Origin of the sequence: Nonomuraea candida (assembly GCF_000725485.1) — a bacterium.
GTDB classification, from domain to species: Bacteria; Actinomycetota; Actinomycetes; order Streptosporangiales; family Streptosporangiaceae; genus Nonomuraea; species Nonomuraea candida.
In genome coordinates, this window is record NZ_JOAG01000013.1 from 1 (window position 1) to 55,882 (window position 55,882).

The 55,882-nt window shown below is 71.1% G+C and carries 53 protein-coding genes, 1 pseudogene and 1 riboswitch (1 of these 55 cut by a window edge); of the genes and pseudogenes, 29 read left to right on the forward strand and 25 right to left on the reverse strand.

The features are described from left to right. The first annotated feature begins 309 nt into the window (after positions 1–309). Both IO39_RS13475 and mgrA read left to right on the forward strand, forming a co-directional pair. On the forward strand, positions 310–2,403 hold the full coding sequence (locus tag IO39_RS13475) for a S9 family peptidase (RefSeq protein WP_043621419.1): 2,094 nt from the start codon (positions 310–312) through the stop codon (positions 2,401–2,403). Then, positions 2,400–3,380, forward strand: a complete 981-nt coding sequence (gene mgrA, locus IO39_RS13480) for an L-glyceraldehyde 3-phosphate reductase (RefSeq protein WP_043621422.1) — start codon at positions 2,400–2,402, stop codon at positions 3,378–3,380. The genes IO39_RS13475 and mgrA overlap by 4 nt, the downstream gene beginning before the upstream one ends. Before the next feature lie 12 nt (positions 3,381–3,392). Here mgrA and IO39_RS13485 read toward each other — a convergent pair whose 3' ends face one another. Next, the gene (locus IO39_RS13485; protein WP_043621773.1) at positions 3,393–5,768 is read right to left on the reverse strand and encodes a lysylphosphatidylglycerol synthase transmembrane domain-containing protein; all 2,376 of its coding nucleotides are present in this window, start codon (positions 5,766–5,768) and stop codon (positions 3,393–3,395) included. 211 nt (positions 5,769–5,979) lie between these two features. Here IO39_RS13485 and IO39_RS13490 point away from each other — a divergent pair, with 211 nt between their 5' ends. Next, positions 5,980–7,989, forward strand: a complete 2,010-nt coding sequence (locus IO39_RS13490; RefSeq protein WP_043621424.1) for a molybdopterin-containing oxidoreductase family protein — start codon at positions 5,980–5,982, stop codon at positions 7,987–7,989. 4 nt (positions 7,990–7,993) lie between these two features. Here IO39_RS13490 and IO39_RS57650 read toward each other — a convergent pair whose 3' ends face one another. Together IO39_RS57650 and IO39_RS57655 are read right to left on the reverse strand one after the other, a co-directional pair. After that, positions 7,994–8,464, reverse strand: coding sequence for a GNAT family N-acetyltransferase (locus IO39_RS57650; RefSeq protein ID WP_043621776.1), 471 nt, complete (start codon positions 8,462–8,464; stop codon positions 7,994–7,996). 42 nt (positions 8,465–8,506) lie between these two features. After that, a pseudogene (locus IO39_RS57655) lies at positions 8,507–8,917 on the reverse strand (GNAT family N-acetyltransferase); the annotation flags it as partial. A 75-nt stretch (positions 8,918–8,992) separates the two neighbouring features. Between IO39_RS57655 and IO39_RS54325 the strand changes: the two are divergent. Continuing rightward, entirely contained in the window at positions 8,993–9,442 is a 450-nt protein-coding gene (locus IO39_RS54325) for a hypothetical protein (RefSeq protein ID WP_043621425.1), read from the forward strand. Between the two features lie 74 nt (positions 9,443–9,516). On the opposite strand, the gene IO39_RS13505 is transcribed toward IO39_RS54325, so the two are convergent. The 3 genes from IO39_RS13505 to IO39_RS13515 form a co-directional block, all read right to left on the reverse strand. Beyond that, positions 9,517–9,897 (reverse strand): VOC family protein, encoded by a 381-nt coding sequence (locus tag IO39_RS13505; protein ID WP_043621428.1) that lies wholly within the window; start codon positions 9,895–9,897, stop codon positions 9,517–9,519. 31 nt (positions 9,898–9,928) lie between these two features. After that, positions 9,929–10,243, reverse strand: coding sequence for a DMT family transporter (locus IO39_RS13510; protein WP_043621431.1), 315 nt, complete (start codon positions 10,241–10,243; stop codon positions 9,929–9,931). A gap of 30 nt (positions 10,244–10,273) precedes the next feature. Continuing rightward, a riboswitch (guanidine-III (ykkC-III) riboswitch) is annotated at positions 10,274–10,334 on the reverse strand. Positions 10,335–10,359: 25 nt separating this feature from the next. Further along, positions 10,360–11,157, reverse strand: coding sequence for a class I SAM-dependent methyltransferase (locus IO39_RS13515; protein ID WP_043621778.1), 798 nt, complete (start codon positions 11,155–11,157; stop codon positions 10,360–10,362). A gap of 103 nt (positions 11,158–11,260) precedes the next feature. On the opposite strand from IO39_RS13515, the gene IO39_RS13520 reads away from it, so the two are divergent. Together IO39_RS13520 and IO39_RS13525 are read left to right on the forward strand one after the other, a co-directional pair. Continuing rightward, positions 11,261–13,066: an acyl-CoA dehydrogenase gene (locus IO39_RS13520; protein WP_043621434.1), complete on the forward strand. Its 1,806-nt coding sequence runs from the start codon at positions 11,261–11,263 to the stop codon at positions 13,064–13,066. Positions 13,067–13,287: 221 nt separating this feature from the next. Continuing rightward, complete coding sequence (locus IO39_RS13525) at positions 13,288–13,512, forward strand: DUF6458 family protein (protein WP_043621437.1); 225 nt, start codon at positions 13,288–13,290, stop codon at positions 13,510–13,512. Between the two features lie 16 nt (positions 13,513–13,528). On the opposite strand, the gene IO39_RS13530 is transcribed toward IO39_RS13525, so the two are convergent. The 4 genes from IO39_RS13530 to pdhA form a co-directional block, all read right to left on the reverse strand. Further along, entirely contained in the window at positions 13,529–13,822 is a 294-nt protein-coding gene (locus tag IO39_RS13530; RefSeq protein ID WP_043621440.1) for a Dabb family protein, read from the reverse strand. Positions 13,823–14,019: 197 nt separating this feature from the next. Next, positions 14,020–15,660, reverse strand: a complete 1,641-nt coding sequence (locus IO39_RS13535) for a dihydrolipoamide acetyltransferase family protein (RefSeq protein ID WP_043621443.1) — start codon at positions 15,658–15,660, stop codon at positions 14,020–14,022. A 14-nt stretch (positions 15,661–15,674) separates the two neighbouring features. Further along, positions 15,675–16,655 (reverse strand): alpha-ketoacid dehydrogenase subunit beta, encoded by a 981-nt coding sequence (locus tag IO39_RS13540; RefSeq protein ID WP_043621446.1) that lies wholly within the window; start codon positions 16,653–16,655, stop codon positions 15,675–15,677. Continuing rightward, positions 16,652–17,743 carry a pyruvate dehydrogenase (acetyl-transferring) E1 component subunit alpha gene (gene pdhA, locus IO39_RS13545; protein WP_043621450.1) on the reverse strand — a complete coding sequence of 364 codons (1,092 nt, stop codon included), beginning with the start codon at positions 17,741–17,743 and terminating at the stop codon, positions 16,652–16,654. The genes IO39_RS13540 and pdhA overlap by 4 nt, the downstream gene beginning before the upstream one ends. A gap of 227 nt (positions 17,744–17,970) precedes the next feature. Between pdhA and purS the strand changes: the two genes are divergently transcribed. From purS to IO39_RS13580, 7 genes are all read left to right on the forward strand, one after another. Beyond that, a complete protein-coding gene (purS, locus tag IO39_RS13550; protein ID WP_043621453.1) occupies positions 17,971–18,216 on the forward strand; it encodes a phosphoribosylformylglycinamidine synthase subunit PurS in 246 nt (81 codons plus the stop codon). Between the two features lie 219 nt (positions 18,217–18,435). After that, entirely contained in the window at positions 18,436–18,822 is a 387-nt protein-coding gene (locus IO39_RS13555) for an ATP-binding protein (RefSeq protein WP_052422843.1), read from the forward strand. A gap of 217 nt (positions 18,823–19,039) precedes the next feature. Next, entirely contained in the window at positions 19,040–19,720 is a 681-nt protein-coding gene (purQ, locus tag IO39_RS13560) for a phosphoribosylformylglycinamidine synthase subunit PurQ (RefSeq protein WP_043621459.1), read from the forward strand. Then, positions 19,717–21,966, forward strand: coding sequence for a phosphoribosylformylglycinamidine synthase subunit PurL (gene purL, locus IO39_RS13565; RefSeq protein WP_043621462.1), 2,250 nt, complete (start codon positions 19,717–19,719; stop codon positions 21,964–21,966). The genes purQ and purL overlap by 4 nt, the downstream gene beginning before the upstream one ends. Positions 21,967–22,170: 204 nt before the next feature. Next, positions 22,171–24,192, forward strand: coding sequence for an adenylate/guanylate cyclase domain-containing protein (locus tag IO39_RS13570; protein WP_052422844.1), 2,022 nt, complete (start codon positions 22,171–22,173; stop codon positions 24,190–24,192). Between the two features lie 33 nt (positions 24,193–24,225). Next, complete coding sequence (locus IO39_RS13575; protein WP_043621465.1) at positions 24,226–24,888, forward strand: Crp/Fnr family transcriptional regulator; 663 nt, start codon at positions 24,226–24,228, stop codon at positions 24,886–24,888. An 80-nt stretch (positions 24,889–24,968) separates the two neighbouring features. Continuing rightward, complete coding sequence (locus IO39_RS13580) at positions 24,969–26,438, forward strand: MFS transporter (RefSeq protein ID WP_052422845.1); 1,470 nt, start codon at positions 24,969–24,971, stop codon at positions 26,436–26,438. Positions 26,439–26,511: 73 nt separating this feature from the next. Here IO39_RS13580 and IO39_RS13585 read toward each other — a convergent pair whose 3' ends face one another. Together IO39_RS13585 and IO39_RS54330 are read right to left on the reverse strand one after the other, a co-directional pair. Next, positions 26,512–27,258, reverse strand: coding sequence for a methylenetetrahydrofolate reductase (locus tag IO39_RS13585; protein WP_043621468.1), 747 nt, complete (start codon positions 27,256–27,258; stop codon positions 26,512–26,514). Between the two features lie 10 nt (positions 27,259–27,268). After that, positions 27,269–27,454 (reverse strand): hypothetical protein, encoded by a 186-nt coding sequence (locus IO39_RS54330; RefSeq protein ID WP_157548288.1) that lies wholly within the window; start codon positions 27,452–27,454, stop codon positions 27,269–27,271. On the opposite strand from IO39_RS54330, the gene IO39_RS13590 reads away from it, so the two are divergent. Continuing rightward, positions 27,453–27,659: a hypothetical protein gene (locus IO39_RS13590; protein WP_043621471.1), complete on the forward strand. Its 207-nt coding sequence runs from the start codon at positions 27,453–27,455 to the stop codon at positions 27,657–27,659. The two genes, IO39_RS54330 and IO39_RS13590, sit on opposite strands and share 2 nt — an antisense overlap. Here the strand turns inward: IO39_RS13590 and IO39_RS13595 are convergent. Next, positions 27,620–29,500, reverse strand: coding sequence for an ABC transporter ATP-binding protein (locus tag IO39_RS13595; protein WP_043621474.1), 1,881 nt, complete (start codon positions 29,498–29,500; stop codon positions 27,620–27,622). The two genes, IO39_RS13590 and IO39_RS13595, sit on opposite strands and share 40 nt — an antisense overlap. Before the next feature lie 34 nt (positions 29,501–29,534). Next, on the reverse strand, positions 29,535–31,583 hold the full coding sequence (locus IO39_RS13600; protein ID WP_043621477.1) for a PhoX family protein: 2,049 nt from the start codon (positions 31,581–31,583) through the stop codon (positions 29,535–29,537). Positions 31,584–31,739: 156 nt separating this feature from the next. On the opposite strand from IO39_RS13600, the gene IO39_RS13605 reads away from it, so the two are divergent. Further along, on the forward strand, positions 31,740–32,162 hold the full coding sequence (locus IO39_RS13605) for a sterol carrier family protein (RefSeq protein WP_043621480.1): 423 nt from the start codon (positions 31,740–31,742) through the stop codon (positions 32,160–32,162). A gap of 28 nt (positions 32,163–32,190) precedes the next feature. Here the strand turns inward: IO39_RS13605 and IO39_RS54335 are convergent, their stop codons facing one another. Continuing rightward, positions 32,191–33,522 carry a DUF4190 domain-containing protein gene (locus IO39_RS54335; protein ID WP_157548290.1) on the reverse strand — a complete coding sequence of 444 codons (1,332 nt, stop codon included), beginning with the start codon at positions 33,520–33,522 and terminating at the stop codon, positions 32,191–32,193. A 308-nt stretch (positions 33,523–33,830) separates the two neighbouring features. On the opposite strand from IO39_RS54335, the gene purF reads away from it, so the two are divergent. Then, positions 33,831–35,267 carry an amidophosphoribosyltransferase gene (purF, locus tag IO39_RS13615; protein WP_043621483.1) on the forward strand — a complete coding sequence of 479 codons (1,437 nt, stop codon included), beginning with the start codon at positions 33,831–33,833 and terminating at the stop codon, positions 35,265–35,267. Next, positions 35,264–36,289 carry a phosphoribosylformylglycinamidine cyclo-ligase gene (gene purM, locus IO39_RS13620; protein ID WP_043621486.1) on the forward strand — a complete coding sequence of 342 codons (1,026 nt, stop codon included), beginning with the start codon at positions 35,264–35,266 and terminating at the stop codon, positions 36,287–36,289. Before purF ends, purM begins: the two co-directional genes overlap by 4 nt. Before the next feature lie 304 nt (positions 36,290–36,593). Here the strand turns inward: purM and IO39_RS13625 are convergent, their stop codons facing one another. Further along, on the reverse strand, positions 36,594–36,818 hold the full coding sequence (locus IO39_RS13625; RefSeq protein ID WP_043621489.1) for a DUF3073 domain-containing protein: 225 nt from the start codon (positions 36,816–36,818) through the stop codon (positions 36,594–36,596). A gap of 151 nt (positions 36,819–36,969) precedes the next feature. After that, positions 36,970–38,049 carry a Leu/Phe/Val dehydrogenase gene (locus tag IO39_RS13630; protein WP_043621492.1) on the reverse strand — a complete coding sequence of 360 codons (1,080 nt, stop codon included), beginning with the start codon at positions 38,047–38,049 and terminating at the stop codon, positions 36,970–36,972. Positions 38,050–38,156: 107 nt separating this feature from the next. On the opposite strand from IO39_RS13630, the gene IO39_RS13635 reads away from it, so the two are divergent. Together IO39_RS13635 and bldC are read left to right on the forward strand one after the other, a co-directional pair. Then, positions 38,157–39,020 (forward strand): DUF8083 family protein, encoded by an 864-nt coding sequence (locus IO39_RS13635; protein ID WP_043621494.1) that lies wholly within the window; start codon positions 38,157–38,159, stop codon positions 39,018–39,020. Between the two features lie 322 nt (positions 39,021–39,342). After that, positions 39,343–39,546: a developmental transcriptional regulator BldC gene (gene bldC, locus IO39_RS13640; protein WP_013133571.1), complete on the forward strand. Its 204-nt coding sequence runs from the start codon at positions 39,343–39,345 to the stop codon at positions 39,544–39,546. A gap of 198 nt (positions 39,547–39,744) precedes the next feature. Here the strand turns inward: bldC and IO39_RS13645 are convergent, their stop codons facing one another. After that, positions 39,745–40,395, reverse strand: coding sequence for a TetR/AcrR family transcriptional regulator (locus IO39_RS13645; RefSeq protein ID WP_245641954.1), 651 nt, complete (start codon positions 40,393–40,395; stop codon positions 39,745–39,747). 167 nt (positions 40,396–40,562) lie between these two features. Between IO39_RS13645 and IO39_RS13650 the strand changes: the two genes are divergently transcribed. The 4 genes from IO39_RS13650 (at position 40,563) to IO39_RS13665 (ending at position 44,509) form a co-directional block, all read left to right on the forward strand. Continuing rightward, the gene (locus tag IO39_RS13650; protein WP_052422847.1) at positions 40,563–41,624 is read left to right on the forward strand and encodes a LacI family DNA-binding transcriptional regulator; all 1,062 of its coding nucleotides are present in this window, start codon (positions 40,563–40,565) and stop codon (positions 41,622–41,624) included. Positions 41,625–41,757: 133 nt separating this feature from the next. After that, a complete protein-coding gene (locus tag IO39_RS13655; protein WP_043621500.1) occupies positions 41,758–42,006 on the forward strand; it encodes a hypothetical protein in 249 nt (82 codons plus the stop codon). A gap of 71 nt (positions 42,007–42,077) precedes the next feature. Then, positions 42,078–42,920 carry an N-acetylmuramoyl-L-alanine amidase gene (locus IO39_RS13660; RefSeq protein WP_043621503.1) on the forward strand — a complete coding sequence of 281 codons (843 nt, stop codon included), beginning with the start codon at positions 42,078–42,080 and terminating at the stop codon, positions 42,918–42,920. Beyond that, a complete protein-coding gene (locus tag IO39_RS13665; protein WP_043621506.1) occupies positions 42,917–44,509 on the forward strand; it encodes a beta-N-acetylhexosaminidase in 1,593 nt (530 codons plus the stop codon). The genes IO39_RS13660 and IO39_RS13665 overlap by 4 nt, the downstream gene beginning before the upstream one ends. 77 nt (positions 44,510–44,586) lie before the next feature. On the opposite strand, the gene IO39_RS13670 is transcribed toward IO39_RS13665, so the two are convergent. From IO39_RS13670 to IO39_RS13680, 3 genes are all read right to left on the reverse strand, one after another. Continuing rightward, complete coding sequence (locus IO39_RS13670) at positions 44,587–45,141, reverse strand: GNAT family N-acetyltransferase (RefSeq protein ID WP_043621794.1); 555 nt, start codon at positions 45,139–45,141, stop codon at positions 44,587–44,589. Between the two features lie 88 nt (positions 45,142–45,229). Beyond that, positions 45,230–46,282 (reverse strand): quinone-dependent dihydroorotate dehydrogenase, encoded by a 1,053-nt coding sequence (locus IO39_RS13675; protein WP_043621509.1) that lies wholly within the window; start codon positions 46,280–46,282, stop codon positions 45,230–45,232. Positions 46,283–46,288: 6 nt separating this feature from the next. Then, complete coding sequence (locus tag IO39_RS13680) at positions 46,289–46,939, reverse strand: response regulator (RefSeq protein WP_043621512.1); 651 nt, start codon at positions 46,937–46,939, stop codon at positions 46,289–46,291. 19 nt (positions 46,940–46,958) lie between these two features. Here IO39_RS13680 and IO39_RS13685 point away from each other — a divergent pair, with 19 nt between their 5' ends. Both IO39_RS13685 and lpdA read left to right on the forward strand, forming a co-directional pair. Next, positions 46,959–47,333, forward strand: a complete 375-nt coding sequence (locus IO39_RS13685) for a tautomerase family protein (protein WP_043621797.1) — start codon at positions 46,959–46,961, stop codon at positions 47,331–47,333. 39 nt (positions 47,334–47,372) lie between these two features. Then, positions 47,373–48,752 (forward strand): dihydrolipoyl dehydrogenase, encoded by a 1,380-nt coding sequence (gene lpdA, locus IO39_RS13690; protein WP_043621514.1) that lies wholly within the window; start codon positions 47,373–47,375, stop codon positions 48,750–48,752. A 138-nt stretch (positions 48,753–48,890) separates the two neighbouring features. Here the strand turns inward: lpdA and IO39_RS13695 are convergent, their stop codons facing one another. After that, entirely contained in the window at positions 48,891–49,580 is a 690-nt protein-coding gene (locus tag IO39_RS13695) for a methyltransferase (RefSeq protein WP_211267002.1), read from the reverse strand. A 112-nt stretch (positions 49,581–49,692) separates the two neighbouring features. Between IO39_RS13695 and IO39_RS13700 the strand changes: the two genes are divergently transcribed. From IO39_RS13700 to IO39_RS13710, 3 genes are all read left to right on the forward strand, one after another. Beyond that, positions 49,693–50,247: a 3'-5' exonuclease gene (locus tag IO39_RS13700; protein WP_043621517.1), complete on the forward strand. Its 555-nt coding sequence runs from the start codon at positions 49,693–49,695 to the stop codon at positions 50,245–50,247. Between the two features lie 200 nt (positions 50,248–50,447). After that, complete coding sequence (locus IO39_RS13705) at positions 50,448–50,942, forward strand: hypothetical protein (protein WP_245641956.1); 495 nt, start codon at positions 50,448–50,450, stop codon at positions 50,940–50,942. Between the two features lie 122 nt (positions 50,943–51,064). Next, positions 51,065–51,838 carry a hypothetical protein gene (locus tag IO39_RS13710; protein ID WP_157548291.1) on the forward strand — a complete coding sequence of 258 codons (774 nt, stop codon included), beginning with the start codon at positions 51,065–51,067 and terminating at the stop codon, positions 51,836–51,838. Positions 51,839–51,850: 12 nt separating this feature from the next. Here the strand turns inward: IO39_RS13710 and IO39_RS13715 are convergent, their stop codons facing one another. Both IO39_RS13715 and IO39_RS50590 read right to left on the reverse strand, forming a co-directional pair. Further along, positions 51,851–52,429, reverse strand: a complete 579-nt coding sequence (locus IO39_RS13715) for a class I SAM-dependent methyltransferase (RefSeq protein ID WP_043621523.1) — start codon at positions 52,427–52,429, stop codon at positions 51,851–51,853. Positions 52,430–52,597: 168 nt separating this feature from the next. Then, positions 52,598–53,299 (reverse strand): HAD family hydrolase, encoded by a 702-nt coding sequence (locus IO39_RS50590; RefSeq protein WP_052422849.1) that lies wholly within the window; start codon positions 53,297–53,299, stop codon positions 52,598–52,600. A gap of 134 nt (positions 53,300–53,433) precedes the next feature. On the opposite strand from IO39_RS50590, the gene IO39_RS13725 reads away from it, so the two are divergent. Then, complete coding sequence (locus IO39_RS13725; protein WP_043621525.1) at positions 53,434–55,488, forward strand: cellulose binding domain-containing protein; 2,055 nt, start codon at positions 53,434–53,436, stop codon at positions 55,486–55,488. Between the two features lie 51 nt (positions 55,489–55,539). Here the strand turns inward: IO39_RS13725 and IO39_RS13730 are convergent, their stop codons facing one another. Continuing rightward, positions 55,540–55,882: the end of a radical SAM protein gene (locus tag IO39_RS13730; RefSeq protein ID WP_084772812.1), read on the reverse strand. It continues 527 nt past the right edge of the window; only the last 343 of its 870 coding nucleotides appear in the window; its start codon lies off the right edge, out of view — the gene reads right to left on this strand; it ends in the stop codon at positions 55,540–55,542.

A 55,882-nucleotide genomic window follows, 5' to 3' on the forward strand; every position in this document is an offset into this window, starting at 1 on the left:
GCCGTTCAAGTCTCTGTCAAATTGACCGGACTCGCTCGACCTGCGGGAATTAAGCGCCGCCCCCTTTCGGAGACAACCCCTCTAACTTACCAGCCGATCGACCGACTTGCGAATCGATCTCCCGGACCGGCGAGCCACAGGGGATTACCGACATCTGTCGACACAACACACCAAAGTCACCGGAGTGATGGAGGAGGGTTGTGCCGCACCGCGTCGGCCCCTAAAGATTAGCAGCGCTCCTGACCTCTCGAACCCGTTCTCCGGCTTCTCCGGCAACAGAACGATCACAACCGAACATAGACTCCCCACGTGAGCAGCAACACGCCGCCAGTGGCGAAGAAGGTCCCCACGGAGCGCACTCATCACGGCGACGTCGTCATCGACGAGTACGCCTGGCTGAGCAACAAGGAAGATCCCGACACGACCGCATACCTGGAGGCGGAGAACGACTTTCTCAAACAGCAGACCGCTCATCTCGCCGAGCTCCAGGAGCAGGTGTTCCAGGAGATCAAGGGCCGCACCCAGGAGACCGACCTGTCGGTGGCCAGCCGCAAGGGCGCGTGGTGGTACTTCTCCCGCACCGAGGAGGGCAAGCAGTACGCCCTGTCCTGCCGGGTCCCCGCCGACAGCGACGCGCCCCCGGAGATCACCCCGGGCGTCCGGCTCGACCACGAGCAGGTGATCCTCGACGGCAACGAGCTGGCCGGCGACAGCCCGTTCTTCTCGATCGGCACCAGCTCCGTCTCCCCCGACGGCACGATGCTGGCCTTCGCGACCGACTACAAGGGCGACGAGCGGTTCACGCTCAGGTTCAAGAACATCGAGACCGGCGAGCTCCTGCCCGACGAGATCACCGACATCTTCTACGGCGGCGCCTGGTCGGCCGACGGCTCGGCGTTCTTCTACACGCGGGTGGACGACGCGTGGCGGCCGTACCAGGTCTACCGGCACCTCCTGGGCACCCAGGAGGACACGCTCGTCTACGAGGAGAGCGACGAGCGTTACTGGGTCGGCATCGGGCTGACCCGCAGCGAGAAGTATCTGGTGCTGGGCGCGGGCAGCAAGATCACCAGTGAGGTGCGGCTGCTCGACGCCTCCGACCCCACCGGCGAGTTCACCGTCGTGCGGCCCAGGAAGACCGGCGTCGAGTACAGCGTCGAGCACGCCGGCGACTTCTTCTACGTGCTGCACAACGAGAACGCCGAGAACTTCGAGCTGGCCACGGCTCCGCTCGACGACCCGGCCGCGTGGACCCCGCTGATCGCGCACCGCGAGGACACCCGGCTGCTGGACATCGACGCGTTCTCCGACCACGCCGTGGTGCACTTCCGCCGCGACGGGCTGACCGGCCTGCGCGTGCTGCCGTACGCCGCGGACGGCGCCGGCTGGCGCGAGCGGGTCGAGGCGTCGGAGCGCAACGCGTACGAGATCGACTTCCCCGAGCCGCTCTACGACGTCGGCCCCGCGGGCAACCCTGAGTTCACCACCACGCGGCTGCGGCTGGCCTACACCAGCATGGTCACCCCGCCCAGCGTGTACGACTACGAGCTCGACAGCCACGAGCTGATCCTGCTCAAGCGGCGCCCGGTGCTCGGCGGCTACGACCCGGCCGACTACGAGCAGTTCCGGGAGTGGGCCACGGCCGAGGACGGCACGCGGATCCCGGTCTCCATCGTCAAGCGGAAAGACGCGGCCAAGCCGGCCCCGACGGTCCTGTACGGCTACGGCAGCTACGAGACCTCCATCGACCCCGGCTTCTCGGTCCCGAGGCTGTCGCTGCTCGACCGGGGGTTCGTCTTCGCGGTCGCGCACGTGCGGGGCGGCGGCGAGATGGGCCGCCGCTGGTACGAAGAGGGCAAGCTCACCAGGAAGCGCAACACGTTCACCGACTTCGTGGCCGTGGCCCGGCACCTGAAGGCGTCCGGCTGGAGCGAGCGGATCGTCGCCAGGGGCGGCTCGGCGGGCGGGCTGCTGATGGGCGCGGCGGCGAACCTGGCGCCGGAGGAGTTCGCGGGCGTCGTGGCCGAGGTGCCGTTCGTGGACGCGCTGAACACGATCCTCGACCCGTCGCTCCCGCTGACCGTGATCGAATGGGACGAGTGGGGCGACCCGCTGCACAACGCCGACGTCTACGCCTACATGAAGAGCTACTCGCCGTACGAGAACGTGGACGGCAGGCCGTACCCGCCGATCCTGGCGATCACGAGCCTGAACGACACGCGGGTGCTCTACCACGAGCCGGCGAAGTGGATCGCGCGGCTGCGCGCGACGGCGAGCGGCGGGCCGTTCCTGCTGAAGACGGAGATGGGCGCGGGGCACGGCGGCCGCAGCGGGCGATACGACGCGTGGCGGGAAGAGGCCTTCGCGCTGTCCTGGATCATCGAGAGGGGCACCAGCCGATGAGCTATCGGGCCGAGGAAGGGCGCTACGAGCGCCAGCCGTACAACCGCAGCGGGCGCAGCGGGCTCAAGCTGCCCGCGGTCTCGCTGGGGCTGTGGCACAACTTCGGGGACAACCGGCCGATCGAGAACTCGCGGGCGATCCTGCGCCGCGCCTTCGACCTGGGCGTGACGCATTTCGACCTGGCCAACAACTACGGGGTGCCGTACGGGTCGGCGGAGGCGAACTTCGGCCGGATCCTGCGCGAGGACTTCGCGGCGTACCGGGACGAGCTGATCATCTCGACCAAGGCCGGCTATGACATGTGGCCCGGCCCGTACGGCGAGTGGGGCTCGCGGAAGTACGTGCTGGCCAGCCTCGACCAGTCGTTGCGCCGCATGGGCCTGGAGTACGTGGACATCTTCTACAGCCACCGCCCCGACCCGGAGACGCCGCTGGAGGAGACCATGGGCGCGCTGGACAGGGCGGTGCGCTCGGGCAAGGCGCTGTACGCGGGCATCTCCAACTACTCGGCCGAGCAGACCGCCCAGGCCGCGCGGATCATGCGCGAGCTGGGCACCCCGCTGCTCATCCACCAGCCGTCCTACTCCATGATCAACCGGTGGATCGAGGACGGGCTGCTGGACGCGCTGGAGGAGGCGGGGATGGGCTGCATCGTCTACTCGCCGCTGGCGCAGGGCCTGCTGACCGACCGTTACCTGGACGGGGTGCCGGCCGACTCGCGGGCGGCGACGAGCCGGTTCCTGAACGAGGGCCAGATCGACCGGGAGCTGGCGCGCGACCTCAACGAGATCGCGCGGAGCCGGGGGCAGACGCTGGCCCAGATGGCGCTGTCGTGGACGCTGCGCGACCCGAGGGTGACCAGCGTGCTGATCGGCGCGAGCAGCGTCAGGCAGCTTGAGGACAACGTGGCGTGCGTGGACGGCCCGGCCTTCACGGAGGACGAGCTGGAGGCGATCGACAAGATCACCACCCGGTGAGACGCCGCCGGGTCAGAGGTACTCGTGGCGCTGCAGGTACGTGAAGGCGGCCCAGCCGGGCAGCACCGGCAGCCAGAACGTGAGCAGCCGGTACAGCAGCACCGCCGAGGTGGCCAGCTCGGGCCGCACGCCCGCGACCGTCAGGCCGCCCACGAGCGCGACCTCGACCGCGCCCAGACCTCCGGGGGTGGGCGCGGCCGAGCCGATCGCGTTGGCGGTGAGGAAGACGACCGCGACGGCGGTGAAGCTGAGCGTGCCGCCGAACGCGGCCACGCAGGCGTCGAGGCAGATGACGAACGTGATGGTGATCGAGAGCGTGCCGAGGCACGCCTCGACCATCTTGCGCGGCGACTGGAGCACGTCGAGCAGGCGCGGCAGCACGTTCGAGAAGAGCTTGCGCAGGCGTGAGGTGATCAGCCGGCGCAGCGGCGGCACGCCGAGCACGGCCACGACCAGCACCGCGACCCCGAGCAGCACCAGGACGAGCCCTCGTGACGGGGTGAACGAGGTGGACGTGGTCGAGCCGGTGATGTAGGCGAACAGGGCCAGCAGCGCGATGTGGAAGACCAGCATGATGAGCTGCGAGGCGCCCACGCTGGCCACCGCGCTGGCCGGGGGGATGCCGCGTTTCTGCAGGTAGCGCGTGTTGATCGCGACGCCGCCCACGGCGGCGGGCGCGACGAGCTTGACGAACGAGGACGCGAACTGCACCAGCACCGTGCGCCAGAGCGGCAGGTGCTCGGGCACGAACCCGCGCAGCATGAGCGCGGCGGCCACGAAGCTGCAGAACGACGCCAGCAGCGCCAGCCCCGACCAGGCCCAGTTGGCCGTGGTGACCACCTTGTAGACGTCGACCTGGCTGAGCTGGGACAGCACGATGTAGGCGGCGATGGCGCTGGCGATGATCGTGATGAGGGTACGCGGCCTGAACCGTTCGAGGCGGACCTCTTCGATCTTGCTCTGCGGTTTGAGCGCGACGATGTGCTCGCGGATGCCGGGCAGCACGTTCTTGGCCTTGGCCACGGCCGACCGGGTCTCCCTGGTCAGCGCGATCTGCTGGAGCAGCGGCATCGCGGCGGCCAGCGCGTCGGGGCCCATCACGGCGGCCGCGGCGCGGACCGAGCGCTCGGGGCCGACGCGCAGGGCCAGGTAGGTGAGGAGCTGGGCGACGTCGAGGCGGAGCAGCAGGTCTCCGGCGGCGATCTCGCCGCTGCGGGGGTCGGTGAGCACGACGCGGCCGGCGCCGTCGAGGTGGATGCCGTCGCCGGTGAGCCGCCGGTGCGCCAGGCGCTGGATCTGCAGCAGCTCGACCTGCTCCCAGATCTGGGCGAGCAGCTCGTCGTCGATCTCCGCGTCGGGGACCTCGTCGAGGGGGCGCGTCTCGATGTGCTCGTAGGCGAGCAGCGCGGCCTCGGTGCCGATCTCGCTGGTGCCGAGCAGGCGCGGGGTGCTGGCGCCGGCCGCCTGGGCGGCGTACGCCATGAGCGCCTCGCGTTCGAGCTCGGCGCGCAGCGAGCGGATGGCGCGCCGCCTGGTCTCGGAGTTGAGCCTGATGCGCCGCCACAGCCGGTACGGCAGGCCGGCCACCTGCCTGTCGCGGTCGAGCACGGTGACGTCGAGGCTGGTGCCGTCTTTGAGGCCGATGGCGTAGCGGCGGCTGCCCTGGTGGTCGTCCTCGACGCGGCGGGCGGAGACCGGCGAGAACGACAGCTTCCGCAGGGCTGCGACGACGGCGTTGCCCGGGGGGCGGGTGTTGGGGCTGCCGACGCCGTACAGGGTGGCGTAGCCGATGGCCATGCCGACCAGGACGGTGACGATGGCGCTGGGGATGGTGATCTGGCGGCCGGAGAAGAAGGCCAGGATGTAGAGCGCGATCGTGGTCCACATCAGCATCCGCCAGGTGGGGCGGCGGTTGATGCGGACGGCGGTGGCGTAGGCGATGACCGAGGTGAGCAGTGTGTTGAGCGGCTCGATCTGCCGGTCGCCGGTGAGCAGCACGCGCAGGTCCTCGGCGTTGCCGGCGACGAGCCACTGCCCGAACAGGAACGAGCCGGCCATGCCGACGATGGCGGCGATCAGCCCTTCGGCGACGCGCAGCCCGTCGCGGTGGAAGACGCGCTCGACCGCGAAGGCCACGGGCACGATGAGCACGGCCGCGCCGCCGAGGAAGGCGGCGATCCTGGGCAGCAGCGGCACCAGCTCGGTGCCGTCCTGGACGTCGGCCTCCAGCCCGATGAGGGTCTGCTTGGCGACCAGGGCGAGCAGCACGACCGCGCCGAGCACGATGATCGTGGCCATGAAGCGCAGCAGGTCGGAGGGGCGGCGCAGGCGCTGGGGCAGCAGCGGCTCGACGACGTAGACGTCGCTCTCCGCGCGTGTCTCGGCCACGGCTGGATCCCCCTCCGCGAGGTCCTCCGTGTCATCTCGTTCCCTGATCTCGGCCACCGACAGCGATTCCGCACCTTCCCGTGCCGGACGATACGTCCCTGAGTTCCAGTGTGCTCAATCGTCCCCGCAGTAGTCGCAGGGGCAGGCTACACGCTGGAGTTCCCACTGTTCACCTCCGAATCGGGGCGGGCCGGGACGTAGGCTGTGTCCCATGTCGGGTGAATTGAGGGTTTTGGGGGCATGCCCGCTGGACTGCCCGGATACCTGTTCCTGGGTGGTGACCGTCGAGAACGGCGCGGCCGTCAAACTGCGCGGCAACCCCGACCAGCCCTACACCAGGGGCGCGCTGTGCGTGAAGGTCAACCGCTATCTGGAGCAGACCGGGGCGGAGGATCGCATCCTCTATCCGCTGCGCCGCACCGGGCCGAAGGGCTCGGGGCAGTTCGAGCGCATCACCTGGGAAGAGGCGCTCGACGAGATCTCCGTACGGCTGCGCGGCATCGTCGCCGAGCACGGCGGCCAGGCCATCTGGCCGTACCTGGGCACCGGCACGCTCGGCTACCTGCAGGGCTGCGAGGGCGTGGCGGGCCGCCGGTTCTGGAACGTGCTGGGCGCCTCCAAGCACTGGCTGAACATCTGCTCGGCGGCCGGCAACAGCGGCCTGTGGCGCACGAACGGCACCCCGGCCGGCATGGACCCGGAGAACTTCGCCCTGTCCAAGCTGATCCTGCTCTGGGGCACGAACACGCTGACCAGCGGGCACCACCTGTGGAAGTTCATCCAGGACGCCCGCGCGAACGGCGCGCACGTCGTGGCCATCGACCCGATCCGCACCAGGACGGCCGACCAGGCCGACGAGCACCTGGCGATCAGGCCCGGCACGGACGCCGCGCTCGCGCTCGGCCTGCTCAACGTGGTGCTGGCGGAGAACGCCCAGGACGAGGAGTTCCTGGCCGAGCACACCGAGGGCTGGGCGGAGTTCCGCGAGGAGATCCTGCGCCACCCGGTCGGGAAGGTGGCGGAGATCACGGGGATTCCCGCCGAGGCCGTCCACAGGCTGGGGATGAGGCTGGCCCACACGCGCCCGACCGCGCTGCGCGCCACGCACGGCCTGCAGCGGCACGCCGGCGGCGGCACCGCGCTGCGCACGATCGCCGCCATCCCCGGCGTCACCGGCGACTGGCGCCACCCCGGCGGCGGCATCGCCTTCTCCACCAGCGGCCACGTGCACCTCGACATCGACACGCGCGACGACCTGCTGGACAAGCCGGTGCGCACGCTGGTGATGACCAAGCTGGCCTCCCAGCTCGACGAGTCGGTGAAGTGCCTGTGGGTGTACGCCGCCAACCCCGTCGGCTCCTCCCCCGACTCCGGCGCCATCAGGCGGCGGCTCATGCGCGAGGACCTGTTCACGGTGGTCATGGAGCACTTCCCCACCGACACCGTGGACTACGCCGACATCGTGCTGCCCGCGACCATGCAGACCGAGCACCACGACCTGCACGCCGGCTACGGCCACCTCTACCTGATGTGGAACGAGCAGGCCGTCGAGCCGCCCGGCGAGTGCCTGTCCACGACGGAGACCTTCCGCCGGCTGGCCGCGCACATGGGCATGACCGAGCCGTCGCTCTACGACTCGGACCTGGAGCTGGCCGAGCAGCTCCTGGCGAGCGGGCATCCCTCCCTCGACGGCATCACCCTGGACAGGCTGCGCAAGGAGGGCTGGGTGCGGATGAACTACCCGCGGCCTTTCACGCCGTTCGCCGAGGGCTTCCCGACGCGCTCGGGGCGGCTGCGCTTCCCGCCGGCGGGCAAGGCGTACGTGCCGTCCCACACGGCCGCGGCGGCGGGGCGGGGGCCGTACCCGCTGACGCTGGTCACCCCCGCCTCGCACCTGTTCCTGAACACGACGTTCGGCAACAACCCGGAGCTGCGCCGCCGCGCCAAGGAGCCGACGGTGCTGGTGAACCCGGCGGACGCGGCGGCGCGCGGGCTGGAGGACGGCCGGCGCGTCCGGGTGTTCAACGACGGCGGGGAGTTCCTGGCGGACGTGGAGATCAGCGACCGGGTCGCGGCCGGGGTGGTGGCCTCGCCGAAGGGCCGCTGGCCCAAGCTCAGCCCCGGCGGCGCCAACCCGAACGCCGTCGTGGCCGAGCGGGACGGGGACATGGGCATGGGGCCGGCGTTCCACGACAACCTGGTCGAGATCAGCCCTGTGTGACGGGTCAGTCCAGTTTGAGCTTGTAGCCGACGTGGGAGGCCGTGAAGCCGAGGCCGTCGTAGAAGCGGTGCGCGTCCGTACGGGTCCGGTCGGAGGTGAGCTGCACCATCGCGCAGCCGCGCGCCCGCGCCCGGTCGACGGCCCATTCGATCATCTTGCGGCCGAGCCCCTGGCCGCGGGTGGAGGCGGCGACCCTGACCGCCTCGATCTGGCACCGTTCGGCGCCCAGCCGCGACAGCCCGGCCAGGTAGGTGAGCTGCATGGTCCCCACCACCTTGCCGTCCCGCTCGGCCACGATCAGCTCGTCGTAGGGGTCGGCGTCGATGCGCTCGAAGGCCGCCAGGTAGCGCTCGTCGTTCGGGTCGCCCTCCCGCAGCGCGCCCAGCGGGTCGTCGGCCAGCATCGCCACGATGGCCGGCACGTCCTCCCTGCGGGCCGTACGGAAGATCAGGGAGAGCACGTAGTGCGACTCCATCAGCGCCGGGTTGGACGGCAGCGCCATGACCTTGCCGCTCGGCGTGAACCCCTTGCGCGCGTACAGGGCGCGGGCGGCGTGGTTGCGGTCCACGGGCCAGAGCCCGATCTCCTCCGCGCCGGTGGTCCTGGCCCACTCCACGGCCGCGTCCACCAGCCGGGAGGCCACGCCGCCCTTCCTGGCCTCCGGCGCCACCCACATGGACAGCAGGTGGGCCCCGGTCTCCTCCAGCAGCACGCAGACCATCCCCACGTCGGCGCCGTCACGGGTGGCCGCCCAGTAGCGCGCGTCCGGGTTGCTCAGCCGCTCGGTCCACTTCTCGGGCGGGAACGCGATCTCGCGGTCGTAGGAGGAGCCGAACGCGTCCGGGGAGTCCCGCAACGCGCGCAGCCGCACCTCGCGCAGCCGTTCCCCCTCGTCCGGCCGGAGCAGCACGATTTCGATGTCAGACATGTCCGAATCATGTCAGGGACGGCTCAGGGTCCGTCCCCGATGCCCCCGGGGGGCGGCCGGAGGCAGCATGAGGTCATGAACGAAATCAGTCGACGCGACGAGGTATCGCTGTCGGGCGCCGCGCTGCGCGGCGCCCCTTGGAAGAGCGCCGCGATCGGCGGCGGCGTCGTGGCCTCCCTCAGCTACGGGGTGGGCCTGCTCAGCGGCGGGGGCGACCTGGTGTGGGCGCTGGGCCTGGGCATCAGCCTGTTCGCGCTGATCGCCGCGATCGGCGCGGTGTCCAAGCCGGAGGAGGGCGACCGGGTCACCCGCCAGGCGCGCCTGTGGTCGCTCCGGCACCCGTTCAAGTTCGCGCTGCTGCCCGCGGGCATCGTGGCCGTGCTGGACTACCCGCTGCAGCTCGTGCTGGACGGCAATGGGGTGTTCGGGTCGGCCTGGGACGCCCTGTGGCACGGCGCGCTCGTCTACCTGATCTCCGGCGTGCTGACGCTCACGATGCAGGGACGAGCGCGATCCGCCCGGTGAGCCGCCCGGTGAGCCGCCCGGTGAGCCGCCCGGTGATCCGCCCGGTGATCCGCCCGGTGAGCCGCCCGGTGGGCCTACGCCTCGCCCCGCTCCGCCGGACTCCTGCACACGCAGAACTCGTTGCCCTCGGGGTCGAGCATGGTGACCCAGCCGGTGCCGTCGGGCTTGCGAAGGTCCTGGAAGACGGTCGCGCCCAGCTCGATCAGCCGCTCGACCTCCTGGTCACGGGTCCTGCCCTCGGTCCCGTTGACGTCGAGGTGCAGCCGGTTCTTGACGGTCTTGCCCTCGGGCACGCGGATGAACAGCAGGAACGGGTCCCGCTTGGTCCGCAGCATCACCTCGTCGTCCCCGGGGGCGTCCCCTTCGCCCAGGGGCAGCCCGGTGGCCCTGCTCCACCAGCTCGCGATCTCGTACGGGTCTGCTGCGTCGATGGTGACGGCATGGATCTCAATCACGAGATCACCCAACCCGACACCACCAAAGACGTCAAGCAAGTGTTCGCAACCCGATGACGCCGGCCAGGATCAGCGCGATGGACAGCAGCCGCGGCAGCGACACCTGGTCGCCCATGGCGATCATGCCGAGGATCGCGGTGCCCGCCGCGCCCACGCCGGTCCAGACGGCGTAGGCGGTGCCGACCTCCAGCGACTTGAGCGCGTAGGAGAGCATCCCGAAGCTCAGCACGGCCGTGACCAGGAACGACAGCGTCCACCACAGGTTGGTGAAGCCGTTGCTGAGCTTGAGTGACAGGGCCATGGCGACCTCGAAGACGCCGGCCAGCACGAGAACGATCCACGCCATGATGACTCCTCCGGAGACGAGACTGACTGGGATGCGTCGTCTTGGCGTTCCGGGTACGGCGCGTCTCGTCCGGGAGCCTCAGGGGCTCATCGGCAAGAACGTGGCGGGTCGCGGGATCATTCCCACCAGATCGTGACCCAGCGGTCGCGCGGCATCGGCCACATGCCCAGCTCCACCACCGTCGCCGCCACCTCCTCCGCCCGCGCGGGGTCGAGGCAGACCCGGCGGCACACGCTGGCGGCCAGCTCCTCCAGCGACGTGAAACGTTCCAGCGGGGACTCTCTCTCCTCCACCCGCACGGCGAAGCCGAGCGCCGCCGCCAGCGCCACGCAGTCCTCCGCGATGGGCCGCACCGGCCGGTCGACGCCGTGGAAGTGCTGCCACAGCGGCGTCATCCAGCTCATGGGATGGCGGTGCGGCAGCTCGATCACCACCCGCCCCTGCGTGCGGGCGTCGAGCGCGGTCAGGAAGCCGGCCAGGTCGGGCACGTTGTAGACGACGTGCGCCGCCACGGCCGCGTCGGCCACCGGCACCCGGTCGGCCACGTCGGGCCAGCGGCCCTCGACGGTCGTGACCGGCACGCCGAGCTTGTCGGCCCGGGCGGTCAGCCCTTCGAGCATGGAGGCGGAGGTGTCGACCGCGTAGAGGTGGCCGATGCGCCCGTGCAGCGGCAGGGAGGAGGCCCCCGGCCCCGAGCCCACGTCGAGCAGCGTGCCCTTGTCGGGCAGCGCCTCCGACAGTCGCGTCATGGTCGGGCCGTCGTCGGGCTCGGCCAGCGCCCTGTCAGTACGGGTGCCGAACCGCTCGGGCGAATGACTCCACGGATCCGCGGGGGCCTTGGCCAGGATCTCGTCCGGAATCGCCCAGGATTCCAGTCGCTCCCGCCACCTGGCGGCGAGTTCTTCGGCGTCCATGGAGACGAGCATGCCATGCATAGCCGGGGTTACCCGCGGGTAGCATTTCAGAGTAAGGTTACTCGCCAGTAGAGAAATCCTCGGTTCAAGGAGATCGACGCCCATGGGCCACTACAAGAGCAACGTGCGTGACCTGGAATTCAACCTCTTCGAGGTCTTCGGGAGACGCGAGATCCTCGGCACCGGGCCCTTCGCCGATCTGGACGAGGACGTCGCGCGCACTCTCCTCGACGAGATGCACCGGCTGGCGACCGGCGTGCTCGCCGACTCCTTCGAGGAGGGCGACAGGAACCCGCCGGCGTTCGACGCGGCCACCTCCTCCGTGACCCTGCCCGACGGGTTCAAGAAGTCGTACAAGGCGCTGATCGAGGGCGGCTGGGCGCACCAGGACCTGCCCGTCGAGCTGGGCGGCCCCGGCATCCCGCGCAGCCTGGCCTGGGCCACGGCCGAGATGGTGCTCGGCGCGAACCCCGCGCTCTACATGTACGCGGCCGGCCCCAACTTCGCCTACACCATGTGGAAGCTGGGCACCCCCGAGCAGAAGCGCTTCGCCGAGCTGGCCATCGAGCGCAACTGGGGCGCCACCATGGTGCTCACCGAGCCGGACGCCGGCTCCGACGTGGGCGCCGGGCGGACGAAGGCCGTGCGCCAGCCCGACGGCAGCTGGCACATCGAGGGCGTCAAGCGCTTCATCACCAGCGCCGAGCAGGACATGACGGAGAACATCTTCCACCTGGTGCTGGCCCGCCCCGAGGGCCACGGCCCCGGCACCAAGGGGCTGTCGATGTTCCTGGTGCCGAAGTACCACGTGAACCTGGAGACCGGCGAGCTCGGCGAGCGCAACGGCGTCTACGTCACCAACGTCGAGAAGAAGATGGGCCTGAAGGTCTCCACGACCTGCGAGCTGACCTTCGGCGACAAGCACCCCGCGATCGGCTGGCTGATCGGCGACGTGCACGAGGGCATCAAGCAGATGTTCATGGTGATCGAGCACGCCCGCATGATGGTCGGCACCAAGGCCATCGCCACGCTCTCCACCGGCTACCTCAACGCCCTCGAGTACGCCAAGTCGCGCTTCCAGGGCGCCGACCTGGCCAAGATGGCCGACAAGAGCGCGCCCCGGGTGACCATCACCCACCACCCCGACGTGCGGCGCGAGCTGATGCTGCAGAAGGCGTACGTCGAGGGCATGCGCGCCCTGGTGCTCTACACGGCCACCTTCCAGGACACGCTGCTCATCAACCCCGACGACCGGCACGCCCAGGCCATGAACGACCTGCTGCTGCCCGTCGTCAAGGGCGTCGGGTCGGAGCGGTCGTACGAGCTGCTGTCGCGCTCGCTGCAGACCCTGGGCGGCTCCGGCTACCTCCAGGACTACCCGATCGAGCAGTACATCAGGGACGCCAAGATCGACTCCCTGTACGAGGGCACCACCGCCATCCAGGGCCAGGACCTGTTCTTCCGGAAGATCCTGCGCAACCAGGGCGCGGCGATCGGCGCGCTGCTGGCCGAGATCAACGAGTTCGCCGGGTCCGAGGCGGGCAACGGCCGGCTCAAGGAGGAGCGCAAGCTGCTCGTCGAGGCCGCCGCCGAGGTCAAGGCCATGGGCGACACCATGGCGGGCTGGGCGCTGGGCTCGCTGGAGTCGCCCTCCGAGGTCTACAAGGTCGGGCTCAACACCACCCGCTTCCTGCTCGCGCTGGGCGACCTGGTCATCGCCTGGCTGCTGCAGCGCCAGGCCGAGGTGGCGCTGGCCAAGCTGGCCACCCAGGAGGACCCGTTCTACCAGGGCAAGGTCGCGGCGGCGTCGTTCTTCGCCAAGAACGTGCTGCCCCGGCTGGCCGCCGAGCGGCGCGCGCTCGAATCGACCGGGCTGGAGCTCATGGAGCTGCCGGAAGAGGCGTTCTGACGGCTGGAGCCGCCGGGAGAGGCCCGCTCTGACGGCTGGGGCCTCTCCGCCGCCTTTCCGCCGCCCACGGCGGGGCGTCCGCACCTTTCCGATGCGGGCGCCCCGCCGTTCGGCGTCCGGCCCCTTGCGGTACGGCGGCGGTCCGCGCGAGATGCGACGGGTGTGATCGGCGTCAGCCGGGTATGACCGTGGCTGTACTCGCCGTTTGCCTGGAGGTCGTCATGGGTGTCGGGGTAAGCATCTTCTTCCTCACGCTTGGCGCCATTCTGAGGTTCGCGATCGAGCCCGACGTGTTCGGCGACAGCGTGCACATGGACGTGATCGGCCTGATCTTCATGATCGTCGGCGGCGTGGGGGTGGTGCTGGCCATCGTGCTGGCCCCGCGGCGCGGGCAGACCTCCGACCACCGGCTGATGCACCGCGAGAACAACCCGCCCGAGCTGTAGGGCCGGGAGCAGCCCGTCAGAGACTGAGCTGCACGGCGGCGCGGGTCGCCAGGATGGGCTTGATGTGCTGGGCGATCACGGCCTGGTGGTCGGGGTGGTCGCGGTAGAGCGCGAAGTCGTCCACCGAGTCGAAGTCCGCCACCACCGCGTAGTCGTGGTTGCCCTGGGTGATGCCCGCGTCGGGGCCCACGGTGTAGGAGCGCAGCTGCGGGATGAGGCCCGGGAGTTTGCGCAGCTCGGAGGTGACCGCGGCCTGCTGCTCGGCGGTCGCGTCCTCGGTCCAGGTGAACAGCACGATGTGGCGAATCATGCGAGTCACTTTAGCCATGTATCTGAGCGCGGCCTCGGCGCTCTGAGGTCAGTGGGTGCGGGCGTCGCGCCGTACGGCGATCGCCGGGGGAGGGGTCCTCCCGGCGATCGCCGTACTTCATGCGCCGTGGGCCCGCGGGCGGCCCCACGCGACCACACACCACCCGCAGGCGGCCCGCGGGCGGCGGGCCGGCCGGGTCAGCCCCAGGCGAGCATGCGGAGGGGGTCCTCCAGCATCGCGCCCACGTCGCGCAGGAACAGGGAGCCCAGCTCGCCGTCGATGATCCGGTGGTCGAAGGAGAGCGACAGGGTCGCCACCTTGCGCACCGCCAGCTCGCCGTCCACCACCCACGGCATGTCCCTGATCTGGCCGATGGCGAGGATCGCGGCCTCGCCGGGGTTGAGGATCGGGGTGCCGCCGTCCACGCCGAACACGCCGACGTTGGTGATGGTGATGGTGCCGCCGGACATCTCGGCCGGTTGGGTACGCCCCGACCGGGCCGTCTCCGTGAGCCCGGCCAGCCGGCCGGCCAGCTCGGGGAGCGACAGGTCCTGGGCGTCCTTGATGTTGGGCACCAGGAGGCCGCGCGGGGTCGCGGCGGCGATTCCGAGGTTCACGTAGTGCTTGACCACGATTTCCTGGGACTCCTCGTCCCACGCGGAGTTGATCATCGGGTGCCGCCGGACCGCCGTCAGGACGGCCTTGGCCACCAGGAGCAGCGGCGAGACCTTGACCTCGGCGAACTCCGCGAGCGTGCGCAGGCGGCGCACCGCCTCCATCGTGCCCGTCATGTCCACCTGGAGGAACTCGGTGACGTGCGGGGCCGTGAAGGCGCTCGTGACCATGGCCTGGGCGGTCATCTTGCGCACGCCCTTGACGGGGACGCGCTCCTCGCGCCGCGCCGGGGCCTGCGGGCGCTGCGGCTGCCCGGCCGGCGCCGGTTCCGCTGCCGCTTCCGGTGCCGCTTCCGGTACTGAGGCCGCCGCGTGCACGTCGTCGCGGGTGATCGAGCCCTGGGGGCCCGTGCCGTTGATCGACGCCAGGTCCACGCCCAGGTCCTTGGCGAGCTTGCGCACGGGAGGCTTGGCCAGCACGGCCACCCGCGCGGGCGTCACCGCCGCCGGGGCCGCCGGCGGCGCGGCGGGCGTGGCCGCTCCCCCGGCGGGCGGTGCGGTGGCCCGTGTCGCGCCCGCAGCGGGCGGGGCCGTGGCTGGTGGCGCGCCAGGAGGGGGTGGCAGGGTCGGGGGGCCGTCCACCTCCACGCGGGAGGGGTTGGCGACCGGGTTGGCCGGAATGCCGGTCGAGGGCTGCTTGCGGGGGCGGCGCTTGGTGGCGCCGGTCTTCACGCCGTAGCCGACCAGGACCGCCTGGCGCTCCTCCTTGGGGGCCGGGCTGCCGTGCGCGCCGGGCTCCACCGCGCCCTCCGCCGGCGGGTTCGGCACCAGGTCCTCGGCCAGCGCCTCGGGCTTCCCCGCCGCGCCTGAGGCGGCGTCGGGGCCGGAGGTGGCCCCCTGGCCCGAGGTGACGCCCACCCCTGAGCCGTCCCCCGAGCCGGTCGCGCCGGGCTGGGCGGGGGCGCCGGCGCCGGGGGCGCCGGGCTCGGTGGTGTCGATGGCGATGATGGCGATGCCCACGTCCACCGTGTCGCCCTCGTCGGCCATCAGGCCCGCCACCACCCCGTCCCACGGGATCGGCAGCTCGACGATCGACTTGGCCGTCTCGATCTCCACGACGATCTGGTTGACCTTGACCGGGTCGCCCGGCTTGACGTGCCAGCGGACGATCTCGGCCTCCGTCAGCCCCTCGCCGACGTCGGGAAGCTTGAACTCGCGTCGCATGTGCGCCTGCCTCCTCAGTAGCCGAAGGCCCGGTCGACGGCGTCGAGCACCCGGTCCAGGTCGGGCAGGTAGTGCTCTTCCAGCTTGGACGGAGGGTAGGGGGTGGAGAAGCCGCCGGCCCGCAGGACGGGCGACTCCAGGTGGTAGAAGCACTGCTCGGTGATCCGGGCGGCCAGCTCGGCGCCGAAGCCGCTGTTGACGGGCGCCTCGTGGACGACGACGACCCGGCCCGTACGGCGGGCGGACTCCATCACCACCGGCTCGTCGAGCGGGTTGAGCGAGCGCAGGTCGATGACCTCCAGCGAGCGCCCGTCGTCCTCGGCCGCCGTGGCCGCCTCCAGGCAGGTCTTGACCATGGGCCCGTAGGCCAGCAGCGTGGCGTCGGCGCCGGGCCGCACGACCTTGGCCGCGTGCAGCGGCGGCCACCAGTCGGTGGCGGTGGTGTCGACGTCGGCCTTCTCCCAGTAGCGGCGCTTGGGCTCGAAGAAGAGCACCGGGTCGTCGCTGCGGATGGCCTGCTGGATCATGGTGTAGGCGTCGGCCGGGTTGGAGCAGGCGACGACGCGCAGGCCGGCGGTGTGGGTGAAGTACGCCTCGGGCGACTCGCTGTGGTGCTCGACCGCGCCGATGCCGCCGCCGCAGGGAATGCGTACGACGACCGGCAGCTTGATCGCGCCCAGCGAGCGCATCGGCATCTTGGCGAGCTGCGTGATGATCTGGTCGGCGGCCGGGAACACGAACCCGTCGAACTGGATCTCGCACACCGGCCGGTATCCGCGCAGCGCCAGCCCGATCGCGGTGCCGATGATGCCCGACTCGGCCAGCGGCGTGTCGATGACGCGGTCCTCGCCGAAGTCCTTCTGCAGACCGTCGGTGACCCGGAACACGCCGCCCAGCTTGCCGACGTCCTCGCCCATGATGAGGACCTTCGGGTCGTCCTCCATGGCCTTGCGCATGCCCTCGTTCAGGGCCTTGGACAGACTCAGGATGGTCACTTCTCGAACCCCTCCAAGTAAGCGGCGAACTCGGCGCGCTCCCGGTCGATCAGGGGGTGGGGTTCGCGGTAGACGTGGTCGAAGATGTCGAGCGGCTCGGGGTCGGGCATGGCCAGGCAGCGCCGGCGCAGGTCGGCGCCGAGCTGATCGGCCTCGGCGTCGATGGCGTCGAAGAACGCCTGGTCGGCCTGCTCGTTGCGGAACAGGTAGGCCTTGACCCGCTCGATCGGGTCCTTGAGCTTCCACGCCTCCAGCTCGCTGGCCACGCGGTAGCGCGTGGGGTCGTCGGTGGTGGTGTGGGCGCCCATCCGGTACGTGTACGCCTCGATGAGCGTCGGCCCCTGCCCCGTACGGGCCGCTTCGAGCGCCTTGCGCGTCACCGCGAGGCAGGCGAAGACGTCGTTGCCGTCGACCCTGATCCCGGGGAACCCGAACCCGGAGGCGCGGCGGTAGAGCGGGATGCGGGTCTGCTTCTCCAGCGGCTCGGAGATGGCCCACTGGTTGTTCTGGCAGAAGAACACGATGGGCGCGTTGAACACGCTGGCCCAGATGAACGACTCGTTGACGTCACCCTGGGAGGTGGCGCCGTCGCCGAAGTAGACGATCGTGGCGGCGCTGGCGTCGTCGCGCTGGATGCCCATCGCGTAGCCGACCGCGTGGAGCGTCTGGCTGCCGATCACGATCGTGTAGAGGTGGAAGTTGTGCTCCTTGGGGTCCCAGCCTCCGTGGTTGACGCCCCTGAACAGGCCCAGCAGCTTCACCGGGTCGACGTCGCGGCACCACGCCACGCCGTGCTCGCGGTAGGTGGGGAAGGCCATGTCGGCGTCGGTCAGCGCGCGGCCGGAGCCGATCTGGGCGGCCTCCTGGCCCAGCAGCGAGGCCCAGATGCCCAGCTCGCCCTGGCGCTGCAGCGCCACGGCTTCCAGGTCGACGCGCCGGACGAGCACCAGGTCGCGATAGAGCGACCGGATCTCCTCCGGAGTCAGGTCGATGTCGTAGTCGGGATGCTCGACTCGCTCTCCCTCGGGGGTGAGCAGCTGAACGAGCTCAGGAGGTGCCCCTGCACCGCTTGAGGCGTCCATGGTCATGCGCCACTCCTGCTGGTCGGGGCCGGATGTCGATGGGGTTGCCACCTTAGGCCAGCCTTACTAACGACGAACCCTGAGGTGGGGGTTCATACGCTTTTGGGGCCATCGTGGCAGACATCACAGCCCTGTGCGCAAGCCCCATGTCCTCCCCGTTCCCGTTGTATCGGCGACCACACGCGCCGGTAGGCTGTGCTTCCCATCCACCCACCGCTCCCAGGAGGAACGCAGTGGCCCGCGTCATCGTGGACGTCATGTTGAAGCCCGAGATCCTCGATCCGCAGGGCCAGGCCATCGCCAGGGCGCTGCCCCGGCTCGGCTTCTCCGGCGTCTCCGCCGTGCGGCAGGGCAAGCGCTTCGAGATCGAGCTCGACGGCCCGGCCGACGAGGCGGCGCTCGCGGAAGTGCGCAAGATGGCGGAAACGCTGCTGGCGAACACCGTCATCGAGGACTACAGCGTCCGGGTCGAGGGCTAAGGCACATTTGCCGCCCCGATTTCCCCTGGGGCGGTTAAAGCCGGGTTGCGACGTGCCACAATGCCACGGGCTTGCCAACACTAAATAACAACAACGTGATTTTGCGGTTAGCCCCGTTTTCTCAGGGAAACCTACTCCAGGTGACATTCCGGCGCCCGGAGGAGTCCGGTGGATATTGAGTTCTCGTTGGCACTGCCTCGGGATGCGGTCGGCATACCGATGGTCAGGCGGGTGCTGGGCGATGCCATGCGTTCACTCAACGTGAGTGAGACCTGCATCGCCGACATGCTGCTCGCCGTCTCCGAGGCATGCTCCAACGCGGTCCGGCACGGAGGGCCGGCCAATCGGTACGAAGTCACGGCCGCCATCGGCGCCGGCCAGTGCGACGTGCGCGTGGCCGACAGCGGCGAGGGCGTCCCGACGATGCCGCCGCAGTTCCCGCCTCCCGACACCGAGAACGGCCGCGGCATGCTGATCATGCGCTCCGTGGTCGACGAGATCTCCTTCGGCGTCACGCCGGGCCGCGGCACCACGGTCCACCTGCGCAAGCTGCTCGCCTGGGACGACGGCGCCGACGCCCGTCCCCGCGAGCTGGCCGCGGTCTGACCGCCCGCGAGCCGGGGACCCGCGCACAGCGGGATGACCGCCGCGAGCCGGGGACCCGCGCGCACAGGGGTCTGACCGCCCGCGAGCCGCGGACCTGGGCGCACGCCCGACGGCCGAGCCGATGCCGACCATCGGGGAGCACCCGATAACCTGGTGAGACCGCCGTCCACCCCGATGGGACGGTGGCGCGCGCATTCCTCCGGAGGGGACGACAGTCATGAGCGCTGCCCGTGTGGGCGTTGTCACGTTTCCAGGAACTCTCGACGACCAGGACGCGGCCAGAGCCGTGCGCCTCGTGGGCGCGGAGGCGGTCCCGTTGTGGCACGCCGACCGCGACCTGAAGGGGGTCGACGCCGTCTTCCTGCCCGGCGGCTTCTCCTACGGCGACTACCTGCGCTGCGGCGCCATCTCGCGCTTCGCGCCGCTCATGGACGACCTGGTCCCGGCCGCCAGGGCGGGGCTGCCCGTGATCGGCACCTGCAACGGGTTCCAGATCCTGTGCGAGGCGCACCTGCTGCCCGGCGCGCTGACCCGCAACGCCTCGCTCCACTACGTGTGCCGTGACCAGCGGCTCAAGGTCGAGCAGACCGAGACCGCGTGGACCGGCGCGTTCGAGCGGGGCCAGGAGATCGTGCTGCCGATCAAGCACGGCGAGGGCCGCTACGTGGCCTCCGAGGACACGCTGGCGGCGCTGGAGGCGGGCGGCCACGTGGTGTTCCGCTACGTCGGCAACCCCAACGGCTCGCTCAACGACATCGCCGGCATCCGCAACGAGGCGGGCAACGTGGTCGGCCTCATGCCGCACCCCGAGCACGCCGTCGAAGAGCTGGTCGGCGCCCCGAGCACCGACGGCCTCGGCATCTTCGCCTCCGTCCTCAAGAACCTGGTGAACGCATGACCGACAGCGTGAAGCGGGCGGCGGAGACCCCCGACGAGCCGATGCCCTTCGCCGAGCTGGGGATGAAGCAGGACGAGTACGACCGGGTCAAAGAGATCCTGGGCCGCCGTCCGACCGGCTCCGAGCTGGCCATCTACAGCGTCATGTGGTCCGAGCACTGCTCGTACAAATCGTCCAAGGTGCACCTGAGGCAGTTCGCGACCAAGGCGCCCAAGTCCGAGGCGCTGCTCGTGGGCATGGGCGAGAACGCCGGCGTGGTCGACATCGGCGACGGCTGGGCGGCCACGTTCAAGATCGAGTCGCACAACCACCCGTCCTACGTCGAGCCGCACCAGGGCGCGGCCACCGGCGTCGGCGGGATCGTGCGCGACATCATGTCCATGGGCGCGCGCCCGATCGCCGTCATGGACGCGCTGCGCTTCGGCGCCGCCGACGCCGTGGACACCCGGCGGGTGCTGCCCGGCGTGGTGGAGGGCATCAGCAGCTACGGCAACTGCCTGGGCCTGCCCAACATCGGCGGCGAGGTCGTCTTCGACCCCTGCTACATCGGCAACCCGCTGGTCAACGCCCTGTGCGTGGGCCTGCTGCGCAAGGACCAGATCAAGCTGGCCACCGCGCCCGGCCCCGGCAACAAGGTCGTGCTGTTCGGCGCGTCCACCGGCCCCGACGGCATCGGCGGCGCGTCGGTGCTGGCCAGCGCCACGTTCGAGGACGAGTCGCAGGCCAAGCGGCCCGCCGTGCAGGTGGGCGACCCGTTCATGGAGAAGCTGCTCATCGAGTGCTGCCTGGAGCTCTACGCCGCCGACGTGGTCGTCGGCATCCAGGACCTCGGCGCGGCCGGCGTCTCCTGCGCCACGACCGAGCTGGCCGCCAAGGGCACCGGCGGCATGAAGGTGGACCTCAACCTGGTCCCACTGCGCGACCCCTCGCTCAGGCCCGGGGAGATCCTCATGAGCGAGTCGCAGGAGCGGATGATGGCCGTCGTCCGCCCCGACGACATCCCCGCGTTCATGGCCATCTGCGAGAAGTGGGACGTGCCCGCCACCGTCATCGGCGAGGTCACCGACACCGGCCGCCTGGTCATGACCTGGGACGGCGAGGTCATCGTGGACATCCCGCCGGGCACCGCCGCCGACGAGGGCCCGGTCTACGAGCGGCCCTTCCACGAGCCCGCCGGGCAGGCCGCGCTCAACGCCGACACGCCCGACCGGCTGGCCCGGCCGGAAGACCTGCGGGCCACCCTGCTCAAGCTGCTCGGCTCGCCCAACCTGGCCTCCAAGGAGTGGGTGACCAACCAGTACGACCGCTACGTGCGCTCCAACACCGTGCTGGCCCAGCCGGCCGACGCGGGCGTGCTGCGCGTGTCGGAGGTGATGGAGGGCGCCGAGCCGACGACGCGCGGCATCGCGCTGTCCACCGACGGCAACGGCCGCTACGCCAAGCTCGACCCGTACGCCGGGGCGCAGCTCGCGCTCGCCGAGGCCTACCGCAACGTGGCCGTGACCGGCGCGCAGCCGCTGGCCGTCACCAACTGCCTCAACTTCGGCTCCCCCGAGGACCCCGAGGTCATGTGGCAGTTCGCCGAGGCCGTGCGCGGCCTGGCCGACGCGTGCCGCACGCTCGGCGTGCCGGTCACCGGCGGCAACGTCTCCTTCTACAACCAGACCGGCTCCACGGCCATCCACCCGACGCCCGTCGTGGGCGTGCTGGGCGTCATCGACGACGTGGCCAGGCGGGTGCCGTCGGGCTTCGTCGCCGACGGGCTGCGGGTCGTGCTGCTCGGCGACACCGCCGAGGAGTTCGGCGGCTCCGAGTGGGCCCACGTCGAGCACCACCACCTGGGCGGGCTGCCGCCCCGGGCCGACCTGGAGGCCGAGCGGGCGCTGGCCACCGTGCTGGTCGAGGCGGCCCGCAGGGGGCTGCTGGAGGGCTCGCACGACCTCTCCGACGGCGGGCTGGCCATCGCGCTGGCTGAGTCGTGCCTGGCGCATGGCGTCGGCGCGACGGTCGAGCTGACCGGCGACCCGTTCACCGACCTGTTCAGCGAGTCCGCCTCGCGGGCGCTGGTCGTCGTGCGGCCCGAGTCCTACGACGAGTTCGCCTCGCTGTGCGGGCGCCACGACGTGCCCTGCTACGGGCTCGGGATGACCGGCGGGTCGTCGCTGGTCGTCCGCGACGTCTTCGAGGTCTCCGTCGAGGACCTGCGGGAGACCCACACGGCGGCGCTTCCCGCGCTGTTCGGCTGATCCCGCGCGATCCGGCTGATCCCGCACGGGATCAGCCGATCTCGCGCCGTTCAGCCGAACTCACGCCGTTCGGCTGAGCTTCGTCGGCGAAAGGGCCGGCACGGAAATCTCCGTGCCGGCCCTTTTCCGGCCGGCCCGTTGTCCGTCGCGCCGGTGAGTAAAAGGACGCGTTGGAGACGTGGCGTCCCGCGTGATAATCGGTCTGTGCCCACCCCCGGTCCCACCCCTTACCTGCCCAAGGCGACGCAGCCCGTGCGCGGCGTGGTCTGGGCCGTCCATCTGGCCCTTCCCCTGCTCGGGCTCTGGCTGCTGCTGGCCCAGCCCGACCTCAACGTCTTCTGGCAGCACAACGCCAGCCATTTCTGGCTGATCCTGCTGGTGGCCGGCGTCAACGTGGTGCTCGGCGCGCTCATCAGCGAGGCGTCACGGCGGCGGCAGGACGCCCGGCTGTTCCTGGTCTCCATGGTCTTCCTGAGCAGCGCCGGGTTCTTCCTGCTGCACGGCCTGGCCACGCCGCGGATCATCCTGCCCGCCGGCTCCGTGGGCTTCGACATCGGCCAGCAGGTGGGGCTGTCGATCGCGGCGCTGTTCGCCTTCGCCTCGGCGCTGCCGCTGGACGACAGGGCCGCCAGGGCGGTGCTGGCGTCGCAGCACTTCGTCCGCGCCGCGCTGGCCGGGATCATGCTGCTGTGGGGCGTCACATCACTCGTGCCCGGCCTGACGCAGCTCAGCGAGCCGCCGCAGGTCTCGCCGATGGGCTGGCTGGCGTGGGGGTCGGTGCCCGGCCTGCTGCTGTACGCCGCGGCGAGCGTGATGATGTTCCTGCTGCACCGGCGGCGGCCGTCGGCCATGCTGATCAGCCTCATCACCGCCTACGCGCTGCTGGCCGAGTCCATGGTCGCCGGGATGTCCCAGCTCAACTGGCACCTGTCCTGGTGGGAGTGGCACATCCTGCTGACCCTGGCCTTCGTCTTCGTGGCCTACAGCGCCTACCTGCAGTTCCGGCGGGAGGGGTCGAGCGCGGGCCTGTTCGACTCGGTGGCGCTGGCGGAGACCGTGGCGCGCATCAGGCGCGACTACGACGAGGCGCTGGAGGAGATGGTCGAGCACGTACGCCGGGGCGAGCCGCTGGCCGCCACCCGGCTGTCGGGCAAGTTCCGGCTCAACGAGGGGCAGGCCGCGGTGCTCGACCGGGCCGGGCAGGCGCTGGCCCAGGAGCGGGAGCTGTCGGAACGGCTGGCCGCGCTGGTGGCGGTGAGCGCCCAGACCAAGGTGGGGCTGCCGGAGGAGCAGTTGCTGACGGTGTCGCTGGAGCGGGTGCGGCAGGCGTACGGGGACGTCAAGATCGCGCTGGTCTCGGAGGGGAAGACGCAGATCGGCTCGCGGCACTACGAGTTCACCGGCGGCGACCCGATCAGGCGCGACCGGCTCCTGGCCTTCCCGCTGACCGTCAAGGGCAACCTGGCGGGCGTGCTGGAGGTGCCGATCGGGCGCACCAGCCAGGACGAGGCGCTGGCCGCGACGCTGGCCGGGCAGCTCTCGCTCTCGCTGGAGAACGCCCGCCTCTACCAGGAGCTGCACACCCTCTTCCACCAGTACATGTCGCCCGACGTGGCGCACGCGCTGCTCGCCGACCCGGCGCAGGCGGAGCTGGGCGGCCGGCTCAAGGAGCTGACGGCGCTCTTCGCCGACCTCAAGGGCTTCACCACGTTCTCCGAGAAGGTCGCGCCGGGCGAGATCGTGGAGATGCTCAACCGCTATCACACGGCCGCCGTGCCCCGCATCCTCGACAACGGCGGCACGATCGTGCAGTTCGTCGGCGACGCGCTGCTGGCGCTGTTCAACGCCCCCGCCAACCAGGCCGGGCACGCGCGGGCGGCCTGCACGGCGGCGCTGGAGATGCAGCGGGCCGCGGCCGAGATCGCCGAGGAGATGGCCTGGAAGGTCGACGGCGTCGAGTGGCCGACGTTCCGGGTGGGCGTCAACACCGGGCCCGCGCTGGTGGGCAACATCGGCAGCCCCGAGCTGCGCGGCTTCAACGCGATGGGCGACGCCGTGAACGTGGCCGCCCGGCTCCAGACCCTGGCCGAGCCGGGCACGGTGGTGATCGGCGAGACGACCTACCGGCAGCTGGGCGGGGGCGCGAAGGTGCGGGCTCTGGGACCGCTCAGCCTCAAGGGCAAGGAGGAGCGGGTGGCGGCGTACGTTCTGACGGAAATGACATAGAAGGCCGGTGCCCGTACCGACATAATCGGGCGCATGGACCCAGAGCCCGGAGAGTTCCTCACCATGCTGAACGCCGAGGAGGTCGAGGACCTGCGCTCGGCCGGCCGGCTGCGGCGCTGGGACCGGGGCACGACCATCATGACCGAGGGCGACACGTCCGACTGGGTGCTCGTGCTGCTGGAGGGGCGGGTCAAGTGCTCCTCCCACACCAGCGGCGGCACCGAGGTGGTGCTGGCCGTCCGCGGCCCGGGCGCGCTGCTCGGCGAGCTGTCGGCCATCGACGGCTCGCCCCGCTCGACCACGGTGACCGCGCTGGAGCCGATCTCCGGCATCGTGGTGCGTGACTTCACCTCCTTCCTGGAGACGCACGGGCGCATCGCCGTCCTGCTCATGAGGCTCGTCAGCGGCAAGCTGCGCGACGCCGACAGGAAGCGCATCGAGTACGGCGCCTTCGACACCACCGGCCGGGTCGCCACCCGGCTGCTGGAGCTGGCCGACCGGTACGGCGAGCAGACCACCAGCGGGGTGCGCGTGGCACTGCCGCTGTCGCAGGACGAGCTGGCGGGCTGGACCGGCGCCTCCCGCGAGGCCGTCAGCAAGGCGCTGCGCTCGCTGCGCGACCGGGGGCTGATCGAGACCGGGCGGCGGCGCGTGGTGATCCACGACCTCGAAGGGCTGCGCAAGCGGGCCAGGTGACCCCGTCCCGTCTTATGGCGTCGTGCGCCATGTGACCCCTGGTACAAAACGGACGTACGTCGTACGTCATAGTGAGAGGCATGGTCGCGGTCACCCCCCAAGACGACGCCCGCCTCCGCTACGCCTGGCGAGTGTGCGCGGTCACCAGCCTGGGCCTCATCCTCATCGGCATCGCCGGCAGCACGCTCAACGTGGCGCTGCCCACGGTGGTGCGGCACTTCCACGCCGACGCGACGGGGTCGAGCTGGATCCTGCTGTCGTTCCTGCTGGTCAACACCGCCAGCCTGGTGTTCTTCGGCCGGGTGGCCGACCTGCTCGGCAGGCGTGAGGTCTACCTGGCGGGCTTCGCCCTGTTCACGCTGGCCTCGCTGCTGGCCGGGCTGTCGCCCGACGTCTGGTTCCTGATCGCGATGCGCGTGCTCCAGGCCGTCGGCGCCGCGATGATCCTGGCGAACGGGACCGTGATCATCACCGACGCGTTCCCGCCCGACCGGCTCAGCCAGGGCATGGGCGTCTACATCGGCACGCTCTCGGTGGCCCAGCTCCTGGGCCCCACGCTGGGCGGCCTGATCGCGGAGACGGCCGGCTGGCAGTGGATCTTCTGGGTGAACGTGCCGGCCGGGCTGGTGGCGCTCGGCGTCGGCGCGGCGATCCTGCGCAAGATGCCCAGGCAGCCCAGGGAGCCGGTGGACGCGCTGGGCAACGTGCTGGTGTTCGCGGCGCTGTCGGCGCTGCTGCTGGCGCTGTCGTCGGCGGGGACGAGCGGGCCGTTCAGCCCCGTGGTGCTGACCGGGGTCGGCGTGTTCGCGGTGCTGGTGCCGCTGATCTACCTGGCCGAGCGGCGCGCCCCCAACCCGGTGCTGGACCTGCGGCTGTTCGGGGGGCGGCTGCTGGCCTGCGCGAACCTGGCCTCGTTCTGCAACGCGCTGGCCCGCTCGGCGCTGATCCTCGTGGTGGCGCTGTACTTCCAGGCGGCCAGGGGGGTGGACGCGTTCGCCGCCGGGCTCAGCGTGCTGCCCGTGCCGGTCGGGATCGGGCTGGCCTCGCCCCTGGTGGGCATGCTGGGGCGCCGCGTGTCGCCGTACGCGCTGTCGATCGGGGGCGCGGTGCTGAGCGCGGCCGGGCTCGGCACGCTGCTGCTGACGGCCGATCCGGCGACGCCGTACTGGGTGATCGGGATCGGGCTGTTCGTGGCGGGGTGCGGCAGCGGGACGTTCCTGACCGGGAACACCACGCAGGTCATGGGGGCGCTGCCGAGCGGCAGCCTGGGAGTGGTCAACGGGTTCCGCGTCATGGTGATGAACGTCGGCATCGTGATCAGCGTCGGCCTGTCGCTCAGCGTCCTGACCGCCTCGGTGGGGCCCGAGCTGCGGGCCCAGGTGTACGCGGGAACCCTGTCCAGGCTGTCACCGGTGGCGGTGGGGCAGCTCATGGACGGGTTCCGGGTGGCGTACGCGGTGCTGTTCGGGGTGGCGCTGCTGGGCGCGGTGCTGGCGGCCCTGGCCCGGCCGGGGCGGGCCGCGGCCGGGCGGGACCCGGCGCCGCGGTAGCCCGGCAGGCGGGCGCCAGAAAGCGAGTGTCGGAGAGCGGGCGCCAGAAGGCGGGTGTCAGAGAAGGCGGGTGTCAGAAAGCGCCGGCCAGGCGGGCCTCGACGTCGCGGTAGCGGGAGACGGGCACCAGGTGCACGCCCGCGAAGGCCCCGGAGTCGCGCAGCGCGAGCACCTGCTCGCAGGCCGCCTCCACCCCCGCCATGCGGTCGGCCGCCACCTTGTCGACCAGCTCCTCGGGCAGGGCGATGTCGGGGATCGCGCTGGACAGCAGGCGGGCGTGGTTGGCGCTGGCCAGGACCATCACGCCGGCGTAGACGGGCACCTCCACCGGGTGCGCCTCCCGCCATCTGAGCTGGGCCTCGACCGAGAAGCTCACCTGGGAGAACAGGAGGTCGGCCGTGCGCTTCCAGGCCGGCAACGGCCGCAGCGCGGCGGCCGCGCCCAGGCGGAAGCCCGGCGAGAAGGCCCGCGCCTCCTCGATCATCGACCGCACGGTCAGGTCGCTCGTCCGGTTGCCGCTCGTGGGCTTGTCGCCGTAGACGAACAGGAACTGGTCCACGCCGTACGCCGCCGCCGTCAGCAGGTCGCGCCGGAAGCCCAGCAGGTTGCGGTCGCGCGAGTTGAGGCAGGCGATGCCGCGCCCGCCCATCGCCTCGACCTCGTGGGCGACGGCCACGCTGGACACGGTCGCGCGGCCGATGTGGTTGTCGGGGATGAGGAAGGCATGGGCGATCTTGCTCAGGGTGCCGATCTGGTGCCTGACGTGCTTCAGATCGGGTCTGGTGGGCGGTTCGATCTCGCAGATCAGCTCAAAGGGCATGTCCGGGACTCTAACGCCTGCCGGCCAGGGCTTCTATGCCCGCGAGCACGAGATCGACTCCGAACGTGTCGTACAGTTCCGGGGCCATCGCCCCGGCCAGCGGGCCCGCCATTTCCACAAGGTGTGGATAACGCTCCTGCGGCAGCGCCTGCAGGCCTGCCCGCTTGAGCCTGACCCGTTCCTCGTATCCGGGCATGGCCTGCCCGTGCACCGGCAGGCAGAGCGGCAGCGGCCTGCCCCAGCCGGCCGCCTTCCTCGACGCCTACCAGTTCACGCTCGTCGTCGCGGCGGTCGTGGTGGTGGCGGGGATCCCGGTCGCGCTCTACGCGCTGCGCTCCCGGCCCGCCACCCCTGACGAGCCTCAGGCCGCCGCCCCCGCCACCGTGGGGTCCTCGAACTGAGTGCGGTACAGCTCCTCGTAGCGCCCGCCGGCGGCGAGCAACTCGGCGTGCGTGCCCCGCTCGACCACCCGCCCGTCCTCGACCACCAGGATCAGGTCGGCGGCGCGGACCGTGGACAGCCGGTGCGCGATCACCACGGCGGTCCGGCCGGCCAGCGCCTCGCCCAGCGCCGCCTGCACGGCCGCCTCGGAGGTGGAGTCGAGCGCCGCCGTGGCCTCGTCGAGGATCACCACGCGCGGCCTGGCCAGCAGCAGCCGGGCGATGGTCAGGCGCTGGCGCTCGCCGCCCGACAGCCGGTAGCCGCGCTCGCCCACCACGGTGTCGAGCCCGTCGGGCAGCGACTCGATGAGCGGGGCCAGGCGGGCGCGGGTGAGCGCGTCCCAGATCTCCGCCTCGCCCGCCTCCGGCCTGGCCAGCAGCAGGTTGGCGCGGATGGTGTCGTGGAAGAGGTGGCCGTCCTGGGTGACCATGCCGAGCGTGTCGCGGATCGAGGCGGCGCTCAGGTCGCGCACGTCCACCCCGCCGAGCCGTACGGCGCCCGAGTCGACGTCGTAGAGCCGGGGCAGGAGCTGGGCGATCGTGGACTTGCCCGCGCCCGAGGAGCCGACCAGCGCCACCATCTGCCCCGGCTCGGCCCGGAACGACACGCCGTGCAGCACCTCGACGCCGCCGCGCGTGTCGAGCGCGGCCACCTCCTCCAGCGAGGCCAGCGAGACCTTGTCGGGCGAGGGGTAGGCGAAGCGCACGTCGTCGAACTCGACCGACACCGGGCCCTCCGGCACCTCGCGGGCGTCCGGCTTGTCCTGGATGAGCGGCTTGAGGTCGAGCACCTCGAAGACGCGCTCGAAGCTGACGACCGCGCTCATCACGTCCACGCGGGCGCTGGCCAGGGCGGTCAGGGGCGCGTACAGGCGGGTGAGCAGCATGGCCATCGACACCAGCGCGCCGGGGGCGAGCTGGCCGGCCAGGGCGTAGAAGCCGCCGAGCCCGTACACCAGGGCCAGCGCCAGCGCCGACACCAGCGTCAGCGCGGTGACGAAGGCCGACTGGGTCATGGCCGAGCGCACCCCGATGTCGCGCACCCGGCGGGCCCTGGCGGCGAACTCGGCCGACTCGCGGTCGGGCCGGCCGAACAGCTTGACCAGCGTCGCGCCGGGCGCCGAGAACCGCTCGGTCATCTGCGTGCCCATGGCCGCGTTGTGGTCGGCCGCCTCGCGCCGCAGGCGGGCGATCCTGGTGCCCATCCGCCGCGCGGGCAGGATGAACACGGGCAGGAGCAGCAGCGCCAGCAGCGTGATCTGCCAGGAGATGCCGATCATGGCGACGAGCGTGAGCAGGAGGGTCACGATGTTGCCCACCACGCCGGACAACGTGTCGGTGAAGGCCCGCTGCGCCCCGATCACGTCGTTGTTCAGCCGGCTGACCAGCGCGCCGGTGCGGGTGCGCATGAAGAACGCGACCGGCATCCGCTGCACGTGGTCGAAGACGGCCGTGCGCAGGTCGAGGATCAGGTCCTCGCCCAGGCTCGCCGACAGCCACCGGTTCACCAGCCCGAGCCCGGCCTCCGCGACCGCCAGCCCGGCGATCAGCAGCGCCACCGTGACCACCACGCCGAGCGGCTCGGCGTTGAAGATGGCGTCGACCACCCGGCCGGCCAGCAGCGGCGCGCCCACTGCCAGGCCCGACAGCACCACGCTGAGCAGCAGGAACAACGTCAGCTTGCGGCGGTGGGGGCGGGCGAAGCCGGCGATGCGCCGGAGCGTCGCCCTGGAGACAGAGCGACGCTCCGGTCGGTTGTTCATCGAGTACAGCTGGTGCCAGGCGGTCATCTCCATGCTCATGGCATGGACGTTACGACCTCAAGTTAAGTCGAGGTCAAGCCCCGATCTTCTTGCCCCTGGCGTGCCAGACCACGGCCACCGACGGGCGCGGCTGGCTGCCGCCGCCGTCGGGCCAGTGGCTGCTGGGGGTCTCCGGGCTGGCGTCGTCCGTCTCACCCGGGTGCTGCACCGCCACGAAGACGCTGCGCTGGTCGTCGGAGACGAGCGGGCCGCAGGTCTCGGCGCCGACCGGCACGGTGAGGAACTGGCGCACGTAGCCGCGCTCCTTGCCCCTGACCGGCATCACGAACAGGCCGTCGTTCTTCCCCAGGGCGTTGCCGTCCGTGGAGATCCACAGGTTGCCGTCCTTGTCGAACGTCACGTTGTCCGGGCAGGAGATCGGCGAGACCTTGGACTTGTCGAAGCCGGCGAAGTAGGTGGCGGGGTCGTTCGGGTCACCGCAGACCAGCGGCAGCGACCAGGCGAACGTCCGCGCGCCCGCGTCGTTGCGCCGCTCCACGATCTCCAGGATGTGGCCGTGCTTGTTCGACGGGCGCGGGTTGGCCTCGTCCACCTGGGCCGCGGTGCGGTTGCTGTTGTTGGTCAGCGCCACGTAGACGCCGCCGGTGACCGGGTTGCGCTCCACGTCCTCGGGGCGGTCCATCTTCGTGGCGCCCACCTTGTCGGCGGCCGTACGGGTGTAGACGAGCACCTCCGCGGCCGACATGCCCGCCACGTACGACCGGTCGCCCGACACCAGCGGGATCCACTCGCCCGAGCCGTCGAACTCGCCGTCGGCGGGCAGCTTGCCGGAGCCGTCGAGCTCGGCGGCCGGGCTGTCGCCGGTGAACCTGGCCACGTACAGGGTGCCCTCGTCCAGCAGCGCCCGGTTGTGGCGGTCGAAGCCGGGGATGTAGCGGTCCTTGGAGACGAACTTGTAGATGTACTCGAAGCGCGAGTCGTCACCCATGTAGACGACCAGGCGGCCGTCGCGGGCCAGCGTCGTGGTGGCGGCCTCGTGGGCGAAGCGGCCGAGCGCGGTGCGCTTGATCGGCGTCGAGTCGGGGTCGAACGGGTCGATCTCCACGATCCACCCGAACCTGTTGACCTCGTTCGGGTGCTTGGCCAGGTCGAAGCGCTCCTCCACGCGGTCGAACCGGCGGCTGGAGGAGGGGGTGCCGGTGGTGATCGAGTAACGCGAGATGTACGGCTTCTGCGCCTCGGGCACCTTGTCGCCGTTGACGAAGTACTGGTTGAAGTTCTCCTCGGCGGTCAGCACCGTGCCCCACGGGGTGGTGCCGCCCGCGCAGTTGTTCAGCATGCCGATGGGCGTGGTGCCCCTCGGGTCGGCGGCCGTCTTCAGCAGGTCGCTGCCGGCGGCGGGGCCGCTGAACCGCATCTTCGTCTGAGCGGTGATGCGGCGGTTGTAGCGGCGGCGGCCCCGGGTGACCAGCTTCCACTCGCCGGTGTCGCCGGCCCGCTCGATCTCCACGACCGAGCCGCCGTGCGCGGCCAGCCCGATCTTGATCTGCTCCTCGGTCGCCGCCGCGCCGCCGGTGTAACCGCGGAACATCAGGCTCTCGTCGGAGTACTCGTGGTTGACCCACATCAGCGCGCGGCTGCGGCCCATCGGGAAGACCGTCACGAAGTCGCAGTTGTAGCCGAACTGCTTGTTCTGGGCGTCGGCGGTCTGGTTCTCGAAGTCGAACTCCGGCGCGTCGGGCAGCACCGGGTCGCCCCAGCGCACGACCACGGAGGACTGGTAGCCGTCCGGGATGGTCAGCGCGTCATCCGTGTTCGGCTGCACGGCGGTGAAGCGGATGCCGCTGTCGCCGCCACCGTGCCAACCGTGCCGGGCGGCGGCCGCCTCGGGCTCGTCGGCCAGGGCCGGCACCGCGCCCGCCACGCCCGTGCCCACCACGATCGCGCCGAGCGCGCCCGCGCGCAGCATGCCACGCCGGGACAGTGCGTCCTTCACCACGTCGCCGAAGTAGGCGTTGTCGGCGGTGTTGGCCACGTCATGCGCGCACGCGTTGCCGCAGCGGAACTGACAGGTCAACGCGGAACGGCCGCCTTTGTGCGGGGTGGAAAGCAGCGGCAACATCCGCCGTCCCGCGTGGGGGTTTGCCACAGGTCCTCCATAAATGTGCGCGGTTGTACGGCGGGGACGTTACGGTCACCGTCGAAACCTCAGGTGAACGACGACCTCCGTCTCGATGAACGCTCGCCGGGAGACAATGGTGAGGTGGCACCACGCAAGATGGACCGGGAAAAGCTGAGAGCGGCTCTCGACGGGCAGCTCGTGGCCCTCGACGAACCCCCCTTCGACGGGCCCGCGGCGGCGCTGCCCGACGCGCTCGTGGCGGCCGTGCTGGCCGCCTACGACCGCGGGCTGCGGCCGGAGCGCGACGCGGCCAGGATGGCGGTGCGCCACCTGCTCGACAAGCTGGCGACCGCGGCGCCGGGGCGGACGGTCGAGGTGCGCGTGCCGCCGTACGCCGCCGTGCAGGCCGTCGCCGGGCCGCGCCACACCCGTGGCACGCCGCCCAACGTCGTCGAGATGGACGGGCGCACCTGGATCGAGCTCGCGCTGGGGCGGCTGACGTGGGAGGAGGCCGTGGCCAAGGGCTCGGTGTCGGCCAGCGGCGCCCGCGCCGACCTGTCGGCCCATCTGCCGCTCTAGCGGGCGCCGCTCACCCGGCGGAGTCTCTTCAGCGGGTGCCGCTCATCCAGGGAAACTTCGACTCGAAGCAGCGGTCGGCGAGCTGGCCGGGGAGCTGGGCGCACTCCTGGACCACGTTCCAGAACCAGATGGCCACGATCGCGAAGAGCACCAGCGACAGCACGCTGATCACGATGCCGGCGATGGCCCGGCCCTTGCCCGCGTGCTTGGCCAGCGCCACCCAGCCGAAGACGATCGACAGGATGGCGGTGATCAGGCCGGTGAAACAGACGAAGACGAGGAAGGGGCTGGCCACGCCGAGGACGAGCGAGGCCGTGGCCAGGCCGCTGCCGGGCTGGGGCTGCTGGTACTGGCCGTATTGACCGTACTGGCCGGGCTGGCCGTACTGACCCGGTTGGCCGTACTGGCTGGGCTGGCCGTACTGGCCGTAGTCGCCGTAGGGGGCGCCGGGGGGCGGGGGCGGCGGGTAGCCGGGCGGGCCGCCGTACGGGCTGGAGGGCGTCGTGCCCGGCACCGTCTGGTCCTGGTCCTGCTCCTGGTCCGGGGGCTCGCCCTGGTACGCCTGGTTCCCGGGCGGCGGCGCGCTCCCCGGAGGAGGCGCGCCCGCCTGGCCGCCCTGCGGCGGCCGGCCGGGACTGCCCTCCTGCCAGGGCGCACTCGGCGGCGCGAAGTACGGCTGCTCCCCCGGCTCGGGCGGCTCGTACCGTGACGGCTGCCTGACCTGCGGCTCCTCCTGGGGCGTCCCTCCCCAGCCCGGATAGGCGGGGGTCGCGCCGGGGATCGGGTACACCTGCGTCGCCTCGGCGTCACTCCCCCTGCCGCCCTCGGCGTCGCCCGGCCTGCCACCTCCCTCGGCATCGCCCGGCCTGCCGCCCTCTGCGCCGCTCTCCCCGGCACTGCCAGTGCGGCGTTCCGTGCGGCCTCCCGGGCCGCCCTCCGCGGGTCGCGGGGTCTCTGGGGAGGTGGGCAGGTCGGGGTGCGCGGGCTCACCTGCCGGGCGCGGCTCGTGCGTCGGGGGCACGTCGGGCCGCGGCACCACGGGCGGCCTGGGCGCGATCGGCTCCTCGATCCCGGGCCCCCGCTCGGGAACCCCGGGTCCGGGCTCAGGAACCCCCGGCCCGCGCTCCGGGGCCTCCGGGGTCTCGTCCCCGCCCGTGGGCCCGCTCTCATAAGGGCCCGGCTCCGGAGCGGTCCCGGACGGGGGCGGTTCCGGCGGGCGCTCGTCCTCCGGCAGCGCGCCCTCGCTCCACCAGTCGGGCTCGTGCTGCGGCGGCGCGCTCTCAGGCTGCCCTTCCTGCGGGCGGCCGTGGCGCGGGTCCTGCCCCTCGCGGGGCTCGCTGGGGTCCCCAGGTGTGGTCACGTCTGCGTCTCCCGACGGTCTGCATGCCGGATACTTCACCCTTTCGCGGAAGGCGTCGGCTAAACCACGCGACACGGTAAGAGGGGGCTCATCCTTGGGTCACCATGCGCCAAAGCGGCAGGCGAAGGCCGAGATGAGCCCATACCGGACCCGTCCAGGACCGGCCGCGCCCGCCCCGCCGGCCCGGCGCGCCGGGCACCGGCCCGAAGATCATCCGCAGCGGATCGCATGCGGCCTGGTCAGCCCGGCGCCCCCGATCCCGTACCCGGGTGTGCGAGCACGGAAGCGGCCGACCTAAACTGAGGCATGTGCTGAAGGGCGACGGCCGGCTCGGCCATGACCTGGACCCCCACGACCGCGCACCTAAAGACGCCTGCGGTGTCTTCGGCGTCTGGGCTCCGGGCGAGGAAGTTTCCAAACTCACCTACTACGGGCTGTACGCGTTGCAGCACCGCGGCCAGGAGTCCGCGGGCATCGCGGTCAGCGAGGGCAGCCGCATTCTCGTCTACAAGGACATGGGCCTGGTCTCCCAGGTCTTCGACGAGGCGGTGCTCAGCACCCTGCGCGGCCACCTGGCCATCGGCCACTGCCGCTACTCCACCACCGGATCCAGCGTGTGGGAGAACGCGCAGCCCACGCTGAGCTCCACCGAGGTGGGCGGCCTCGCGCTGGCCCACAACGGCAACCTCATCAACACCCCGGAGCTGGCCCAGCGCCTGGCCCCGGGCTCCATCCGCGCCACCACCGACACCGAGGTGCTGACCTCGCTGCTCGCGCAGGACCGCACGCGTTCCGTGGAAGACGCGGCCGCCGAGCTGCTCCCGCAGGTCAAGGGCGCCTACACGCTGGTCTTCATGGACGAGACCACCCTCTACGCCGCCCGCGACCCGCAGGGCATCCGCCCGCTGGTCCTGGGCCGGCTGGAGCGCGGCTGGGTGGTGGCCTCCGAGACCGCGGCGCTCGACATCGTGGGCGCCACGTTCGTCCGCGAGGTCGAGCCGGGCGAGCTGATCACGATCGACGAGCAGGGCGTCAGGTCCCGCCGCTTCGCGCTGGCGGAGCCGAAGGGCTGCCTGTTCGAGTACGTCTATCTCGCCCGCCCCGACACCACCATCGCCGGGCGCGGCGTCCAGGTCACCCGGGTCGAGGTCGGCCGCGTGCTGGCCCGCGAGCACCCGGTCGAGGCCGACCTGGTCATCCCCACGCCCGAGTCGGGCACCCCGGCCGCCGTGGGCTACGCCGAGGAGAGCGGCATCCCCTACGGCCAGGGCCTGGTGAAGAACTCCTACGTGGGCCGCACGTTCATCCAGCCCTCGCAGACCATCCGCCAGCTCGGCATCCGGCTCAAGCTCAACCCGCTGCGCGAGGTCGTGGAGGGCAAGCGGCTGGTGGTCGTGGACGACTCGATCGTGCGCGGCAACACCCAGCGCGCCATCGTCAAGATGTTGCGCGAGGCGGGGGCGCGCGAGGTGCACGTCCGCATCTCCTCCCCGCCCGTGAAGTGGCCGTGCTTCTACGGCATCGACTTCGCCACCAGGGCGGAGCTGATCGCGGGCTCGCTGTCGGTCGAGGAGATCCGCGCCTCGCTCGGGGCCGACTCGCTGGGCTACATCTCGCTGGAGGGCCTGACCAAGGCCACCACGATCCCCGCCGAACGGTTGTGCAGGGCGTGCTTCGACGGCACCTACCCCATCCCGATCGACCAGGACAACGTGGGCAAGTTCGTTTTGGAGAGCAAAGCGTGAGCACGTACGAAGCCGCCGGCGTCGACATCGAGGCCGGGGAGCGCGCCGTCAGCCTGATGAAGGACAAGGTGGCGCGGTCCCGGCGGCCCGAGGTGGTGGACGACGCCAGCGGCTTCGCGGGCCTGTTCGACGCCTCGGCCCTGCTGCGCTACCGGCGTCCGCTGCTGGCGACCTCCACCGACGGCGTGGGCACCAAGGTCATGATCGCCCAGCGGTACGGCAAGCACGACACGATCGGCATCGACCTGGTCGGCATGGTCCTCGACGACCTGGTCGTCTGCGGGGCCGAGCCGCTGTTCATGACCGACTACATCGCCTGCGGCAAGGTGATGCCCGAGCGCATCGCCGAGATCGTGGGCGGCGTGGCCGAAGGCTGCCGCCAGGCCGGCGCCGCGCTGGTGGGCGGCGAGACGGCCGAGCACCCGGGGGCGATGGGCCCCGACGAATACGACCTGGCGGGCGCCGGCACCGGCGTGGTGGAGGCCGACGCCATGCTCGGGCCCGAGCGGGTGGTGGCCGGCGACGTCGTGCTGGGCCTGGCCTCGTCCGGGGTGCACTCCAACGGCTACTCGCTGGTGCGTCACGTGCTGCGCGAGAACGACCTGTCGCTCGACGCCGTCCTGCCCGAGCTGGGCCGGCCACTGGGCGAGGAGCTGCTGGAGCCCACGCGCGTCTACTCGCTGCACTGCCTGGAGCTGGCCAGGTCGGTCGAGGTGCACGCCTACGCGCACATCACCGGCGGCGGCATCGAGGGCAATCTGTCCCGCTCGCTGCCCGGCCACCTCGACGCGCTGCTCGACCGCTCCTCGTGGACGCCTCCGGCGATCTTCGGGGTGCTCGCCGGGCACGGGCGCATCGCCCAGCGCGACATGGACCGCACGTTCAACCTCGGGGTCGGGATGGCGGCCGTGGTGCCCGCCGACGCGGCCGACGCGGCCATCCGGCTGCTGGCCGGGCGCGGGCTGGAGTCGTGGGTGATGGGTGAGGTCGTGCCCGGCACCGGCCAGGCCCGCTACCGCTGACGCGTGGAGCCCCGCGCCGCCCCGTCAACACAGGGGGCGGCGCGCGGCCCGTACGAAATGCGCCGAGGACCGTCCGCGACGGTCACCTGAACGGCCGCCGGCGAGCCCTCGGCCGAGACGCCCCTTCATCGGAGCGCCCTCGGCCGGGGAACCCCCGTGCCGGTGAAGAAGGCGACGAACCCGTGGTCCACCTCCGAAAAGGTGACCACGTGACGAAAGCCCCACGGTTGCCCGTGGGGCCCGACGAGCATGGGCGAGGCTCCGGCGCGTGCCGGACCCTCGGCCACCTCACTCAGGAGAACGGCTATCGACGGCCGGACGTACGGCCATCGTCGTCGTCTCCGGCGTCATAGTCGGCGTAATCGGCATAGCGATCCGCCAGCTCATCGTTGAGGTCGTCGGCGTCGTCATTGCTGGAGTCTCCGACCCCGAGTTCGTCGCGAAGACGGTCAAGATCCGTGCCACCGCTGTTGTACTTCAGCTGGCGAGCAACCTTGACCTGCTTGGCCTTTGCTCGGCCGCGCCCCATTGGCTCGACCCCCTCGTGTGGGGTCGTCCCCGACCCCTCGTCGCTAACGCACCACTCACTGACGCCGCCTGACTTCGGGCGTCAGCCTATCGTTCGCCTATTACCGTACCTGTTTTGTGCCCAGCTCGGTACGCCGTATGGGCGTGGGGCGTCAGCGGCCCAGCCAAATGGCCCTAATACGCCCGACTTCCGACATTCTGCGCTCGGCCAGCCTATCTGCTGCGACCGCGGGGGGAACGCCCTCCTCGGCCGCGATTGCGAAGATCTTCAGAGTCGTGTCGTAGATCTGGGCCGCCTTCGACCTGGCCCGCTCCATGTCGAAGCCCCCGATCTCGTCGGCGACCTGGATCACGCCGCCGGAGTTGACGACATAGTCGGGCGCGTACAGGATGCCGCGCTCGGCGAGTTGCTTCTCGACCCCGGGGTGGGCGAGCTGGTTGTTGGCCGCGCCACACACGATCTTCGCCCGCAGCGTCGCCACCGTGTCGTCGTCGAGCGCCCCGCCCAGCGCGCAGGGCGCGAAGACGTCGATGTCGGAGCTCATCAGCGCCCGCGCGTCGGCCACCACGTCGACCTCGGGGTGGCGCACGCGCACCCGTTCGATCGCCTTGGGGTCGACGTCGCAGATCACGACCTCGGCGCCGTCCTCGCGCAGCAGCCCGACCAGGCGGTGGCCGACCTTGCCGACCCCCTCGACGCCGACCCGCCTGCCGTGCAGGGACGGCGTGCCGTAGACCCGCTCGGCCGAGGCCCGCATGCCCTGGAACACCCCGAACGCGGTGAGGATCGAGGAGTCGCCCGCCCCGCCGTTGGCCGGGGTGCGGCCGGTGACGAAGCGCGACTCGCGGGCCACGATGTCCATGTCCTCGCTGTAGGTGCCCACGTCGCAGGCCGTGATGTAGCGCCCGCCGAGCGACTCGACGAAGCGCCCGTACGCGCGAAGGAGCGCCTCGCTCTTGTCCCTGGCCGGGTCGCCGATGATCACGGCCTTGCCCCCGCCCAGGTCGAGGCCGGCCAGCGCGTTCTTGTACGCCATGCCCTTGGCCAGGTTGAGCACGTCGGCCAGGGCCGCCTGCTCGCTCTCGTAGGGATAGAACCTCGTGCCGCCCAGGGCCGGCCCCAGGGCCGTGTTGTGGACGGCGATGATGGCACGCAGGCCGCTCTGCTCGTCGGCGCAGAACACGACCTGCTCGTGGACGTCCTTGTGGGACGCACCGAAGACGTCGGTCACGGTAGTGACTCCCTGTCCGGTCCGCCGCACCTTCGCGGCGGAGATCACCTCACAGAGTAGTAAGCCACAACGGTGCATGCGGGGTCGCTTCGTGACACGATGCCTCCGTGCTGCCCTATGCCGCCTACCTCCGTGTCTATGAGCCACTGACCGCGTTCGCCGAGTCCGAGCGCAAGGTGTGGGCCGACTATGCCGACTCCCGTGACCGCCCACGACGTGCGAACGCGCTCAATGCGGAGCACGGCGAGTCCGTCATGCGCCTGCTCGGCATGCCCCCTCAACCCGTTCCCGCCCAGGAGAGCCCCAACGCCTATCTGCGGCGCGTTGAGGACCGGCTCTATGTCTGCCCCTGGCAAACCCGTTTGCGCTCGTGGCTGGCGTTCTCACGGCTTCGTGGCACCACCCCGGTGAAACTGATGGACCATCTTGTCCCCAAGGCGATCGCCGAGCAGACGGCCGACGACTTCGACCGCTACAAGCGGCAGGCCGGTTCGGCGGCCTTGCGCACGCACATCCGCACCACGGCGTGGCATGTGCCTCCGTCGTGGTTCGTGCCGTTTGATGGAAACGAGCGCTGGCTGGTGCTCGGCTCCGCGAACCCGGGACAGGACGTGACCACCACTACGGGGCGTAACCTGATCTACGTCACCTCCATGGCACAGGCCAGGAGGCGGGCCGCGCGGGCCCTCAACGTGCTGCGCAGGCACCTGGGCGACGTCTCCGCCAACTTCGACGTGGAAGACATCGCCAGGTGGCTGGAGGAGTTCCACCCGCACTCGCTGGTCGAGCTCGACTACGGCGGGCTCGTGCACCTCATGGACGACGACGCGTTGCAGGCCGACCAGTCCGTCGCCGAGCTCTCGGCCGCCCTGACGGGCCTGGACACGGGTCAAGAAGAACTTGCCTACGCCATGTACCAGAGGGTCATCCTGCGGTGGAAGTCAATGCAACTGCTGGAATCTGCCAACTGAGCCCCAATACGGCCGTCTGACCTGCATGAGTAGGTCACGTCTCGCGGCTGCTCTCTTCTGCGAACTGAGTAGTTTGCCGTTTTCACTGCGATACCACGAACCGTGTCGCTAGAATCACCGAGCGTGACATGGCCACGGGGGCGGGCAGTTGGGTCAAAGAAGGGCTCGCCAATCGCTCTGCGTGGCGGTATGGTCACATCGGGTGATGCCGCATATGGCTCAGAAAAGCCGCACGCTCTGCGCCATAGGGGGACATCCGTGACACGCGCAAAGGCAGTCACAGGATCGCTAAGCCGGTCCACACGGAGGAGAGGCCGCACAAATGTCAGCTCGTACACCCGAGGCCGAGCCGCTGCTCACGCCCGCTGAGGTCGCGACCATGTTCAGGGTCGACCCCAAGACCGTTACGCGGTGGGCCAAGGCGGGCAAGTTGACGTCGATTCGAACCCTCGGCGGTCATCGGCGTTACCGGGAGACCGAGGTTCGCGCACTGCTGGCGGGGATTCCGCAGCAGCGCTCCGAGTAGCTGGAAGGGTCGTCACGGACCTCAGGGGGGTTGAAGGGGTGGACCAGGTCACTGGGCCCGGTCCACCGGTGTGACGATGGGGAGGTTGGCGCCGCCCGCCCGGCGCCACTCTTCCCTCAGACCGTGCCCGCCCCGGTCACCCACCGTCACGGGCGCCCGCCGACGTGAAGGCCCCGAGTCACCCCGGCAGGTCCGGGGTCACGCCAGGCGCTCCAGCAGCCTGGCCACGTCGTCGTCATGGGTCGCGGCGACGCCGAGCAGGGCGGCCATGTGCGCCACGAGCATGCGCTCCAGCGTCGGGCGCTCGATGTCGCGATGCTCCAGCCAGTCCAGACCCGCCGTCTCCACGGAGGCGATCCACGACCGCAGGGTGGTGCGCAGCACCGGGCTCGGCTCCTCGACGCCCATCTGCTTCTGGATGAGGAGGAAGAGCCGGCGGCGCACGCCGTCCACGATCTCCCCCACCTCGCCGGTCCTGTTGGCCGGCCCGCCGCGCAGCAGCGCCGCGAAACCCGCCGCGTGCTCCTCGACGAAGTCGAAGTAGCGCCTGAGCCCGGAGGCCAGCTCTTCGAGCGGCCTGCCGCCCTCCTGCGGGCGCAGCCGGGACTCCAGCTGCTCCGCCGCGCTCCGCAGCGCGGCCACGTACAGCTCCTGCTTGCCGCCGAAGTAGTGGTAGACCAGGGCCCGCGAAGCTCCCGCCGCCGAGGCCACGTCGTCGATCGAGACGTCTTCCGCGTCGCGGGTGCTGAACAGCTCCAGCGCCGCGGCCATGAGCTCTTCCCGACGCCTGTCCACGCTGAGCCTGCGGCGGGCCGGACGCGCGGTGCCGGCCGACTTCCCGGGTGTCACATCTGCACAGTATCCGACGTCACCGGCGATAGCCGACGTGGCAGATTCCACCCAGTATCCGGTTTTTGTGACCAAGGTTGGGCCAATCCGTGACGAAGGCCGTACCCTGCGGCTAACTCGATCGTTTGGTCAGACAGGTGCCCATATCCGCATCGCGGGGGAGACACATGTCAGGACCGCCCGTCAACACTTCAACCATCCCTGAGCTAAGAGAGGTAGACGCCCTGCCTCGGCCCAGACCGACCATCCGTAACGTCGCCGAACGAGCCGGCGTGTCCAAGTCGCTGGTCTCTCTCGTGCTGCGCGGATCCCCGCACGTGAGCGAGCACCGGCGCCAGGCCGTGCTGCAGGCCGCCCGCGAGCTCGGCTACCGGCCGAACGCGGTCGCGCGGAGCCTGGTCGAAGGACGTACCCATCTGGTGGGCGCGCTCGTCGCCGACCTGCACAACCCGTTCTACGCGGAGTTCCTCGACGGGCTCCAGGAGAGCCTGCACGGCGACGGCCTGCGCATGCTGATCGGGAACAGCCAGTGGGACCCCGCGTTCGAGGACGAGGCCGTGGAGGCCTTCCTCGAGCTGAGGGTCGACGGGCTGGTCCTGCTCGGCATAGCGCCGACCAGCGAGACGCTGATCGAGGCCACCGCCTACACCCCCACGGTCGTGGTGGGGGAACGTGACATCGAGCTCGACGGCGTCGACATCGTGGTCGACGACGACCGGCTCGGCGCCCGGCTGGCCATCGACCACCTGGTCGGGCTGGGCCACAAACGGATCGCGCACATCGAGGGCCGGCGATCGTCGCGCTGCGAGGGGTATCTCGTGGCGATGCGCAGGCACTCGCTGGCGCCGTACATCATGGTCGAGGCCGCGGACTCGACCGAAGAGGGCGGCAGGGAGGCGGCGCTCGCGCTGCTCACCCGCGACCCCAGGCCCACGGCGATCTTCGCCGCCAATGACGTGGTCGCGCTCGGCGTGCTCTCCGCCGCCGGCGAGCTGGGCCTGCGCGTCCCCGAGGACCTCTCGGTGGTCGGCTACGACAACACGCACCTGTCGGCCTCCCGCCACATCTCACTGACCTCGGTCGACCAGCCTCGCCGCACCATGGGCAGGTCGGCCGCGGCGCTGCTGAGCGACCGGATCGGAGACCCCGCCAAGGGCGCGCGCCTGCGGGAGATCCAGCCGGAACTGGTCGTGCGACGGAGCACGGGCCCGGCGAAGGACGCCGGCTGAGCAGGCTGCCCAAGAACGCCCCAAAGCTGGGTCAAGCCGTGTGGCGACGCGGCCACACGGCGGTTAACTCGTCAGGGTCATGCTAAGTGTGGCCGGATCCGATCCGGCCGCGGTCTGATCCGGGGGAACAGTCATGCGTGATCCGGAACTGGTGTCCTGCGCCCAGCGCGCGGCCGCCGAGCTCGAACGCGCCTGGGGACACTGGCGGGCGGGCAGGGGGCGGGGCGCCGACGGCGGCGCGGAGTCGGTCGCCAGCTACGTCGCCCACTCGCTCGACCATCCGTGGGGCCGCCCCCGCGTCGTCCTCGGGCTCGACGCCGAGGACGCGCGGGAGCTGGCCGCCCTGCTCGAACGGCAGGAGGTCGGCGAGCACGTCTGGTGAGCAGGTACGGAGCTCGCCACGCTTTGACATAAGACGGGCTTGAGCTCCCGCTCTGCCGTAAGTTGGACGGCATGCGTGCTCTACCAGCCACAGTCCTCGCCGTTTGCGGCCTGATCGCCTCCGCGTGTGGCGGCACCGACGGCGGCACCACATCCGGTGACGCCGCGGCAGGTCAGGCCGCTTCCGCCGGCACGGCGGCGCAGGCTTCGCCCTCCTCCGCGCCCGCGAAGGAGGCGCCGCCGGACGCGAAGCCCCTCGACGGCAAGGTCATCGTCATCGACCCCGGCCACAACGGCGCCAACTACCGCCATCCCAAGGAGATCAACCGCAAGGTCAACGTGCTGACCAAGTGGAAGGAATGCGACACCACCGGCACCTCGACCAACAGCGGCTACAGTGAGGCGGCCTTCACCTGGGACGTCTCCAAGCGGATGGCCAAGATCCTCGAAGGCCGCGGCGCCACCGTGAAGCTGACCAGGAAGAACAACAACGGCGTCGGGCCGTGCATCACCGAGCGGGCCGCCATCGGCAACGAGGCCAAGGCCGACGCCGCGATCTCCGTGCACGCCGACGGCTCGGAGAACGCCGGCCACCGCGGCTTCCACGTCATCCTGCCCAAGAAGATCGGCGGGCCGGTGGACAAGGTCGTGGCCGCCTCCGGCAAGCTGGGGATCGCCGTGCGCGACGCGTACCGGAAGGGCACGGGGCTGCCCTACTCCAACTACATCGGCAGGAACGCCCTCGACCGCCGCAGCGACATCGGCGGGCTCAACCTCTCCACGGTGCCGAAGGTGCTGTTCGAGAGCGGCAACATGCGCAACCCGGACGAGGCGGCCAAGTTCCAGGACCCGAAGTTCCGGCAGAGGATCGCCCTGGCGCTCGCGAACGGATTGCAGCACTATCTCGAAGCATGATTCCTCGTCCAGAGCTGCTTCGTGATGTTTCCGCCTCCTATGTGCTGACCACGGGCGTGACGGTGTCCGGCGATTTCGCCGACGCCGTACGCGCGGCGCTGCCCCGGCTCGACCCGCTGCCCGGCGACTCCGGCGAGATCGACGTACGGCGGGACCCGGGGCTGGGCGAGGAGGCGTACCGGCTGACGGTCGGCTCGCGCGGCGTGGAGATCGTGGCCGGCGGCCGGGCGGGCGCGTTCTATGCGGCGCAGTCGCTGCACCAGCTCCTGCCGGACGCCTCCTACCGCTTCTCCGCGGGCGCGTCGTGGCCCGTGCCGGGTGTGCGGATCGAGGACGCGCCGCGTTTCGCCTGGCGCGGGCTGCACCTTGACGTGGCGCGGCACTTCTTCCCCAAGCGGGAGATCCTGCGCCTGATCGACCTGATGGCGCTGCACAAGCTCAACCGGCTGCACCTGCACCTGGTGGACGACCAGGGCTGGCGGGTGGAGAGCCGGGCCTACCCGCTGCTGCACGAGGTCGCCTCCCACCGGCCGCGCACGGCGACCAACTACTACCGCGAGCCCGAGACGTACGACGACATCCCGCACGGCGGTTACTACACCCTCGACGACCTCGCCGAGCTGGCCGCCTACGCCCGCTCCCGCTGCGTCGTCATCGTGCCCGAGATCGACGTGCCGGGGCACGCCTCGGCGATCCTGGCGGCCTACCCGGAGTTCGGGGCCACCGGGGAGCGGCACCGCGTGCTCGACCGCTGGGGCATCTCCCCCGCCATCCTGTCGCCGCTGCCGCCGACCGTGGAGTTCCTGACCACGATCTTCGACGAGCTGATCGGGGCGCTGGGCGAGGCCCCGTACGTGCACATCGGCGGCGACGAGGTCGTGCTCGACCACTGGGCGGACTCGGCGGAGATCACCGCGTACCGCGAGTCGCTGGGGCTGGAGCGCACCAGCGACCTCCAGGCGTGGTTCCTGCGGCGGCTGGCGGACGCGCTGGCCGAGCGGGGCGCGCGGGCCGTGGTGTGGGACGAGGCGTTCGTCAGCGGCGGGCTGCGGCAGGACACGATCGTCATGCCCTGGCGGGGCGTGAACGTCGGCCGCCGCGCGGCCGCCGCCGGGCACGACGTGGTGGCCACGCCGGTGTTCCCGCTGTACTTCGACTACGCCGAGGCCGCCGACCCCGAGGAGCCGATGGCCATCGGCGACGCCATCACGGTCGCCGACGTGGCGGCGTTCGCGCCGGCGCCGCGGGACTGGAGCGACGAGGAGCGGGCCCGCGTCCTGGGGGTGCAGGCGCAGCTGTGGACCGAACGGGTGCCGGACCCCCGCACGATGGACTACCGGCTGTGGCCCAGGGCGTCCGCGCTGGCCGAGGTGGCCTGGTCGGGCGACGCCTCCGACGGCTTCGACGGGCGGCTGGCCGAGCACCTGGGGCGGCTGGACACGCTCGGGGTCGAGTACCGCCCGCCGGCGGGGCCGCGCCCGTGGCAGCGGCGCCGGCCGCACCGGCCCAGCGGGGTGCGCGTCGCGGACGTCATGGAACGCCTGGACTCCATGACCCACGACGCGGAGTCCACCCGGCCCAGCATGTGACCCCCTGACCCGCCCGGCCCTGCCAGCCCTGGCAGGCCCGCCCTGGCAGGGCGCCCGGCGGGGCCGTTGCCCAGGTCTCAGAAGGCCGGGCGGTCGTTGAGAATGCGCTGGAAGAGCCGGTGGTCCTGCCACCGGCCGTCGATCTCCAGGTACTGCGTGGCGAGGCCGAACGGCTCGAACCCGTTCTTGCGCAGGACCGCCTGCGAGGCGACGTTGTCGAGCAGGGTGCCCGCGGCGAGCCGGTGCAGCCCCAGCTCCTGGTCGGCGATCCGGCACACCTCCCGCACGGTCGCGGTGGCCAGGCCGCGCCCGGTGTAGTCGGCGTCGAGCCAGTAGCCGACGTGGGCGTTGAGGAACGGGCCGCGGACGATCTCGTTGAGCGTGATGCGGCCCACGACGCGCTCGCCGTCGGCCAGCACCCACGCCATCGCCTGCCCCCTGCCCTGCTGGTCGAGCAGGCCCTTGAGACGCTGGGCCTGGCCCTCGACCGTGTAGAACTCCGCGGTCCTGCGCGGCTCCCAGCGCTTGAGGTGCTCGCGGTTGCGGTCGTAGGCGATGGCCACTGCTTCGGCGTCGTGCTCGGTGACGAGCCGAAGCACGACACCCCCGGGAAGAGCCACTTGTTCGATCACCGTGCTCACGATAGTGACGCTCCGGCGGTCCGGGCACCCCGTCGCACGGGCTCGTACGGCTTCACCTCGCGCCGGCCCGTGCGGGGGATCAGGCCGTGCGGCCGATGGCTTCGGTGATGGACTTCAGGCCGTGGCGGCGGACGCGGCGCAGGAGCTGGCGGTGGATGTGCGAGGCCCACAGGGGGCCGCCGTAGATCCAGCCCGTGTAGCCCTGCACCAGGGTCGCGCCGGCGAGGATGCGCTCCCAGACGTCGTCCACGTCCTCCACGCCGCCCGCCGAGACCAGCGTGATGCGGTCGCCGACCTTGGCGCGCAGCCGCCGCAGGACCTCCAGCGAGCGGGCCTTGAGCGGGCGGCCCGACAGGCCGCCGGTCTCGCCGTCGTGCCTGATCGTGGTGTTGGTCGCGATGATGCCGTCGAGCCCCAGCTCCAGGGCCAGCTCGGCGACCGCGTCGACGTCCTCGTCGGCGAGATCGGGGGCGATCTTGACGAGCAGCGGGGTGCGCCGCGGCGTGGCGTCGGCGACCTCCTTGACGGCGGTCAGCAGCGGGCGCAGCAGCGAGACCGCCTGGAGGTTGCGCAGCCCGGGCGTGTTGGGCGAGCTGACGTTGACCACCAGGTAGTCGGCCAGCGGGGCCAGCTCCTTGGCGCTGGCGACGTAGTCGGCCGCCGCCTCGGCCTCGGGCACCACCTTGGTCTTGCCGATGTTCACCCCGATCACGACCGGGACGCCCCGGGGGCGGCGCAGCCGGCGGGCGGCGGCCGCGGCGCCGGCGTTGTTGAAGCCCATCCGGTTGATCAGCGCCCGCTTGGGCACCTGGCGGAACAGGCGGGGGCGCGGGTTGCCCGGCTGGCCGTGCGCGGTGATCGTGCCGACCTCGACGTGGCCGAACCCGAGCGCGGCGATGGCCTCGGCGCACGCGGCGTCCTTGTCGAAGCCGGCCGCCAGCCCGAGCGGCCCGGGGAAGTGCACGCCGAACGCGCTCACGCGCAGGGCCGGGTCGTGCGGCGCGAGCACCCGGTGCAGCAGCCGCTTGAGCAGCGGCAGCCGGGCGAGGAGCGCGAATGCGCTCACGGTGAGATGGTGCACGGCCTCGGCGTCGAAACGCCGCAAGACCTGCGTGAACACGAGGCGATACATCACGGGTCAGGCTACCAAGCCCGCCTCGTAGGCGATGATCGCGGCCTGCACGCGGTTGCGCACGTCGAGCCTGGTCAGGATCGTGCTCACGTACGCCTTCACCGTGCCCTCCACGATGTGCAGCCGGCGGGCGATCTCGGCGTTGGACATCCCGGCCCCGAGCAGGGCGAGCACCTCGCGCTCGCGGTCGGTGAGCGCCTCGATGCGGTCGCGCGCCAGCGCGCCCTTGGCCATGCGGCCGCCGGAGAGCTGGACGATGACGCGCTGGGCGACCTTCGGCGACAGGTATGCCGCGCCGTCGGCGACCGCGTGGATGCCGGCGATGAGCTCGCGCGGGTCGCCCGACTTGAGCAGGAACCCGCTGGCCCCGACGTCGAGCGCCTTGGCGATGTAGTCGTCCTCGCCGAACGTCGTCAGCATCACCACGGCCGTGCCCGGCGCGGCCCGGCGCATCTCGGCGGCGGCGGCCAGGCCGTCGAGCCTGGGCATGCGGATGTCCAGGAGCGCCACGTCGGGGTGGTGGCTGATGGCCAGGTCGACCGCCTGCCTGCCGTCGGACGCCTCGGCCACGACGTCCAGCTCGGGGTCGGACTGGAGGATCGCGCGGACCCCCGCCCTGATCATGGCCTCGTCGTCGGCCAGGAGTATGCGGATCACGCCCTCTATATTGGCCTGCATGGCTCAGGTGAAGGTGTACGGACGCAGGGACGTGTGGGCGGGCCGGCAGCGGGAGGTCTCGGATCTGATCCAGTCGTGCCTGGTGAGCGCGTGGGGAATGCCGCAGGACAAGCGTTTCCACCGCTTCCTGCTGCTGGACGCCGACGACTTCGTCTGCCCTCAGCGAAGTGAGCGTTATCTCATCATCGAGGTGTTGTGCTTCACGGGGCGCAGCGACGACGCCAAGCGGGCGTTGATCCGGGAGATCTACGCCAAGTCGGGCTACGACCCCGAGGACGTGGAGATCAACATCATCGATACGCCCAAGGTGAACTGGGGGATTCGTGGTGTCCCCGCAGATGAGCTCGCCCTGACGTACAAGGTGGAGGTCTGAGGTCGGGGGCAGGTTCGGGCGAGCGGTATGGTCCGAGTCATGAGCACTGACTATGACGTCGTCGTTCTCGGCGCGGGTCCGGGAGGATACACGGCCGCGGTCCGCGCCGCCCAGCTCGGGCTGCGCACCGCGGTCGTCGAGGAGAAATACTGGGGAGGCGTCTGCCTGAACGTGGGCTGCATCCCGTCCAAGGCGTTGCTGCGCAACGCCGAGCTCGCCCACATCTTCCACAACGAGGCCAAGACCTTCGGCATCAGCGGCGAGGTCACCTTCGACTACGGCGCGGCCTTCCAGCGCAGCCGCAAGGTGGCGGACGGGCGCGTCAAGGGCGTTCACTACCTGATGAAGAAGAACGCCATCAAGGAATACGACGGGCGCGGCACCTTCCTCGACGCCAACACGTTGCAGGTCAACGGTGAGACGATCACGTTCTCCCACTGCATCATCGCGGCCGGGGCCACCACCAGGCTGATCCCCGGCACGCAGCTCTCCGAGCGCGTGGTGACGTACGAGGAGCAGATCCTCACCGAGGAGCTGCCGAGCAGCATCATCATCGCGGGCGCCGGGGCGATCGGCGTCGAGTTCGCGTACGTGCTGCACAACTACGGCGTCAAGGTGACGATCGTCGAGTTCCTCGACCGGATCGTGCCGCTGGAGGACGAAGAGGTCTCCGCCGAGCTGGCCAAGCGTTACAAGCGCCTCGGCATCGAGGTGATGACCTCGACCCGCGTGGACGGCATCGAGGACACCGGCTCCTCCGTCAAGGTCACCGTCACGCGCGGCGACCAGACGCAGGTGCTGGAGGCCGACAAGGTGCTGCAGGCCATCGGGTTCCAGCCGCGTGTCGACGGCTACGGCCTGGAGAAGACCGGCGTGGCGCTGACCGAGCGGGGCGCGATCGCGGTGGACGGGCGGGGCCGCACGAACGTCCCGCACATCTACGCCATCGGCGACGTCACGGCCAAGCTGATGCTGGCCCACGCGGCCGAGTCCATGGGCATCATCGCCGCCGAGACGATCGCGGGCGCGGAGACCATGGAGCTCGACTTCGTGATGATCCCGCGCGCGACCTACTGCCAGCCGCAGGTGGCCAGCTTCGGCTACACCGAGGCGCAGGCCCGCGACCTGGGCTATGACGTGAAGGTGGCGAAGTTCCCGTTCACGGCCAACGGCAAGGCGCACGGGCTGGGCGACACGGCCGGCTTCGTCAAGATCATCAGCGACAACACGCACGGCGAGCTGCTCGGGGCGCACCTGATCGGGCCCGAGGTCACCGAGCTGCTGCCCGAGCTGACGCTGGCCCAGCAGTGGGACCTGACCGTGCACGAGGTCGCCCGCAACGTGCATGCGCACCCGACGCTCGGGGAGGCCGTCAAGGAGGCCGTCCACGGGCTCGCCGGGCACATGATCAACATGTGACCCCGCGCATGGTGCTGATCGGTACGGCCGCGCCGTACCGATCACCTTGTGCCGCCCGCACGGGTGGTTCCGCGGGAGATCGTCCAGGAGGTCAGCCGGATCGGCGAGCATCCGGCTCACCACCGGCGCCCACCCTCATCAGGTACGTGTGGTATTCGACCCGCCAGCCGTCCCTGACCAGCTCCCGTCGCGCCACGATCTCGGCCAGGAAACCGGCCTCGCGCGCGCCAGCTCCCGCAGATACTCCAGGTCGCCCGAGGTGCCGAAGAAGACGAGCAGCCGGCCGCCCGACGCGAGATGCCGCCGCACCCCGTGGAAGAACGCGGTCAGCGCCCGGTAGTTCGCGTCGGTGATGGCGGCCTCGGTCAGGTCGCGCGGCGCGAACCAGCGGAACGGCGGGTCGAAGACGATCAGGTCGAACTCGCCCTCGACCGCGCTGAAGACATCGCTCTCGCGCACGTCGATGGTGACGCCGTTCCGTTCGGCGTTGCGTCGCGCCGCCGCGACGGCCGCCGGGTTGACGTCCACGGCCAGCACGTACGCGGCCGTCGCGGCGGCCAGGACGGCGTTGACCCCGCTGCCCGTGCCCATGTCGAGCACCCGGTCGCCGGGCCGCACCTCGGCCAGCACCGCCTCGCCGAGCAGGTGGGACATGCCGGTGATGGGCTGCACGCCGGGCGGCACCAGCAGGGTCCGGCCCAGGTAGGAGAAGCTCCGCTCCCGCGCGCCCTCTTCCCGGAGGGCCTGGTAGGCGTGCTCGTGCCAGCGCCGAATGCGGGCGGCGTCCTCGGGCCGGACCCGGGGAGTGTAGGCGATCTTCTCTTCCATGAGGCCACTCTTCATTCCGCCGCCCCGGAATGGCCATCGCGTTTCACCGGTCCGGGCGGGCCGGCCGTCGATGCCGGGCCCACGAAGCCCGGGTGCGGCTATCCTTGCCGCCGTGTCCGAACTTCCGGAGCTGTACGTCGCCGTCGACGTCGAGGCCGACGGCCCGATCCCCGGCCCGTACAGCATGATCTCGCTGGGCATGGCGGTGGCGGGGCGGGAGCACCTGCGGTTCTACACCGAGCTGCGCCCGATCTCCGACGAGTTCGTGCCCGAGGCGCTGGCCGTCTCCGGGCTCGACCGCGACCGGCTGCTGCGTGAGGCGCCGCCGCCGGAGGTGGCGATGGCGGCGGCGGCCCGCTGGGTGAACGGGCTGCGCAAGGCCGGCCGGCCGGTGTTCCTGGCCGCGCCCGCCGTGTGGGACGGGATGTTCGTGCACTGGTACTTCCTGCGGTTCACCGGCAGGAGCCCGTTCGGGCCGACCGGTTCCGGGGTGGACCTGAGGAGCTACTGGATGGGGCTGACCGGCTGCGAGTGGTCCCAGACGCACAAGGGGAAGATCAAGCGGCGGCTCGGCCTGGAGGGGCTGCCGCACACGCATCACGCGGGCGAGGACGCGGCCGAGCTGGCGCAGGTGTTCGACGCCGCGCTGCGGCGGGACCGCACCTGAGTTCTCGCCGTTCCCGAGACCGTTCCCGAGACCGTTCCCGAGACCGTTCCCGAGACGCGGCCACGCCTCGGTTCCGAGGTGGGAGACCACACCTCACTTCTCACCATTTCTTCAGAATCCGCTGAGGTTCCTCTGAGGATGCGCGGAGACGTTTGAGGCGACGTGGAAACGAGACCTCGCATCGGACGGTGGTCAGGTACATGACCTCAACTCCCCCTCAGACGACCGCGCGACCGGTGCACCGGCTCGCCTCGGCGGGCCCGGCGGCGCTGCGGCTGGGCATCCTGGCGCTGGTCGGGATCGGCATCGTGGGCGCCGGGCTGGAGCTCGCCTTCGAGCGCCACTGGAACAGTCCGGTGCAGCTCATCCCCTGGCTGGCCCTGGGCCTGCTCGCGGTCGCGCTGGTGCTGCTGCTCCTGGGCGACTCCGGGCGCCTGCTCACGTCGGTACGCGTGATCGCGGTGATCGTGCTGCTCGCCTCGGCGTACGGCGTGTTCGTGCACGTGTCGGTCAACCGCGGCATGGGCGCGATGGCCCCCGACTGGGACTCGCTCTCGCCGCTGACCCAGTGGTGGTACGCGCTGACGAAGTCGGTCGGCGCCGCCCCGCCGCTCGCGCCCGGCATGCTGGCGCAGAGCTCCCTGCTTCTGCTGCTGGCCAGCGTGGCTCCGAGGCGTTCGGTGAACGGCGGCTGAATAACTGCGCACCGAATCGGAACCTTCCCTGCATTCTTCGCGTCACATCAGGGCAAAGCACTGTGACAGATGAAGCTGGTGAGGTCCCTGTGGCATCACGCCGCACAGTCATCGCAGCGGCCGTGATGGCGGCCACCGCGCTCAGCGTCGACGGGGCGGCGGCCACGGTCGCGCCGCTCCAAGGCCCGGCGGCCCGTACGGTGACGCTCGCGTCCCCTGACCGCCCCGCGTCTCCCTCGCAGACCCCGCCCACCACCAAGGTCAGCGTGGCGGCCGACGACCCGGTCTGCGCGCGCCTCAAGGGCGTGGAGGCGTGCGTGGGCCCCGACGGCAGCGACCGCCCGGGCATCACCGTCGAGGACACGGCCGACGACCACATGCATCCCGCGGTCGAGTACTACCTGAACGGCTACCTCGGCACCAAGTACGTCATCCACAACCTGGGCCGCTCCGGCGAGGTGCGCGGCAGCCGGGAGATCGGCAAGGTCGTGACCTTCCGCGCCGCCCTCTACCGGGGCGACCGGCGGGTCAGGTACGGCCGCTGGAAGACCGTACGCAATGTCGCCAAATATCCCATCAAGCGCGACACCCGCACCACCCCCGTCGCCGCCCGCGCCAAGTCCAAGACCTGCACCACGACGAAGGGCGCCGCCACCGTCTGCTTCGCCGAGCGCAAGACGTTCGTGTACGCCTGCGACACCGGCGCCGACAAGTACCAGGCCCGCGCCGAGTACTTCGTGGCCGGCGACCCCACCACCCGCTACGAGATCCACCAGCTCGCCGGCGTCGGCACCTGCGGCAAGGCCGAGCACGGCGAGCTGTCGATCAGCATGTACCGTGCCTCGGTGTTCGACCACAACCGCCGCAAGGCCACGCGGCTCTACAAGTACAACTAGATCACGCGAGGGTCAGCCCTGGCGGTAGGCGAGCAGATACCGCCAGAAGAGCAGCCGGCGGATCGTCGCGCCGGGCAGCAGGACGGCGGCCTCCCGCCTGATCTGCGCCAGCGACATCTCGGGCCGTCTGACCGGGGCCGGGCTGGGCGGGCCGCCCCGTCCGGCCATCGCGAGCCTAGCCGCCGCGTTGACGGGGACGGCCGCCAGGCTCCAGGCGAGGTCCGCGCGGCCGGCCTCGGCGTAGCAGCCGAGGATGGCCAGCACGCCGCCCGGGGCCAGCGCGTCGCGCAGCCTGGCGACGGTGCCGAACGGCACGTGGTGGATGCTGGCCAGGCAGGAGATGTAGTCGTAGCGGCCCGCGGGCAACTCCATCTCGGTGATGTCGGCGTGGTGGTAGCGCACGCCGAGGGCCGGGGGCGCGCTCTCGATCACCTCCGCGGCCGGGTCCACCGCGTCCACCAGGAGGCCGCGCCCGGCCAGCCGGCGCGCGAACCGCCCGGTGCCGCAGCCCACGTCCAGCGCCGTCCTGGCGCCGTCCGGCACCAGGCGCAGGAGCTTGCCGTGGTAGTGGTCGTTGTGATCGAAAGTCACCGTCTCGCCTCCCTCGCTAAGGGGACGATAGCCATCGAAGCCCCCACAGTTCCCGAAAACGCCCCGATCGCCGCGCGCCGGCTCAGGCCCGCAGGCCGGAGAGATCAAGCCGCAAGCCGGCGGGTTCAGGCCCGCAGGCCGGAGAGATCGAGCCACAGGCCGACGGGTTCAGGCTCGGAGGCGGCCGGGCAGGTCGAACACCGAGTCCAGCCGCCGCTCCTCCGGCACCGCCGGCTCGCGCCGGTGCGGGTCGATGAGGAAGGCCGTCATGCCGTGCCGCTCGGGGCCCGCGAAGTCCGGCCCGTACGTGTCCCCCACGAACACCGCGTCCGAGGCGGAGATCCCCAGCACGTCGAGCGCCCGGTCGTAGATCGCGGGATGCGGCTTGCGCCAGCCGACCTCGACCGAGGTCACGACCGCGTCGAACGCCTCCAGCAGCCCCATGGCCGCCAGGTGGCCGGGCACGAGCGTGGCCAGGTGCGTGTTGCTCACCACGGCCAGCCGGTGGCCGGCCGACAGCTCGGCGACGAGCCCGGCCAGGCCCGGCAGGTAGTGCACGCCGGCGTTCCACTCCCCCACGTACACGGTGACGAACTCCTCGACCTCGGCCGGGTCCGGCGCGCGCCCGAGCACCTCGCCGAGGAACGCCGTGCCGGCCTCGGCCATCGAGAACTCGTGGTCGTCCAGGTCGCTGAGCCGGTCGAACTCCGCCGCCGTACGCGTCCAGCAGTCCAGGAAGCCCTCGTACGAGACGGTCGCGCCGAGGCGGCGCAGCAGGGCGTGGGTGGCGTCGTAGCCCTGCTCGGTACGGCTGGGCGAGTAGACGACGAGGGTGCCGAAGAAGTCGAAGAGGATGTGGGTGCCGCGCATGGAGCCATCCTGCCGATCTTCTGAAAGTTTCAGCGGCGATTGACGGAAATCCGACCACCCCTCATGATCATCATGCTTCCTGGTCAGGAGGAGGCGTCGTGGGCCATACCCGCCATTGAGCACGAGGTGCGCCGATGCCGAAAGTCCCCTTGCGTGCCGCGTTGGCCGTGCTGCTGACGCTGACCGCACTCAACGCCCCCACCGCGTACGCGGACGACACCCCCGCGGACGACACCGGCTCCGTGGCGGTGACCGTCAACGCCCGCGCCGCCCTCGCCACCGTCCCGGAGACGGGTCTCGGCACCAACCACGCCATCTGGGACGCCAACCTGGGCACGAACGAGACCGCCGACCTGCTCAAGGCCGCGGGCATGAAGCTGCTGCGCTACCCCGGCGGCTCCTACTCCGACATCTACCACTGGGCCGACCACACCGCCCCCGGCGGCTACGTGGCGCCCGGCACCGACTTCGACACGTTCATGAGCGGCGTGCGCCGCACCGGCGCGCAGGCCATGGTGACCGCCAACTACGGCACCGGCACCGCCGAGGAGGCCGCCGCCTGGGTGCGCCACGCGAACGTCGAGAAGGGGTACGGCATCAAGCACTGGGAGATCGGCAACGAGAACTACGGCAACGGCCACTACGGCGCCGCCTGGGAGGCCGACAACCACGCCGACAAGAGCCCGAACGAGTACGCCCGCCACGTCGTGGCCTACGCCGACGCGATGAAGGCCGTCGACCCCACCATCAAGATCGGCGCGGTGCTGACCACCCCGGCGAACTGGCCCGACGCCATCACGGCCGAGGGCGACAGCGGAAGCTGGAACGAGGTCGTGCTGTCCACCGCCGGTCCGAAGATCGACTTCGTGATCCTGCACTGGTACCCCGGCGCCCTGGACAAGACGGTCCACGTCCCCGACATGATCCAGCTCACCCGCGAGCAGATCGCCAGGCACGCCGGGCCGGGCTCGGAGCGCATCGGCATCGCGATGACGGAGTTCAACACGGGGTCGAACAGCAACGGCACCAACACCCAGCCGGGCGCCCTGGCCGCCGCCGACGCGTACGCCACCCTGCTGGCCCACGGGGTCTTCACCGTGGACTGGTGGAACGTCCACAACGGCATCGGCACCGTCACCGAGGTCGCGGGCCACACCGACTACGGCGACTTCGGCCTGCTGTCGAGCGGGGCGTGCACCTCCGACGGCAGCGTGTGCGAGCCCGCGCTCAACACCCCCTTCGCCCCCTACTACGCGCTGCAGATGATGAGCCGGTTCGCCCGCCCCGGTGACCGGTTCGTCCGGGCCGCCACCGACCGGCCCGAAGTCGTCGCGCACGCGGCCCGCCGCCCCGACGGGGACCTGGCCGTCCTGCTGATCAACACCTCGTCCGGCACGTCGTACCCCGTGAAGCTGGGCTACTCCGGCTTCAGCCCGGCGGCGGGCGCGCCCACCGTGCTGACCCACACGAACGGCGCCACCGCCATCACCACGTCGAGCTCCGGCTCCGCGACCGCCCAGACTCTGCCGCCCCTCTCCCTGACCACGCTCGTCCTGCGTCCCCGCGCCCTCCAGAGCGGCGGCCCCGGCGTGCCCGGCGGGCCGCGGGCCACGGACGTGACGGACCGCACCGCCGTGATCTCCTGGCCGGCCGCCGCACCCGGCACCCGCCCGATCGCCAAGTACGAGGTGTACCGCCAGAACGGCGCGATCAGCGAGCAGCTCGGCGAGACCACCGGCACCACCTTCACGGTGCGCAACCTCAAGCCCGGCACCCGCTACACCGTCAACGTGATCGCCAGGGACGCCGGCGGCGCGCAGTCGGAGCCCTCGCCGCCCCTGACCTTCACCACCGGCGCCCCCGCGACCAGCTCCTGCAGCGTCAAGCCGGCCATCCAGACCGACTGGGCCAGCGGCTACGTCGGCTCCCTCACCCTCACCAACCACGGCGCGCCGATCAGCGGCTGGACGCTGAGCTTCGCCTGGCCGAGGCCGTGGCAGAGCCTGGGCAGCGGCTGGAGCGGCGTCTGGACGCAGGAGGGCTCGCAGGTCAAGGTGGTCAACGAGGCGGGCAACGGCACGCTCGCGACGGGCGCCTCGACCACGATCGGCTACGTCGGCAACTACGGCGGCCCGAACGTGCTCCCCTCGGTCTACACCCTGAACGGCACGATCTGCTCCGCGGGCTGACCCCGCCCCGCGCACGTCCGGGGCGGCTCGGACCCCGGGCCGCCCCCTGGATCAGGCCAGATCGATGATCGCGTCGGTGCCGTACCGCCGCGCCCAGATCGCCTCGAGCGCCGCGCCCGCCGAGTCGCGCGCCCCGGGCCCGACCTGGAGCACGTCATCCGTCACCCGCCCCATGACGAAGTCCGCTTCCAGCGTGCTCGAAGGGAGCGTGAACCGTCCCGCGTCGTCGAGCACGATGAACCAGTCCCGCCGGGAGTAGTCGTGCACCTTCATCCCGCCCGGCAGGCGACCGGCGTAGCCGGACAGCGCCTCTCTCAGCCGCGCGATGGCCGTCCGAGGGTCGTCGAGGGCGAACGTGCGGTCCACATGAGTGCGGCGGTTGTGGATGTACGTC

Bases quoted from the DNA above. Each gene is read 5' to 3' on its own strand.
- IO39_RS13590 (WP_043621471.1), top strand. From the start codon at position 27,453: ATGGCCTGCCCGTGCACCGGCAGGCAGAGCGGCAGCGGCCTGCCCCAG.
- IO39_RS13725 (WP_043621525.1), top strand. From the start codon at position 53,434: ATGCCGAAAGTCCCCTTGCGTGCCGCGTTGGCCGTGCTGCTGACGCTG.
- lpdA (WP_043621514.1), top strand. From the start codon at position 47,373: ATGAGCACTGACTATGACGTCGTCGTTCTCGGCGCGGGTCCGGGAGGA.
- mgrA (WP_043621422.1), top strand. From the start codon at position 2,400: ATGAGCTATCGGGCCGAGGAAGGGCGCTACGAGCGCCAGCCGTACAAC.
- IO39_RS13655 (WP_043621500.1), top strand. From the start codon at position 41,758: ATGCGTGATCCGGAACTGGTGTCCTGCGCCCAGCGCGCGGCCGCCGAG.
- pdhA (WP_043621450.1), bottom strand. From the start codon at position 17,743: ATGACCATGGACGCCTCAAGCGGTGCAGGGGCACCTCCTGAGCTCGTT.
- IO39_RS13585 (WP_043621468.1), bottom strand. From the start codon at position 27,258: ATGCCCTTTGAGCTGATCTGCGAGATCGAACCGCCCACCAGACCCGAT.
- IO39_RS57650 (WP_043621776.1), bottom strand. From the start codon at position 8,464: ATGGAGTCGCACTACGTGCTCTCCCTGATCTTCCGTACGGCCCGCAGG.
- purQ (WP_043621459.1), top strand. From the start codon at position 19,040: ATGAGCGCTGCCCGTGTGGGCGTTGTCACGTTTCCAGGAACTCTCGAC.
- IO39_RS13705 (WP_245641956.1), top strand. From the start codon at position 50,448: ATGACCTCAACTCCCCCTCAGACGACCGCGCGACCGGTGCACCGGCTC.
- IO39_RS13510 (WP_043621431.1), bottom strand. From the start codon at position 10,243: ATGGCGTGGATCGTTCTCGTGCTGGCCGGCGTCTTCGAGGTCGCCATG.
- IO39_RS13660 (WP_043621503.1), top strand. From the start codon at position 42,078: ATGCGTGCTCTACCAGCCACAGTCCTCGCCGTTTGCGGCCTGATCGCC.
- IO39_RS13580 (WP_052422845.1), top strand. From the start codon at position 24,969: ATGGTCGCGGTCACCCCCCAAGACGACGCCCGCCTCCGCTACGCCTGG.
- IO39_RS13650 (WP_052422847.1), top strand. From the start codon at position 40,563: ATGTCAGGACCGCCCGTCAACACTTCAACCATCCCTGAGCTAAGAGAG.
- IO39_RS13555 (WP_052422843.1), top strand. From the start codon at position 18,436: ATGGTCAGGCGGGTGCTGGGCGATGCCATGCGTTCACTCAACGTGAGT.
- IO39_RS13595 (WP_043621474.1), bottom strand. From the start codon at position 29,500: ATGAGCATGGAGATGACCGCCTGGCACCAGCTGTACTCGATGAACAAC.
- purL (WP_043621462.1), top strand. From the start codon at position 19,717: ATGACCGACAGCGTGAAGCGGGCGGCGGAGACCCCCGACGAGCCGATG.
- IO39_RS50590 (WP_052422849.1), bottom strand. From the start codon at position 53,299: ATGCGCGGCACCCACATCCTCTTCGACTTCTTCGGCACCCTCGTCGTC.
- IO39_RS13515 (WP_043621778.1), bottom strand. From the start codon at position 11,157: ATGGACGCCGAAGAACTCGCCGCCAGGTGGCGGGAGCGACTGGAATCC.
- bldC (WP_013133571.1), top strand. From the start codon at position 39,343: ATGTCAGCTCGTACACCCGAGGCCGAGCCGCTGCTCACGCCCGCTGAG.
- IO39_RS54330 (WP_157548288.1), bottom strand. From the start codon at position 27,454: ATGCCCGGATACGAGGAACGGGTCAGGCTCAAGCGGGCAGGCCTGCAG.
- IO39_RS13600 (WP_043621477.1), bottom strand. From the start codon at position 31,583: ATGTTGCCGCTGCTTTCCACCCCGCACAAAGGCGGCCGTTCCGCGTTG.
- IO39_RS13520 (WP_043621434.1), top strand. From the start codon at position 11,261: ATGGGCCACTACAAGAGCAACGTGCGTGACCTGGAATTCAACCTCTTC.
- IO39_RS13575 (WP_043621465.1), top strand. From the start codon at position 24,226: ATGGACCCAGAGCCCGGAGAGTTCCTCACCATGCTGAACGCCGAGGAG.
- IO39_RS13605 (WP_043621480.1), top strand. From the start codon at position 31,740: ATGGACCGGGAAAAGCTGAGAGCGGCTCTCGACGGGCAGCTCGTGGCC.
- IO39_RS13685 (WP_043621797.1), top strand. From the start codon at position 46,959: ATGGCTCAGGTGAAGGTGTACGGACGCAGGGACGTGTGGGCGGGCCGG.
- IO39_RS13530 (WP_043621440.1), bottom strand. From the start codon at position 13,822: ATGATTCGCCACATCGTGCTGTTCACCTGGACCGAGGACGCGACCGCC.
- IO39_RS13665 (WP_043621506.1), top strand. From the start codon at position 42,917: ATGATTCCTCGTCCAGAGCTGCTTCGTGATGTTTCCGCCTCCTATGTG.
- IO39_RS54325 (WP_043621425.1), top strand. From the start codon at position 8,993: ATGAACGAAATCAGTCGACGCGACGAGGTATCGCTGTCGGGCGCCGCG.
- IO39_RS13695 (WP_211267002.1), bottom strand. From the start codon at position 49,580: ATGGAAGAGAAGATCGCCTACACTCCCCGGGTCCGGCCCGAGGACGCC.
- IO39_RS13535 (WP_043621443.1), bottom strand. From the start codon at position 15,660: ATGCGACGCGAGTTCAAGCTTCCCGACGTCGGCGAGGGGCTGACGGAG.
- IO39_RS13675 (WP_043621509.1), bottom strand. From the start codon at position 46,282: ATGTATCGCCTCGTGTTCACGCAGGTCTTGCGGCGTTTCGACGCCGAG.
- IO39_RS13525 (WP_043621437.1), top strand. From the start codon at position 13,288: ATGGGTGTCGGGGTAAGCATCTTCTTCCTCACGCTTGGCGCCATTCTG.
- IO39_RS13625 (WP_043621489.1), bottom strand. From the start codon at position 36,818: ATGGGGCGCGGCCGAGCAAAGGCCAAGCAGGTCAAGGTTGCTCGCCAG.
- IO39_RS13490 (WP_043621424.1), top strand. From the start codon at position 5,980: ATGTCGGGTGAATTGAGGGTTTTGGGGGCATGCCCGCTGGACTGCCCG.